50 protein-coding genes (2 of these 50 only partly in view) are annotated in these 56,185 nt (G+C 65.2%); 27 read left to right on the forward strand and 23 right to left on the reverse strand.

Features of this window, described 5'->3' with window-relative positions; genetic code table 11:
• The 4 genes from ACN6KF_RS02040 to ACN6KF_RS02055 form a co-directional block, all read right to left on the reverse strand.
• Positions 1-487 carry the start of a GH1 family beta-glucosidase gene (locus ACN6KF_RS02040; protein ID WP_434955229.1) on the reverse strand. It extends 932 nt beyond the left edge of the window, so only the first 487 of its 1,419 coding nucleotides appear in the window; the start codon lies at positions 485-487; the stop codon falls past the left edge of the window.
• Entirely contained in the window at positions 468-2,123 is a 1,656-nt protein-coding gene (locus ACN6KF_RS02045; RefSeq protein WP_434955230.1) for an amino acid ABC transporter permease, read from the reverse strand. The genes ACN6KF_RS02040 and ACN6KF_RS02045 overlap by 20 nt, the downstream gene beginning before the upstream one ends.
• A gap of 226 nt (positions 2,124-2,349) precedes the next feature.
• A complete protein-coding gene (locus tag ACN6KF_RS02050; protein ID WP_434955231.1) occupies positions 2,350-3,102 on the reverse strand; it encodes a transporter substrate-binding domain-containing protein in 753 nt (250 codons plus the stop codon).
• Between the two features lie 36 nt (positions 3,103-3,138).
• Positions 3,139-4,206 carry a LacI family DNA-binding transcriptional regulator gene (locus ACN6KF_RS02055; RefSeq protein WP_434955232.1) on the reverse strand — a complete coding sequence of 356 codons (1,068 nt, stop codon included), beginning with the start codon at positions 4,204-4,206 and terminating at the stop codon, positions 3,139-3,141.
• Positions 4,207-4,423: 217 nt separating this feature from the next.
• Between ACN6KF_RS02055 and fghA the strand changes: the two genes are divergently transcribed.
• The 3 genes from fghA (at position 4,424) to trxA (ending at position 6,745) form a co-directional block, all read left to right on the forward strand.
• On the forward strand, positions 4,424-5,260 hold the full coding sequence (gene fghA, locus ACN6KF_RS02060) for an S-formylglutathione hydrolase (RefSeq protein ID WP_434955233.1): 837 nt from the start codon (positions 4,424-4,426) through the stop codon (positions 5,258-5,260).
• A 233-nt stretch (positions 5,261-5,493) separates the two neighbouring features.
• Entirely contained in the window at positions 5,494-6,348 is an 855-nt protein-coding gene (locus tag ACN6KF_RS02065; RefSeq protein WP_434955234.1) for a class II glutamine amidotransferase, read from the forward strand.
• 70 nt (positions 6,349-6,418) lie between these two features.
• A complete protein-coding gene (gene trxA, locus ACN6KF_RS02070; RefSeq protein WP_434955235.1) occupies positions 6,419-6,745 on the forward strand; it encodes a thioredoxin in 327 nt (108 codons plus the stop codon).
• A 6-nt stretch (positions 6,746-6,751) separates the two neighbouring features.
• On the opposite strand, the gene ACN6KF_RS02075 is transcribed toward trxA, so the two are convergent.
• The gene (locus ACN6KF_RS02075; RefSeq protein WP_434955236.1) at positions 6,752-7,426 is read right to left on the reverse strand and encodes an ArsR/SmtB family transcription factor; all 675 of its coding nucleotides are present in this window, start codon (positions 7,424-7,426) and stop codon (positions 6,752-6,754) included.
• A 102-nt stretch (positions 7,427-7,528) separates the two neighbouring features.
• Between ACN6KF_RS02075 and ACN6KF_RS02080 the strand changes: the two genes are divergently transcribed.
• Entirely contained in the window at positions 7,529-8,038 is a 510-nt protein-coding gene (locus ACN6KF_RS02080; RefSeq protein ID WP_434955237.1) for a DUF2938 domain-containing protein, read from the forward strand.
• 8 nt (positions 8,039-8,046) lie between these two features.
• Here the strand turns inward: ACN6KF_RS02080 and ACN6KF_RS02085 are convergent, their stop codons facing one another.
• The 4 genes from ACN6KF_RS02085 to ACN6KF_RS02100 all read right to left on the reverse strand — a co-directional run bounded on the left by ACN6KF_RS02085 (position 8,047) and on the right by ACN6KF_RS02100 (position 11,980).
• Complete coding sequence (locus ACN6KF_RS02085) at positions 8,047-9,264, reverse strand: SfnB family sulfur acquisition oxidoreductase (protein ID WP_434955238.1); 1,218 nt, start codon at positions 9,262-9,264, stop codon at positions 8,047-8,049.
• 178 nt (positions 9,265-9,442) lie between these two features.
• On the reverse strand, positions 9,443-10,255 hold the full coding sequence (locus ACN6KF_RS02090) for a MetQ/NlpA family ABC transporter substrate-binding protein (RefSeq protein WP_434955239.1): 813 nt from the start codon (positions 10,253-10,255) through the stop codon (positions 9,443-9,445).
• A gap of 20 nt (positions 10,256-10,275) precedes the next feature.
• Positions 10,276-10,938: a methionine ABC transporter permease gene (locus ACN6KF_RS02095; RefSeq protein ID WP_434955240.1), complete on the reverse strand. Its 663-nt coding sequence runs from the start codon at positions 10,936-10,938 to the stop codon at positions 10,276-10,278.
• Positions 10,925-11,980 (reverse strand): methionine ABC transporter ATP-binding protein, encoded by a 1,056-nt coding sequence (locus tag ACN6KF_RS02100; RefSeq protein WP_434955241.1) that lies wholly within the window; start codon positions 11,978-11,980, stop codon positions 10,925-10,927. The genes ACN6KF_RS02095 and ACN6KF_RS02100 overlap by 14 nt, the downstream gene beginning before the upstream one ends.
• A gap of 474 nt (positions 11,981-12,454) precedes the next feature.
• Here ACN6KF_RS02100 and ACN6KF_RS02105 point away from each other — a divergent pair, with 474 nt between their 5' ends.
• The 3 genes from ACN6KF_RS02105 (at position 12,455) to ACN6KF_RS02115 (ending at position 15,895) form a co-directional block, all read left to right on the forward strand.
• Positions 12,455-13,072 carry a LysE family translocator gene (locus tag ACN6KF_RS02105; RefSeq protein ID WP_434955242.1) on the forward strand — a complete coding sequence of 206 codons (618 nt, stop codon included), beginning with the start codon at positions 12,455-12,457 and terminating at the stop codon, positions 13,070-13,072.
• 120 nt (positions 13,073-13,192) lie between these two features.
• Positions 13,193-15,013, forward strand: a complete 1,821-nt coding sequence (locus ACN6KF_RS02110) for a sensor histidine kinase (RefSeq protein WP_434955243.1) — start codon at positions 13,193-13,195, stop codon at positions 15,011-15,013.
• A gap of 192 nt (positions 15,014-15,205) precedes the next feature.
• Positions 15,206-15,895 (forward strand): response regulator, encoded by a 690-nt coding sequence (locus ACN6KF_RS02115; protein WP_434955244.1) that lies wholly within the window; start codon positions 15,206-15,208, stop codon positions 15,893-15,895.
• An 18-nt stretch (positions 15,896-15,913) separates the two neighbouring features.
• Here the strand turns inward: ACN6KF_RS02115 and ACN6KF_RS02120 are convergent, their stop codons facing one another.
• The 3 genes from ACN6KF_RS02120 to ACN6KF_RS02130 all read right to left on the reverse strand — a co-directional run bounded on the left by ACN6KF_RS02120 (position 15,914) and on the right by ACN6KF_RS02130 (position 18,857).
• A complete protein-coding gene (locus ACN6KF_RS02120; RefSeq protein ID WP_434955245.1) occupies positions 15,914-17,173 on the reverse strand; it encodes a cyanate transporter in 1,260 nt (419 codons plus the stop codon).
• Positions 17,174-17,195: 22 nt separating this feature from the next.
• Positions 17,196-17,822 carry an ankyrin repeat domain-containing protein gene (locus ACN6KF_RS02125; protein WP_434955246.1) on the reverse strand — a complete coding sequence of 209 codons (627 nt, stop codon included), beginning with the start codon at positions 17,820-17,822 and terminating at the stop codon, positions 17,196-17,198.
• A 204-nt stretch (positions 17,823-18,026) separates the two neighbouring features.
• Positions 18,027-18,857: a helix-turn-helix transcriptional regulator gene (locus ACN6KF_RS02130; RefSeq protein ID WP_434955247.1), complete on the reverse strand. Its 831-nt coding sequence runs from the start codon at positions 18,855-18,857 to the stop codon at positions 18,027-18,029.
• Positions 18,858-19,019: 162 nt separating this feature from the next.
• Between ACN6KF_RS02130 and ACN6KF_RS02135 the strand changes: the two genes are divergently transcribed.
• From ACN6KF_RS02135 to ACN6KF_RS02145, 3 genes are all read left to right on the forward strand, one after another.
• Positions 19,020-20,525: an amino acid permease gene (locus tag ACN6KF_RS02135; RefSeq protein ID WP_434955248.1), complete on the forward strand. Its 1,506-nt coding sequence runs from the start codon at positions 19,020-19,022 to the stop codon at positions 20,523-20,525.
• An 81-nt stretch (positions 20,526-20,606) separates the two neighbouring features.
• Positions 20,607-21,374 carry an SDR family NAD(P)-dependent oxidoreductase gene (locus ACN6KF_RS02140; RefSeq protein WP_434955249.1) on the forward strand — a complete coding sequence of 256 codons (768 nt, stop codon included), beginning with the start codon at positions 20,607-20,609 and terminating at the stop codon, positions 21,372-21,374.
• 78 nt (positions 21,375-21,452) lie between these two features.
• Positions 21,453-21,962 carry a nucleoside deaminase gene (locus ACN6KF_RS02145; protein WP_434955250.1) on the forward strand — a complete coding sequence of 170 codons (510 nt, stop codon included), beginning with the start codon at positions 21,453-21,455 and terminating at the stop codon, positions 21,960-21,962.
• A 221-nt stretch (positions 21,963-22,183) separates the two neighbouring features.
• Here the strand turns inward: ACN6KF_RS02145 and ACN6KF_RS02150 are convergent, their stop codons facing one another.
• Positions 22,184-23,284, reverse strand: coding sequence for an ATP-binding protein (locus tag ACN6KF_RS02150; RefSeq protein ID WP_434955251.1), 1,101 nt, complete (start codon positions 23,282-23,284; stop codon positions 22,184-22,186).
• Positions 23,281-23,970 (reverse strand): response regulator, encoded by a 690-nt coding sequence (locus tag ACN6KF_RS02155; protein WP_434955252.1) that lies wholly within the window; start codon positions 23,968-23,970, stop codon positions 23,281-23,283. Before ACN6KF_RS02155 ends, ACN6KF_RS02150 begins: the two co-directional genes overlap by 4 nt.
• Positions 23,971-24,272: 302 nt before the next feature.
• On the opposite strand from ACN6KF_RS02155, the gene ACN6KF_RS02160 reads away from it, so the two are divergent.
• Both ACN6KF_RS02160 and ACN6KF_RS02165 read left to right on the forward strand, forming a co-directional pair.
• Positions 24,273-25,451: an efflux RND transporter periplasmic adaptor subunit gene (locus ACN6KF_RS02160; RefSeq protein ID WP_434955253.1), complete on the forward strand. Its 1,179-nt coding sequence runs from the start codon at positions 24,273-24,275 to the stop codon at positions 25,449-25,451.
• Between the two features lie 18 nt (positions 25,452-25,469).
• Positions 25,470-28,610, forward strand: a complete 3,141-nt coding sequence (locus tag ACN6KF_RS02165; protein WP_434955254.1) for a multidrug efflux RND transporter permease subunit — start codon at positions 25,470-25,472, stop codon at positions 28,608-28,610.
• A gap of 29 nt (positions 28,611-28,639) precedes the next feature.
• Here the strand turns inward: ACN6KF_RS02165 and ACN6KF_RS02170 are convergent, their stop codons facing one another.
• A complete protein-coding gene (locus ACN6KF_RS02170; protein ID WP_434955255.1) occupies positions 28,640-29,335 on the reverse strand; it encodes a GntR family transcriptional regulator in 696 nt (231 codons plus the stop codon).
• A 112-nt stretch (positions 29,336-29,447) separates the two neighbouring features.
• Between ACN6KF_RS02170 and ACN6KF_RS02175 the strand changes: the two genes are divergently transcribed.
• The 3 genes from ACN6KF_RS02175 to ACN6KF_RS02185 all read left to right on the forward strand — a co-directional run bounded on the left by ACN6KF_RS02175 (position 29,448) and on the right by ACN6KF_RS02185 (position 33,810).
• The gene (locus tag ACN6KF_RS02175) at positions 29,448-30,815 is read left to right on the forward strand and encodes a glutamine synthetase family protein (RefSeq protein ID WP_434959593.1); all 1,368 of its coding nucleotides are present in this window, start codon (positions 29,448-29,450) and stop codon (positions 30,813-30,815) included.
• Between the two features lie 97 nt (positions 30,816-30,912).
• Complete coding sequence (locus ACN6KF_RS02180; protein ID WP_434955256.1) at positions 30,913-32,232, forward strand: NAD(P)/FAD-dependent oxidoreductase; 1,320 nt, start codon at positions 30,913-30,915, stop codon at positions 32,230-32,232.
• A 153-nt stretch (positions 32,233-32,385) separates the two neighbouring features.
• Complete coding sequence (locus tag ACN6KF_RS02185; RefSeq protein WP_434955257.1) at positions 32,386-33,810, forward strand: aldehyde dehydrogenase family protein; 1,425 nt, start codon at positions 32,386-32,388, stop codon at positions 33,808-33,810.
• A 55-nt stretch (positions 33,811-33,865) separates the two neighbouring features.
• Here ACN6KF_RS02185 and ACN6KF_RS02190 read toward each other — a convergent pair whose 3' ends face one another.
• A complete protein-coding gene (locus ACN6KF_RS02190) occupies positions 33,866-34,495 on the reverse strand; it encodes a TetR/AcrR family transcriptional regulator (protein ID WP_434955258.1) in 630 nt (209 codons plus the stop codon).
• A gap of 90 nt (positions 34,496-34,585) precedes the next feature.
• On the opposite strand from ACN6KF_RS02190, the gene ACN6KF_RS02195 reads away from it, so the two are divergent.
• Entirely contained in the window at positions 34,586-35,437 is an 852-nt protein-coding gene (locus ACN6KF_RS02195) for a nuclear transport factor 2 family protein (protein WP_434955259.1), read from the forward strand.
• 58 nt (positions 35,438-35,495) lie between these two features.
• Here ACN6KF_RS02195 and ACN6KF_RS02200 read toward each other — a convergent pair whose 3' ends face one another.
• Complete coding sequence (locus tag ACN6KF_RS02200) at positions 35,496-36,995, reverse strand: CoA-acylating methylmalonate-semialdehyde dehydrogenase (RefSeq protein ID WP_434955260.1); 1,500 nt, start codon at positions 36,993-36,995, stop codon at positions 35,496-35,498.
• A 231-nt stretch (positions 36,996-37,226) separates the two neighbouring features.
• Here ACN6KF_RS02200 and ACN6KF_RS02205 point away from each other — a divergent pair, with 231 nt between their 5' ends.
• A complete protein-coding gene (locus ACN6KF_RS02205; protein WP_434955261.1) occupies positions 37,227-38,114 on the forward strand; it encodes a LysR family transcriptional regulator in 888 nt (295 codons plus the stop codon).
• A gap of 19 nt (positions 38,115-38,133) precedes the next feature.
• Here ACN6KF_RS02205 and ACN6KF_RS02210 read toward each other — a convergent pair whose 3' ends face one another.
• Positions 38,134-39,372: an MFS transporter gene (locus ACN6KF_RS02210; RefSeq protein WP_434955262.1), complete on the reverse strand. Its 1,239-nt coding sequence runs from the start codon at positions 39,370-39,372 to the stop codon at positions 38,134-38,136.
• Positions 39,373-39,617: 245 nt separating this feature from the next.
• Between ACN6KF_RS02210 and ACN6KF_RS02215 the strand changes: the two genes are divergently transcribed.
• From ACN6KF_RS02215 to ACN6KF_RS02230, 4 genes are all read left to right on the forward strand, one after another.
• Complete coding sequence (locus tag ACN6KF_RS02215; protein WP_434955263.1) at positions 39,618-40,829, forward strand: alpha-hydroxy acid oxidase; 1,212 nt, start codon at positions 39,618-39,620, stop codon at positions 40,827-40,829.
• Positions 40,830-40,973: 144 nt separating this feature from the next.
• Complete coding sequence (locus ACN6KF_RS02220) at positions 40,974-43,313, forward strand: heavy metal translocating P-type ATPase (protein ID WP_434955264.1); 2,340 nt, start codon at positions 40,974-40,976, stop codon at positions 43,311-43,313.
• A 15-nt stretch (positions 43,314-43,328) separates the two neighbouring features.
• Entirely contained in the window at positions 43,329-44,843 is a 1,515-nt protein-coding gene (locus ACN6KF_RS02225) for a multicopper oxidase family protein (RefSeq protein WP_434955265.1), read from the forward strand.
• Between the two features lie 287 nt (positions 44,844-45,130).
• On the forward strand, positions 45,131-45,859 hold the full coding sequence (locus ACN6KF_RS02230; protein ID WP_434955266.1) for a FecR family protein: 729 nt from the start codon (positions 45,131-45,133) through the stop codon (positions 45,857-45,859).
• A 45-nt stretch (positions 45,860-45,904) separates the two neighbouring features.
• Here the strand turns inward: ACN6KF_RS02230 and ACN6KF_RS02235 are convergent, their stop codons facing one another.
• The 3 genes from ACN6KF_RS02235 to ACN6KF_RS02245 form a co-directional block, all read right to left on the reverse strand.
• Positions 45,905-46,777, reverse strand: a complete 873-nt coding sequence (locus ACN6KF_RS02235; RefSeq protein ID WP_434955267.1) for an NAD(P)-dependent oxidoreductase — start codon at positions 46,775-46,777, stop codon at positions 45,905-45,907.
• Positions 46,778-46,872: 95 nt separating this feature from the next.
• The gene (locus tag ACN6KF_RS02240; protein WP_434955268.1) at positions 46,873-47,457 is read right to left on the reverse strand and encodes a histidine phosphatase family protein; all 585 of its coding nucleotides are present in this window, start codon (positions 47,455-47,457) and stop codon (positions 46,873-46,875) included.
• A 75-nt stretch (positions 47,458-47,532) separates the two neighbouring features.
• On the reverse strand, positions 47,533-48,567 hold the full coding sequence (locus ACN6KF_RS02245; protein WP_434955269.1) for an aldo/keto reductase: 1,035 nt from the start codon (positions 48,565-48,567) through the stop codon (positions 47,533-47,535).
• 293 nt (positions 48,568-48,860) lie between these two features.
• Here ACN6KF_RS02245 and ACN6KF_RS02250 point away from each other — a divergent pair, with 293 nt between their 5' ends.
• From ACN6KF_RS02250 to ACN6KF_RS02270, 5 genes are all read left to right on the forward strand, one after another.
• Positions 48,861-49,766, forward strand: a complete 906-nt coding sequence (locus ACN6KF_RS02250; protein ID WP_434955270.1) for a DnaJ C-terminal domain-containing protein — start codon at positions 48,861-48,863, stop codon at positions 49,764-49,766.
• 2 nt (positions 49,767-49,768) lie between these two features.
• On the forward strand, positions 49,769-50,044 hold the full coding sequence (locus tag ACN6KF_RS02255) for a chaperone modulator CbpM (RefSeq protein ID WP_434959594.1): 276 nt from the start codon (positions 49,769-49,771) through the stop codon (positions 50,042-50,044).
• Between the two features lie 109 nt (positions 50,045-50,153).
• Positions 50,154-51,098 (forward strand): LysR family transcriptional regulator, encoded by a 945-nt coding sequence (locus ACN6KF_RS02260; protein WP_434955271.1) that lies wholly within the window; start codon positions 50,154-50,156, stop codon positions 51,096-51,098.
• Positions 51,099-51,352: 254 nt separating this feature from the next.
• Positions 51,353-52,165 carry an SDR family NAD(P)-dependent oxidoreductase gene (locus ACN6KF_RS02265; protein ID WP_434955272.1) on the forward strand — a complete coding sequence of 271 codons (813 nt, stop codon included), beginning with the start codon at positions 51,353-51,355 and terminating at the stop codon, positions 52,163-52,165.
• A gap of 103 nt (positions 52,166-52,268) precedes the next feature.
• On the forward strand, positions 52,269-53,936 hold the full coding sequence (locus tag ACN6KF_RS02270; protein ID WP_434955273.1) for an OFA family MFS transporter: 1,668 nt from the start codon (positions 52,269-52,271) through the stop codon (positions 53,934-53,936).
• 73 nt (positions 53,937-54,009) lie between these two features.
• On the opposite strand, the gene ACN6KF_RS02275 is transcribed toward ACN6KF_RS02270, so the two are convergent.
• A complete protein-coding gene (locus tag ACN6KF_RS02275; protein WP_434955274.1) occupies positions 54,010-54,885 on the reverse strand; it encodes an aldo/keto reductase family oxidoreductase in 876 nt (291 codons plus the stop codon).
• A 92-nt stretch (positions 54,886-54,977) separates the two neighbouring features.
• On the opposite strand from ACN6KF_RS02275, the gene ACN6KF_RS02280 reads away from it, so the two are divergent.
• Positions 54,978-55,916 (forward strand): LysR family transcriptional regulator, encoded by a 939-nt coding sequence (locus ACN6KF_RS02280; RefSeq protein WP_434955275.1) that lies wholly within the window; start codon positions 54,978-54,980, stop codon positions 55,914-55,916.
• Positions 55,917-55,935: 19 nt separating this feature from the next.
• On the opposite strand, the gene ACN6KF_RS02285 is transcribed toward ACN6KF_RS02280, so the two are convergent.
• Positions 55,936-56,185, reverse strand: partial view of a TetR/AcrR family transcriptional regulator gene (locus tag ACN6KF_RS02285; RefSeq protein ID WP_434955276.1) — the 3' end only. Its footprint extends 272 nt past the window's final position; 250 of the gene's 522 nt are visible here — the last part of the coding sequence; its start codon lies beyond the right edge, outside the window; its stop codon occupies positions 55,936-55,938.

Consider the following 56,185-nt stretch of genomic DNA (forward strand, 5'->3'; position numbering starts at 1 on the left):
AGGCATAGGCGGCGAAATGTTCGGAGGTCTCGCGATTGTACCAGCCGCCGCGGTCCTGCAGGAGCTGGGGCAGGTCCCAGTGATAGAGGGTGAGATAGGGCTCGATACCGGCTTCCAGCAAGCCGTCGATCAGCCGGTCGTAGAAGGCGATCCCCTCGGTGTTCGGCGTGCCCGTCCCCTCGGGCAGGATGCGCGTCCAGGCCACGGAAAAGCGATAGGCGTCGAGGCCGAGTTGCTTCATCACCGCAATGTCCTTGCGCCACAGATGATAGTGGTCGCAGGCGACCTCGCCGCTGCTGGCATCGACGATCACGCCGGGCTTGCGGCAGAAGCGGTCCCAGATGCTCTCGCTCTTGCCGTCGAGGTCGTGGGCGCCCTCGATCTGGTAGGCGGCCGTGGCGGCGCCGAAGACGAAGCCCTTGGGGAAGACCAGGCTGCGGGCGCGCGTTTCCAGGGCTTGCCGGTCGTTAGCGATGCTTGACGTCATATTTTCTCTCGATGGTGTTGACCAGGCTCGCCGCGGCGAGGGTCAGGACGATGTAGAAGATGGCGGCGGAGTTGTAGGGCGCGAAGGGCAGGAAGCTCGCCGACTGGAACTCGCGCATGCGCTGGGTGATGTCGCGGATCGACAGGATGGAGAGCAGCGAGGTGTCCTTGAGGATGGCGATCAACTCGTTGCCGAGCGGGGGAATGATGATGCGGAAGGCCTGCGGCAGCACCACCAGCCGCGCTGTCTTCCAGCGTGACAGGCCGATGCTGCGGGCCGCCTCGATCTGCCCCATCGGGATGGCATTGATGCCGGAGCGGAAGATTTCAGCGAGATAGGCCGAATAGGCGAAGGCCATGGCGACGATGCCGCGCAGCAGGTTGGGCGGATCGACGGCGCCCTGGGTGGCGTCCTTGAGCGCGCCGCTGAGTGGCAGGCCGATATAGAGCACGATCACCAGCATCGGGATGCCGCGGATGGTGTCGACGATGAACTCCGAGCCGATGGCGAGCGGGTGGCGGAAATTGAGATGCCCGCCGAAGGTAAGCAGGCCGAGAATGATGGCGAGCACCGCGAAAGTGATGCCGGCTGAGCGGTCGCGATCGTTCAGGAGTTCGGTCTGCCAGAGCACCGGCAGATCGCCGGGCCGGGCGGAGGCCGGGACGAGGGCAGCCGAGACGTCCTGTTTCCTGGCGATGGCGACAAGAGCCTCGGGCGAGCCGGCGAAGCTGCGCACCGGCACCGGCGCGTTAGGCCCACCGGGAAAGTCACCCTCGCGTACCGAGGCGATCAGGCTGGATGGCGTATTGCCGACGACCGCCACCTTGCCTTCGAGCGTGCCGGCCAGGACGTAGCTGTCGCGCGGCTGCATCAGGAACCAGCCCGTAGCCACGGCAAGCGCCAGGGTGAGGGCGACGAAGATCAGGCTGGCGCGCTCGCTGTAGCGCAATTGCAGGAGGCCGACCCAGACGAGGCCAAGCAGGGCAGCCAGGAGATAGGCGGCGACGGCGGCGCGGATGGTGGTGGCGACGCCGGCCGCGAAGGCGACATGCGCAAAGAAGAACAGGCCGACGGCGCCGACGCCATTGACAAGGCCGAGGATCCAGCGCCCGGCACGCCGCACTTGCGTTTCACGCTCCGCGTTCGGGCGCCCGCCGGCGAAGAAGAGGCCGAGGCCCAGCAGGGTCAGGCCGAGATAGGCAGGCAGCAGCCAGGCTTCGGCATGGCCCAGCATCATATCGGCGTCCGGGGTGAGCTGCCGCGGCGTGACGCCCTTCACCACCAGAGCCGAGGTGAAGGGGTCGACGGCATTGGCCAGGGCCGAGGCGAGATAGGGATGCGTGAAGCCGCCCAGCGCGATCGCCAGCGCGGCCGCGAGGGTGAGGCCGGCGGCGATGAGGGCGAGGCGCGGCCTGTAGGCATGGGCGCGTGAGAAGAACAGCACGGCGAGCCCGGCCGAAAAGGCGACGGCCAGGGCGGCGAAGCCGGGCACGAAGGCGGAAGAGCCGTTCTCGACGCCGAGGATCGCCCGCAGCGAGCGCTGATAGTCGCGCGATGTCGAGAAAAGATAGATGATGAAGGGCAGGGCCGTCAGAATGATCAGATTGCTGGGGCGGATGCGTCTGAGAGTGTTCATTCGGTCCTCCCCCAACGGGGCGATCGCGGTTTCGATGTGAGCCGACACTACCCTCCCCTGGAGGGGGAGGGTCGGCCTGAAGGGCCGGGGTGGGGTGAAGATGCTTGGGGTGTAATGGTAAAAGCGGCTCAGTCTTGCGGAGAGCTCAGCCCAACCCGACGCTGCGCGTCGACCCCAGGCCATTCCAAGGGGAATGGCCGACCCCTCCAGGGGAGGGGCGGGCGCTTTATTTGGCGCCCCAATATTTGGCGATCAGCTTGTCGAGCGTACCGTCGGCCTTGATCTGCTTGATGCCTTCGTTGAAGGCCGCGACATTGTCGTCGCCCTTGCGGAAAACGAGGCCGAGAGGGTCGGATTCCAGGCCCTTGATGCCGACCACGAGGTCTCCGGCGAATTCGCGGTCGTAGGCCGGGCCATTGGCGCCGTTGATGACGACGCCGTCGACATCCTTGTTTTTCAGGGCGATGACGGAAGCGCTGAAGCTGTCATAGGCCACGACATTGTCCTTGCCGACGATCTTCTCGGCGACCTGGGCGTCGGTGGTGTTGGCCTGGGCTGAGAGCTTCTTGGCCTTGCCCTTGAAGCCATCGAGCGAGATGTCCTGGTCTGCCACGCGCACCAGGATCGCTTGGCTGTTGACGATATAGGGATCGGAGAAATCCATCGCCTTTTTGCGTTCGTCGGTGATGGACACGCCCGAGGCGACGAGGTCGAAGCTGCCCTGGTCGAGGGCGGCGAAGATGCCATCCCAGCCGGTGGTCACGAATTCGGCCTTGCAGTTGATCTTGACGCAGATCGCGTTGACCACGTCCACGTCGAAGCCGACGATCTGGTTGGTGGCGGGGTCGACGCTCTCCATCGGCGGCGAGGTGGTGTCGGAGCCGACCTTCAGGAGTTTGCCGCCGAGATCGGCAGCCTGCGCGCTGCCGGCGAAGACCGACAACAGCAAGGCGGTCGCAATCGCGTTCAGTTTTTTCATGGTTTCCTCCTCCATTGGTTTTGTTGGTTCTATGCGTCAGCTCTTGCGGCTGCCGAGATCGTCGGGCTGCCGGACCACCAGTTCGGGCCTGAACACCTGCTTCAGCGACTCGGGTGCGGTGCCGGCCATGCGCTGCAGCAGATATTGACCGAGGAACCGCCCGCAGATCTCGATGGGCTGGTAGAAGGTGGTGACCGGCGGGTTGAAATAGGCACTGACATTGATGTCGTCATAGGCGATGACGTCGACATCGGTGCCGATCTCGCGCCCGAGGCCGGACAGGCCCGAGAGCACGCCGAGCGTGGTGGATTCGTTGACGCAGACGAAGGCGGTCGGCGGGTCGGCGCGGCCGAGCAGCTCGATCGCGGCCTTGCGGCCGAATGCCGTCGAAAGGTCGCCTTCGACGATCAGATCTGTGGATGCGCAGAGGCCCGCCTCGGCGAAGGCGCGGGTGAAGCCATCGATCCTGTCCATGGCGTAAGACAGGCGCCGCCGCGGATTGACCAGGGCGATGCGCCGATGGCCGCCGGCGATCAGCCTGGCGGTAGCGGCATGGGCGGCCCACTCATTGTCGATATCGACGTAGGCATAGTCGAGCTCCCCACGGCAGCGCCCGAGCGAGACGAAGGGGAAGTCCCGGGCCACCAGGAAATCGACGCGCGGGTCGTCGGCAAGAATCCCCGAGAAGATCAGGCCGTCGGCGAGGCCCTGCTCGACGATGCGGCGAGCAACCTCGCAGCCATCGGCCGCGTCGCGGATGACATGCACTGAGATGTTGTAGTCGCTGCCGTCGAGGGCCTGGCTGATGCCACTGAGGATCTGGGTATATTCGACGCCGTCCCACTCATAGTCGGGGGCGGCCGTCACCGGCATCAACACGGCGGCCTGGTAGGTCTTGCCGGTGCGCAGCGCCATGCCGCGCGTATTGGCCTGGTAACCGATCTCCTGGGCAGCCTTGAAGATTGCCTCCCGCGTCTCCGGGGCAACCACGGCATGGCCACGCAGGGCCTTGGAGATGGTGGCGATGGAATAGCCTGTCCTGTCCGCCAGCGTCTTGATGGTGGGCGGTGCGGGGCGCGACGGTTGCGAGGTTTTTCCGGCCATCCTCCCCTCCGGGTCTGACGATTGCAGGATTCTGATAACAGCGAATAAAAACGTTTTCAATAAAAATAAAAACGTTTTTATTGCTGATGAGAGAGCCTTGGAAAGGTTACCGAAAGATGCCGCGGCATTTAGCGCGGGGCTGCAACCGGCTCGAAACTCGACGGGGGAGGGCTGAGGTGGCTATGGTCGGCTCGATTCTGAGCGAAAGGCCTAGCCGATGAAAACCATCTCAACCTCGCGATCGCATGGCGGGACCCAGGGCGTCTATTCCCATGCCTCGTCGAGCTGCGATTGCGAGATGACCTTCGCGGTCTTCGTGCCGCCCCAGGCCGCGGAGCGTGCTTGCCCCGTGCTCTGGTATCTGTCAGGCCTGACCTGCACGCATCAGAACGTGATGGACAAGGGCGAATATCGCCGCCTCGCCGCCGAACTCGGCCTGATCGTGGTCTGCCCCGACACCAGCCCGCGCGGCGAAGGCGTGCCGGACGAGAAGGACAATTGGCAGTTCGGATCGGGCGCGGGCTTCTATCTCGACGCCACGCAAGGGCCTTATGTCCGCAACTACCGGATGTATTCCTATCTTACCCAGGAACTGCCGGCCCTGATCGGCGAGCATTTCCCGGCCGACATGGCGCGCCAGTCGATCTTCGGCCATTCGATGGGTGGCCATGGCGCGCTGACCATCGCGCTCAAGAACCCGCAGCACTACAAGAGCTGTTCGGCCTTCGCGCCGATCGTGCAGCCAAGCACCGCAGGCTGGTCCAGGCCGGCCCTGGAGAAATATCTCGGCACCGATGAATCTGCCTGGCGTTCCTATGACGCCACGGCCCTGATCACCGACGGCCATCGCTTCGACGCCTTCCTGGTCGACCAGGGCACGGCGGACGGCTTCCTCAAGGAAGGACTGCGGCCCTGGCTCCTGGAAGAGGCCTGCGCCAAGGCTGGTATTACGCTGACCCTGCGCATGCAGGAGGGCTACGACCACTCCTACAATTTTATCTCCACCTTCATGGACGACCATCTCGCCTGGCATGCCGAACGCCTGAGCCGGTGAGGGAAGGTGGCGCCCGGCATGCTGCTCGGGCGTCTCCTCGCGGGTCGGTGTCGATGGCCGGCCTGGTCTGTCCAAACTGAAATCCGTCCTGCGCGCGGCGGCGTGCGCATCCGCGCTTTGCGGGCTGCGGGACTCTCCCGATAGAGAGTTGACGGGGTGCCTTCCTGAAACTATCATTCAATAGTTATATTGAATGATAGTTTAATCTATCCATTTTCGGATTGGAGGTGCCGATGCCACAATTGATTGGCGTGAATGCGAGTCATGCCGAGGACCTTGCCGTGGCCTTGTCACTGCTCGGAGCAGCCGAGGAAGGGCTCTGTCCGGACCGGCAGGGCTGGGGCATCGCCTTCCATGATGGCCGGGCCGCGCGCATCTACAAGGAAGCCGGGCCGGTCAATCACAACGCCATGCTGCGAATACTCAGGGAGAGAACCTTCACCGCCACCAGCATGGTAGGGCAATTTGGCGAGAAGGGGGTCGACGAGAGCCAGCCCGGCTTCAGCCAGCTTCGCCCCTTTGACCGGGAATTGGCCGGACGCTCCTGGGTCTTCGCCCATGCCGGCTCGCTGCCGGGCATCGGCGAGCCTGTGACGTCGAGGTTCCGTGCGCTCGGCGACAGCGATTCCGAACGCGCGTTCGTCCTGCTGCTCGAGACGCTGAGCGGCTGGAGCGGGGGTGGCGATGAGCTCGACACAATGCTGGATCGCTTCGCCGATACCGTCTCCGCCATCAACGTGCATGGCGCCTTCAATTTCCTGCTCGCCGATGGCGAGCATCTATTCGTGCATGCCCATACCAGCCTGCACGTGCTGGAGGTCGAAGGCGAGCGGCCGATGCGGCTGATCGTCAGCTATCCATCAGAGGACGCGCGGGCCTGGGCCTGCCTGCGGCCCAACACGCTGGCGGTTTTCCGGCAGGGCCGGCTGCTCGGGCGGCGCGCCACGCGGGGCCAAGCCCCGGCCAGCGCGTGGCAAGACGATGCGGCCAGCTTCGAGGACACGGCCGCATGCCGGCGCAAGGCGACTGAAGAACGGGCACGCCAGGCCGCCCTTTATGGCGAAGGCTTCCAGTTCGAAAGCTGCTGAAGGCCGTCCGCGATTTCGGGATCGGTCCGCCATGGCCAGTCCGCCAATCCTTTTCATCATGGAGTATGCAATGTCGATCACCACCTTGACCAAAAGCAATTTCGAGGTGGAAGTCATCAAGAAGCCCGGTGTGAGCGTCGTCCGCTTCTGGGCGCCCTGGTGCGGCCCGTGTCGGATGATGGAGCCGCTCTATCAGGATCTCGCGCAGACGCTCGCCACCAAGGCCGCCTTCGGTGAGGTCGAGATCGATGCCGAACCCGAGATCGCCGGCGCCCTGGGGATCCGCAGCATCCCGACCGTGGTCGTCTTCAAGGACGGCCGCCCGGTCGACCAGATGGTCGGGCTCGGGCCGAAGAGCAATTATGTCAGCCTGATCGAGCGCCAATTGGCGGCCTGAATCCGGTCAAGCGGCTGTGGTGACTGCCTTCGTCTCCAGGCCCACCGCGCTCCAGGCCGGATAGCCGCCGTCGAGACGGCGCGCGCGCATGCCGTGCGCGCGCAGCATCGCGGTGGCGTCGAAGGACAACACGCAATAGGGGCCCCGGCAATAAGCGACGATCTCCTGGTCCGCCGGGAGCTCGCCCAGGCGCTGCTCGAGCTGCTCGGCCGGGATGTTGATGGCGCCCGGCAGATGGCCGAGCGCATATTCATCCTCGGGGCGGACATCGAGAAGCACGACGACGCCTTCGCGCAGGCACGTAGCCAGTTCCTCCCGCGAGATCGCCTGCAGCTTGTCGCGCCGCTCGAAGCTGTCGGCGATCAGGGCGCGGATCTCGGCGCGGTTGTACTCGGCATAGGCCCTGAGGGCGGCGAGCAAGGGCTGGATCGGACCATTGCCGAGCCGGTAGAGCACATGCTTGCCCTCCCGTCGCGTCTGCACGAAGCCCGAACGGCGCAGCTGCTGCAAATGCTGGGAGGCATTGGCGATGGAGAGATTGGCCAGCTCGGCCAGGCGTTCCACCGGCCGTTCACCCTGGGCGATGTGCTCGAGCAGGATGAGGCGATGGGCATTGCCGAGGGTGCGGGCAAGCTCGGCGAATTCGCCGAGGATCTGCATCTGGGGATCTGAGTCGCTCATTGACGGAAGACTAGATGATCTCTAATAATCAATCAATTTATTGAATGATTTATTATCTTATGCCCGCCGCGAAGACGAGTGGGGCCGGAAAGGAATGCTGCGATGGTGAGCGGGGTAGGGGAATTGCTGGTGTCGATGCTGCTGGTGGGCATCGGCGCCACCATTGTGATGGATCTGTGGGCACTGCTGCTCAAGCATGGATTCGCCATAGCCTCTCTCGATTATGCCATGGTCGGGCGCTGGATCGGGCATCTGCCGCGGGGTCGCCTCGTCCATGCCGGCATCGGCCGGACGGATGCGATTCCTGGCGAAAAAGCCATCGGCTGGCTTGCCCATTATGCCATCGGAGTCGTGTTTGCCGGCCTGCTTCTGACCGTGGTCGGGCCGGATTGGCTCCGGCATCCCACGCCGCTGCCGGCGCTGGTATTCGGCGTCGTCAGCCTGGTGGCGCCCTTCTTCATCCTGCAACCTGGGCTGGGGGCAGGTATCGCGGCCCGCAAGACGCCGAACCCCGGCATTGCCCGTCTGCGCAGTCTGGCTGCCCATCTCGCCTTCGGCGCCGGTCTTTATGTGTCGGCGTTGCTGATCCGGGCGCTCGGCTGGGTGGCCTGACGGGACGTTCAGATCCAGGAATGCAGCGGCGGCTGCACGCCGTTGAGGTAGAACTGGCCGATGGCGTTGTATTTCCAGCGCACCGGATCGTGCAGCGTATGGGTGCGGGCGTCGCGCCAATAGCGGTCAAGCCCGTGCCGGGCCAGGGTCGAGCGCGTGCCGGCGAGTTCGAACAGCTTGTTGGCGGCGAGGATGGCGATCTCCGTGGTGAGCACCTTGGCTTCCGCCACGGCCACCTTGGCAAGGGCGATCGAGTGCTCATTGGTATCGGCCAGGGTTGCATTGAGCTGCCGCCCGGCCCGCCAGAGCAATTCCTCGGCCGCGTGCAGGCGAATACGCAGATTGCCGATTTCGCCGATGACATAGGGATCCTCGCGGGCGGTGTCGCGACCGCTGTCGATCCAGGGACGGGCCTGCTCGCGCACGAAGTCGATGGTGGTGGTGAGAGCCCCGCGCGCGATGCCGGCATCAATAGCCGCATGGATCAGCTGGCTGCGCGGACCGGCCGCGCTCGGACGCTCATAGACCAGATGGGCCTGCAGGACGCGCTCGGCCGGAATGGCGACATTGTCGAGCGTCACCGTGCCACTGGCGGTGGTACGCTGGCCGAAGGCAGACCAGTCGTCGATCACCGAAAGACCTTCGGCGTCGCGGTCGGCAACGGCCACTACGATCCGCCCGTCCTCGTCGAGGGCGACGATGGGCACGAGATGGGCGAAGAGGGCACCGGTCGAATAGAATTTGCGGCCGTTGACCCGGAAATTGTCGCCGTCACGGCTGAGGCGCGTCTCGAAGCTCTCGACATTCTTGCCCTGGAATTCGGAGAAGGCATTGCCGAGGCGATGGCCTGATAGCACCAGGGCGAAGAGGTCTCGCTTCTGCGCCTCGCTGCCGGATCCTTCGATGACGTCGAGGATCTCGAACTGGTTCTGCGGGATCTGCGCGAGCGAGGGATCGGCCGCCGCCAGGATGGCGAAGACCCGGGCCACGGTGACCTGCGAAACCCCGGCGCCGCCATGGATTCTGGGAATGGTGATGCCACCGAGCCCGCTTTGGGACAGCCGGTCGAGCTCGGCCACCGGATGGCGACGCTCGCGATCGCGCTCTGCCGCTCCCGCGGCAAAACCGGGCGCGAGGCTTTCGGCAACCGCAATGGCCTCGGCATCGTCGGCGATGACGTGAGCCGGCGTGGCGGGACGGGCAGGGGAGGTGGAGGATGCGGTCACGGGGGGCTCCGGCAGGGGAAGGGGACGACAATCCGATTGGCGCGAGTTTGTTGGATTGAGGCAGCGACGGAAGGGGGCGAGCGGCATAAGTCATGCTAGTTGCGCCACTCTCCCCCACTCGGCCTCGCTGCGCGAGGCCACCCTCCCCGAAACCGGGGAGGGATTCCTGCGTGCGCGTTCAGAAGGCCGGGAAGATCTGGCCCTGATAGCGGGTCTTGATGAAGTCACGCGTGGCATCGCTGTTGAGGGCCTTGGCCAGGATCTTGATGGCCGGCTTGTCCTTGTCGGCCGGGCGGGTCACCAGATATTCGCCCCAGATGTTGCGGCCGTCCTGGCCACGGTCGATATAGAGCGACTTGTTGACGTCGAGCTTGGCCTCCAGCACGTAATTGCCGTTCAGCGCGCCGAGATCGACCTGCGACAGCGCCCTCGGCAGCATGGCCGACTCAAGCTCGACGATCTTGAGATGCTTGGGGTTGTCCGTAATGTCCTTGAGGGTGGGCAGCGGATCCTCAGGCGTCTCCAGCTCCGGCTTGCCCTTCAGCTTCAGGAGGCCGACCTTCTGCAGCAACAACAGGCCCCGGCCGCCATTGACGGGATCGTTGGGGATGGCCACCGTCGCGCCGTCCTTGAGTTGGTCGATGGCGGTGATCTTGCTGGAGTAAGCCACGAAGGGCTCGACATGAACCGGCACGATCGGCACCAGGTCGGTGCCGCGCTGCTTGTTGTAGTCGTTCAGGAAGGGCCGGTACTGGTAGTAATTGGCGTCGAGCTGGCCCGAGACCAACTGGGCATTGGGCTGGATATAGTCGGAGAAGACCTTGATCTTGAGGTCGAGACCTTCCTTCGCCACGATCGGCTTGACGAATTCCAGGATCTCGGCGTGCGGCACGGCGGTGGCGCCGACGGTGAGTGTTTCCTGCGCCCGCGCCGAGGTGAAGCCGAGAGCGAGCAGGGAGGCGATGACGGGCAGCGCTTTGAAGATGCGCATGAGAGGTCCTTCCGAAGGGGTCATTTGCGGGAGAAATGGGCGACCAGCCGGTTGCCGCTGGCCTGGATGGCCTGGACGAGCAGCACCAGGATCAGGACGGTGACGACCATGATCTCGGTCTGGAAGCGCTGATAGCCGTAGCGGATGGCGAGATCGCCGATGCCGCCGCCGCCGATGGCGCCCGACATCGCCGTGTAGTCGATCAGGACGATGGCGGTGACGGTCACGGCGGCGATCAGGCCGGGAAGTGCTTCGGGCAGCAAGGCGCGCAACACGATCTGGCTATGGGAAGCGCCCATCGCCTGCGAGGCTTCGATGACGCCTCGGTCGACTTCGCGCAGGGCGGTCTCCACCAACCGCGCGAAGAAGGGGATGGTGCCGATCACCAAAGGCGGGATGACGCCGCGCACACCCAACGAGGTGCCCGAGATCAGCACGGTGACCGGCATCAGCACCACCAGCAGGATGATAAAGGGCACCGAGCGCACGATGTTGAGGACGAACGACAAGATGCCATAGGCGAGCGGCTGCTGCAGCAATTGGCGCCTCCCGGTGAGGAAGAGCAGCACGCCGAGCGGCAGGCCGACCAGGATGGTGAAGCCGAGTGCGCCTCCCAGCATCGACAGCGTATCGAGCAGTGCCGCCCAGATGTCGGCCCAGTCGATCGCTTCAAGCGACAGCATGGAGCGCCCCCCCGGCAGAGGCCTCGACGCCTTCACCGTTCAACCGCTCGACGTCGACGCCCGCTGCCGTCAGGCGGCCGATGGCAGCGGCGCTGTTGCCGCCGACGAGGGCGACCGTGAGCTGGGCATAGGGCGTCTGGCGGATGCGGCCGACACGCCCACCGAGGATGGCGTAGTCGACGCCCGTCTCGGCCGCGATGCGGCCGAGGATCGGCCGATGCGCGGTCTCGCCGAGGAAGGTGAGCCGGAAAAGCGGGCCTGTGCTGCCGCCGGTCAGGCCGGGATCGGTATCGCCGCCATCATGCTCGGCCTCACGGACAAGGCGTAGCGTGGCCGGGTGGCTCGGATGCAGGAAGACACGGGAGACGGGGCCTTCCTCGACGATCCGGCCCGCGTCGATCACGGCGACGCGGTCGCAGCTCTGGCGGATCACGTCCATCTCGTGGGTGATCAGCACGATGGTGAGGCCAAGTTCGCGGTTGATCTCCTGCAGGAGGTCGAGCACCGAACGGGTGGTCTGCGGGTCGAGTGCGCTGGTGGCTTCGTCGCAAAGCAGGATCTGCGGCGAGCAGGCAAGGGCGCGGGCGATACCGACGCGCTGCTTCTGCCCGCCCGAGAGCTGGCGCGGATATTTGTCGGCATGGGCGGCAAGGCCTACGCGTTCGAGCAACGCATCCACGCGCGCCTTGATTGCCTTGCGGTCGAAACCGCCGGCGAGCTGCAGCGGGAAGGCGACATTGGCGGCGACGGTGCGGGCATTGAGCAGGTTGAAATGCTGGAAGACCATGCCGATCCGGCGGCGCAGATCGCGCAGATCCCGGCCCGCCAGGGCGGTCGTCCGCCGTTCGCCGACGAAGATCTCGCCGCTGGTCGGGCGCTCCAGCAGGTTGATCAGCCGTACTAGAGTGGACTTGCCGGCGCCCGAGGAGCCGATGATGCCCAGGATTTCGCCTGCGTGAACTTCGAGGTCGATGCCGTCCAGGGCGGGCATGGCGCGGCCGGCCACGCCATAATGTTTCGAGATGCCCGTCAGTCTGATCATGCCGGCCTGTATAGAAAGCAAGCCGTCGCAGGACGGTTGCTGGAGGGGAGTGCAGCGGGGGCTTGGGCCAGATGCCGTGGCCCCATCGGCCACGGCACTAGGCATAGACGGGCGGACACTTTGCCGTCAATAGAATTATATTAAATTTATAGACAATATAGATATTGGAATCGTGACACGGCTACCGGCCGCAGGGCGACGGCCGACTTCGGCCGAAGACCAAGGCGAGGCACTGGTCGGAGCGATGATCGGGGACTGATGCCCACGCGTCTTCGCCGGGTGCCGTACGGCGTGATACTGCCGTGACGTGCCGAGGCTCGTCCCAACGAAATACGACAGCTGTCGTATGTGTTTCGGTGCCGGTCAGGCATAGTTCTCTCAGGCGAACGGCGCGAAGCTGCGCCCCTGCCTCGCAGGCCGTTCGGACCCGCTTGCGTCTCCGCGCCCGGTCATACCCATCGTTGAGGAACCGCCATGCCCATTCTGGAGCCTTGGATCCCCTTTGCCCTCGCCACCCTGGCCTTTGCCTGCATGCCGGGACCGGCGATCCTCTATATGACCGCGCAGACGCTCGCCCATGGCCGGCGCGCCGGCCTGATGGCCGCCCTCGGCGTCCATCTCGGCTGCTATGCCCATATCGCGGCGGCGGCCATCGGGCTGGCGGCGCTGCTCGAACACGCGCCGGCGCTCTTCGTCGCGATCCGCCTCGCCGGAGCGGCCTGTCTTGCCTGGCTCGGCCTCACCATATTTTTGAGCCGGACCGCCGTCTGCGAAGCGACGGCGCGGCCCCAGCCCAATGTCCTGCGCGACAGCATCGTCGTCGAAGTCCTCAATCCCAAGACCGCCCTGTTCTTCCTGACCTTCCTGCCGCAATTCGTCGACCCGGCTGCCGCGACCCCGGTCTGGCTGCAGTTTCTCGTATTGGGGCTCGTCGTCAATTGCGCCTTTTCGATTGCCGATCTCGCGGCAGTCGGCCTTGCCTCGCTCAGCCTCGCCACGCTGGCGGCCAGTTCGGTGGGACGGCTGGTGCCCAAAGTGTCCGGCTCGATCCTGATAGCCCTCAGCGTCGCCTTGGTGGCGCATTACAATTGACGGTGTCGCGGGAGGGCAAGGAATGACCGATTGCTTGTCGCGTGATCAAATACTCGGCATCCATCTCGCGGCGGAGCTTTCATCTTGCGACGACGCTTTCCTGGCCGCATTGATGGGCCCATGGGCGAGACGCCCGCCATCCTATCCGCCGGAGCCGGGACCGTGACCCACTCGCAAGGCGACAGGCGCAAGGACGAGCGCCTGCAAGCCGCCCTGATCGATCTGCTCTACCGCCAGTCCCGCGCGGTGATGTTCGCCAATCTGATCATTCCCTGGCCGGTCGCCTATGTCCTTCGCCACGTGGTGCCGGGCGGCCAGCTCCTGGCCTGGGTCGCCTCGATCTACGTGCTGACCGGCGCGCGACTTTACTTGTCGCACCTCTATTTTCGCAGCCAGGGCAAGGGCAGGGTGCCGTTGGCTTGGGCCCGTTCTTTCACCCTCTTGTCGGTGGTGTCGAGCCTGTTGTGGGGCGTGGTCGGCTGGATCGGCTTCGTGCCGGCCGAACCGCATCTCATCGCCTTCGTCTGCATCGTGATCGTCGGCATGGCGGGCGGGGCAGTGCCTTCGCTGTCGGCCTATCCGCCGGCCTATGCCGGCTTGCTGATTGCGATGACCTTGCCTTTCGCTCTGCGCTGCCTCGGCATGGAAGGTACGATCTATTCGGTCTATCTCACTTTCCTGACCTGCCTGGTCGTCGTCTATCTCTATTACAGCCGCATCACCTATCTCTCGCTGCGCGAGACGGTGGCGCTGCGCTTCGAGAATGTCGCCCTGGTCGCCGGGCTGGAGCGCGAGCGTGACCGCGCCACCGCAGCCGACCGGGCCAAGACCCGCTTCCTGGCCGCGGCCAGCCATGATCTGCGCCAGCCCATCCATGCACTCGGCCTGTTCACTGCGACGCTGGCGTCCATGGCCGGGAAGGGGGATGTGCGCGCGGAAGATGCGAGGCTTCTCGCCGACAAGCTGCGCTCGGGGATCTCAGCGCTTGGCGGATTGCTGCATGGGCTCATCGACGTTTCCCGCCTCGATGCCGGCCTCGTGCCCGTCGAGCCCCAGTCCCTGTCACTTTCCCAGCTCCTTTCCAGCCTGCGTGAGGAATATGCCGGCCAGGCACGAGAGAGGGGCATCGACCTGCGCATCGTCACCTGCAGCGCCTGGGTGCACAGCGATCCGGTACAGCTTAAGCGCATCCTCGACAATTTCCTGTCCAATGCGCTGCGCTATGCGCCGGCAGGCCGGGTGGTTGTCGGGGCTCGGCGGCGCGGAAAGACCCTGGATATCGTGGTCGCCGATGACGGCCCGGGCATTCCCGCCGATCAACAGGGACTGGTCTTCGAGGAATTCACCCAGATCGACAATCCCGAGCGCAGCCGGCATCAGGGACTGGGTCTCGGCCTTGCCATCGTCAGGCGCCTGGCGGAACTGCTTCAGCATCCGGTGGGCTTGCGTTCCGCACCCGGCAGAGGCTCCGTCTTCTCGATCGCGGTGCCTCGTGTTTCATCGCCTGCAGCCGAAACGAGCCGCATCACGGCGCAGGGGGACGAGCCAGGTGGCGGACAGGCGATCATGGTGCTGGACGACGATGCCGGCGTGCTCGACGGCATCACCACGCTGCTGGCGGCCTGGGGGTATCGCGTTCACGGCGGCGCCAATGTGGCGGAGCTTTGCCGCCACCATGCCGACGCTATCCGGCCGGGCCGGGTCGGCCTGATCATCGCCGATTATCGCCTGGCCGGCGGCGTGACCGGCAGCCAGGCGATCGAGCAGTTGATCGCGCATCTGGGCTATACGGTCCCGGCGCTGATCGTCACTGGCGACACCACGCCGCAACGATTGCGCGAGCTTGCCGGGAGCGGGCACGAGGTCCTGCATAAGCCCCTGGCGCCCGATCTTCTGCAGAGCGCGATCTGCCGGGCCATTTCGGAAACCGAGGCGGTATAGCTCGATCCGGCAATCTTGGCGCTGGCTTTGCTTATGTTATGGTCTGCCATATTACTTTCATGATTCTTGAACAAATCCCGGATGCGGCCTGGGATCGATGATTTGAAGCCAAGAGTTTTTGGACTTCGAGGTTTTGAGTTAATAATTCGGTGCCGCCGATGACTTTCTGTACTGGAGCGGTTCGATGGCAATATGGGCTTGCGCCAAAGCAAGGATGGCGTGATGGAGCGGGCGCTCAGGATTCTGTTGGCCGATGACCATGCCATCGTCCGGGAGGGCGTGAAGGGACTGCTCGCCACGCTCGACAAGGTGGCGGTGGTCGGCGAAGCGGCCTCGGCGGAAGCCTTGCTGGCGGTGGTCCGCGAGACGCCGGCGGATCTCCTCCTCCTCGATCTGGGCATGCCCGGCGTTTCCGGCATCCAGGTCATCACAGAGGTGCAGCGCCTGGCTGCACGCCTGAAGGTGCTGGTGCTGACGGCCAATGTCGAGCCGCGAACGGTGAGGGCGGCCTTTGATGCCGGGGCTTGCGGCTATCTCACCAAGGATGGCGATCCCATGGAGCTTGCCGACGCTCTGCAGGCCGTCGCGGAGGGCGGTACCTATCTGGCTGCTTCCCTGCGCTTTGCCTTGGGCGATGGCGCGGGACGGGTGAAGCCGCCGGCGGCCGGCGGCATCGTATCGCCGGTTCCGCTCACCCAGCGCGAACGCCAGATCCTGCTTCTGGCGGCACAAGGCCTTACCGCACGCGAAGTTGCCGGGCGGCTCGGCATTCAATATCTCACCGCTCGCAAGCATCGGGAAAATCTGATGCGCAAGCTCGACCTGCACAATGTGGCCGAACTGGCCGCCTATGCCGTGCGTCTAGGCTTGCCCGTCGGGTGAGCAGAGCGAAGGACGGCGTCAGTCGCCCGCCGGCGTCAACGCGCGATCGGTGGCGACCGCGTGCGTTGTAACCACGCCCATGGCGGCATCGTAATGCGCGGGGTCGAAACGCATGGCGATGAGCGCTGCGATCGCTACCCAGATGAGATGCATCTCCCAGCCTTGGACGAAGCTGCCGGTCCAGGCCTGCAGCAGGGCCATGGCGAGGGGGGCGAGCCCGGCGATGAGGAAGCCTCCGCCCTGCATGAGCGCCGCAAGGGCGCCGGCCTCCTCGGGGCGCGGCAGATGGTCGAGCGCCGTTACCAGCGACAGGGAGAAACAACCGCCGAGGCCGGCGCCGCCCAGCACGATCCATAGCACCGGCGCGGTATCGGACAGGAAGGCAAGGCCGCAGAAACCGGCCGCCTGCATGGCGAGCGTGAGATACAGCCAGGGTCGGCGATCGTGGCTGCGCGAGGCGAGGATCGGCAGGATCAGGGCGGCCACGGCCTGCGCCACGGCCATGATGGCGACCAGGCTGCCGCTTTGCGCCACGCCCCAGCCTCGCCCCTGCATATAGGGGGCGAGCCAGGCGACCATGGAGGAATAGCCGCCATTGACCAGGCCGAAGCAGGCCATCAACTGCCAGCTGCGCGGACGACCCAGCAGGCGCGAGACCAAGGCCTTGTCGGGGCGGGCTGTCTTGCCATCCGCCAGCACCCGCCAGGCCAGGAGGAGGGCTATTGCCGTCGGCAGCGCCAGCCAGGCCAGTGCAAGCCGCCAATTCTGGCCGCCATGGGCGAGGATCGGCGTCAATTGGGCGCCTACCGCGCCGCCCCCCATGATCATGGCCGAGTAAAGGCCGGTCACGGCGGCGACCTTGTGCGGGAAGCCCTGCTTGATGATGCCCGGGAAGGCCGCCTGGATGAAGGCCACGCCGGCGCCGCACAAGGCTGCCGTCAGGATCAGGGAGAGCCCACCCGGAGACCAGAGCCGGAGCAACGATCCCAGCAGGAGAAGGACAAGCGCCCACAGCATGCCCCGCCTGGTGCCGATCCTGGCCTGCAGCCCGGGCACCAGGAAAGCGCCGAGACCCATCAGCAGCATGGGCAGCAGCGTGAGCATGGCGATGCCGCCATAGCCCAGGCCCGTATCGGCCTCGATTTGGGCGATCAGGGGACCGGGGCCGGTCAGGAAGGGACGCAGATTGAGCCCGATCAGCACCACCAGAGACAGCAACACCAGGGGAGAGGTTTGGGGCGAGGATTGGGTGGAAGATTGCGGATTTGTTTCGGGCATGATCAGTCAGTCGCTGTCCCGATCAATGCGCGCCGGCGGCTTCGAGCAGGCCGGTGATTTCGCGATAGCGGCGCTGGCGTGCATGTTGCAGCGGCGTGACGCCGTCCTTGTCGGCCAGATCGGTTTTCGCACCCGCTTCGATCAGAAGCTTGACGATCTCGACATGGCGCGGCCCGCCGTCGCTCAGGATGATGGCTTCCAGCAAAGCGGTCCAGCCGAGCCTGTTGACGTGATCGACGTCGACGCCCGCGGTGATCAGGGTGCGCACCGTCTCGACATGCCCCCGTTCGGAGGCCGGGATCAGGGCCGTGCCGCCATAGCGATTGGTGCTTTTGAGATCGGCGCCATGCGCGAGTGTCAGCCGCAGAATGTCGAGATAGCCGCGTGCACCCGCCAACAGATAGGGACTATCCTCGATGGTGTCCTTGGCATTGACGTCGGCGCCGGCCTCAATGAGATGGCGGGCAACGGCGATGTGATTGCCCTGGACGGCAGCCAGCAGGGCCGTGCGGCGGTTGCCGTCCCGCTTCTCCAGCGAAGCGCCGGCGGCCATGGCGGCCTTCACTGCGGGCAGATCACCCTGCTCGGCTGAAGAAATGAGCGGGGATGGCGCGGCATTCGCCGAGGCGCCTTGCGATGCGATGGACATGAAACTACCTCCCGCCAGGATGATCAGGACATTGCGTCTCGACAAGGGTCTGCACATGGCCGGCCTCCTACCAGTGCAGACCGATAACTTCCCATCCGGCTATTTGGAAATTAAATGTCCCCATGGCGATCATTCAAAAAGCGAATGACACAACGCTATCGCTCGATCGGCGCACCGCATCTTCGCGCTCAATAACGTAGCGCCCTATTTCTCCATCAGGAGGTGGCGGATGAACTGGTTGAACAGCTCCGTTTGGCTGGAGATGCCGAGCTTGGCATAGATGTTCTTGCGATGGATCTTGACGGTACCCTCCGCGATATCGAGCAGGCTGCCGATCGAGAGGCTGGAATGGCCGCGCAGCACCAGGCTGACGATGGTCTGCTCGCGTGGTGTCAGCAGGGTCGGCGCGAAACTAAGAAAGGCCTGTTCGATGGCATGTTCGCGTGGGGCGGGTGCGACCCCAGGGCCCCTTCCCTCCGCAAGGGCCTGCCACTGGCGGCCCAGGAGAGCGAGCACCATCGGCGCTGCCCGGGCGAAATCCGCCATTTCGGCGGCTGCGAACGGGGATGAACCGTTCTGGCGCAAGAGCGAATAAGCGAGATAGAGATCCGGCCTAAGGGCGTGCAGGAAGACGATCTCCTCGGTGAGGGAGCCGCTTTCCATCGAGATGCAGGGATGAACATCGGGCGAATTGAAATATTCGCCCTCGAAGAAATCGTCCGGGGCGAGATCATGCAGGCGATAGAGGCCTGATGGCATGGTGTGCACGCAGGCGGTGTAGACGGCGTCGAGCAGATAGGTGCCGGCGAGATAATTGGCCATGATCTGGGACGACGACACCGCCTTCAGACCGTCATGGAGCAGTGTCGGCCTGTCTTCGAGCGGGTATGCGAAGATGCAGCTCAAATCGAAGGGGGCCAGGTGCCGAAGGGCCGCATCGAGGGCGGGCGCGAACTGCGGTGAACCCAGCAGGGCGACCAGGTCCGGCGTGGCACGATGCCAGCCATCGGCGGCCGATTGTTCGCGGCTGTTCATGGCCGTTCCTTCATCCCTCGTTTCCTGCCTTGCCTATATGCCTGTTCCAGCCGGCGATCGCCTCTATCTCTTTAGGGATATTTATCGCAACGCTGCTTCGCGGATCATCGGGATGTCGCAAAGAGGAGAATTTTACAAGCTCCTCGGCAAGAGGGGACTTCCATGACGATCGAGACGACCAGCCGCCCGACCGGCGGCGTGACCTATCAGAGTGTCGACGAGGCCTATTTCGAACAACGCCAGCTCAAGCGCCATGCCGGGCTGTTCACCTTGTGGATGATGGGAGTCGGCGCCGTCGTCGCCGGTGAGTATTCGGGCTGGAACATCGGCCTGTCCCAGGGCGGCTTCGGCGGGATGCTGTTCGGTGCCCTGATCATCGGCTTCATGTATGTCTGTCTGTGCTCCTCGATCAGCGAGATGAGCGCGGCACTGCCGCATACGGGCGGCGCCTATTCCTTCGCGCGCACCGCGCTCGGGCCCTGGGGCGGCTTCACCACGGGCCTGGCCGAGAACATCGAATTCGTGCTGGCGCCCGGCGCCAACATGTTCTTCATGGCCTCCTATCTCGCCGCCATTTTCGGTACGCCCGACAGCTGGCTGCCGCTGTGGTGGGTCGCCGGCTACATGGTGATGCTCGGCCTGTCCGTCCGCGGCCTGGAGCTGTCCATGCGCGTGGTGGTCTGGATCACCGTCGCGGCGGTGCTGGTCCTGCTGTTCTTCTTCGCCGTGGCCATCCCGCATGTCGACTTCGTCAGGCATGCGCTCAACATCGGCGCCGAGGGCAAGCTTGTCGCTGACGGTAACGGCCCCTGGCTGCCCTTCGGCCTCACCGGCATCATGTTGTCGCTGCCCTTCGGCGTCTACATGTTCCTGGCGGTCGAGCAATTGCCGCTCACCGCCGAGGAAGCCAAGAACCCCACGCGCGACATGCCGCGCGCCCTGATCCTGTCGATCCTGACGCTGATCGCGCTCGCCCTCGGCGTGCTGTTCTTCAGCGCCTCCATTCCGCCGGGCGCCCATGCCATGGGCTCGTCGGGCGAGCCGCTGCTCGATGGCTTCCGCACCATCTTCGGCGACGGCTGGGCCAAGCTGCTGGCGGGCGTGGCGGTGCTGGGGCTTGCCGCGAGCTTCTTTGCCGGCAGCTTTGCCTCGGGCCGCAACATCTATTCGCTGTCGCGCGCCGGCTATTTGCCGACCGTCCTGTCGGTGACCAATCCCCGCACCAAGACGCCGAACATCGCGCTGGCCACCGGCGCGGGCTTTGCCCTCATCGTGCTGCTGGCGATCTGGTTCCTGGGCGGCAAGGACAATGTCGCCTTCATGGCCGGCTTCCTTGTCAGCATGATCGTGTTTGCCGGCATGGTGTCCTACATCCTGCAGAGGATCGCTTTCCTGCGCCTGCGCAGGCTCTATCCCGACATCGCCAGGCCGTTCCGCAGCCCCTTCGGTGCCTTCGGGGCCTATGCCACCATCGGCATCTGCATTCTCACGCTCGGCTACCAGTTCTTCGATCCGCTCTATCGCTGGGCGGCGATCGCGGCGGCGGCCTGGTACCTCATCGGCCTCGGCTATTTTGGTTTCTACCGCCGCCATCGCCTGGTGCTGTCGCCGGAAGAGGAGTTCGCGGTGTCCGGCGGCACGCGCGGCCGCCCGCTCGGCGAGCCTTGAGGCGCCGGCGTGGGCGAACGGATATCGGCCGGATAGCCGGCCGATTATGGATCGAATAGTCTAAATACAAGCGAGGACATCATGGCCGGAAGGCTAGCAGGCAAGACCGCCATCATTTCGGGCGGGGCGACGGGCATGGGCGGGGCGGCTTCCAAGCTGTTCGCGGCCGAGGGCGCCAAGGTCGCCATCATCGACCGCAATGCCGTCGCGGCTGAGGAGACGGCGGCCGCCATCCATGCGGCCGGAGGAGAGGCGGCCGCCTTCATCGCCGATGTCTCGGAGGAGGCCGAGGTCGAGGCAGCGGTCAAGGCAGTGCAGGAGCGCTTCGGACCCGTGACCACTTTGTTCAACCATGCCGGCACCATCCTGATCAAACCCTTCCTCGAGATCTCGCTCACCGAGTGGGACTGGCTGCATGCGGTCAATGTCCGCTCGATGTTCCTGATGACACGGGCGGTGCTGCCGCAGATGATCGGCAATGGCGGGGGAGCGATCGTCTGCACCTCCTCGATCTCGGCGGTGGCGGCAACGCCGATGGAAGTGCTCTACGACACCACCAAGGGCGCCTGCCACATGTTCGCCCGGGCCATTGCGGTGGAGTTCCGGGACCGCAACATCCGCTGCAACGCCGTCTGCCCGGGCTTCATCCGCACGCCGCACGGCCTGCGCGAGGTTGCCGAATTGCAGGCGCATGGGGTCGACGTCTCCGACGCTGCCATCGCGGCTCAGCAGGGGCGGATCGGTGAGCCCGAGGATGTCGCGCGGGCCGCGCTCTATCTGGCCAGCGACGAGTCGAGCTTCGTCAACGGTGCCCACCTGTTCGTGGACAACGGCTTCACCGCAATCTGAGCCTTTGCCGCCCTCTTCCCTCCGGCCGGCGAAGCGCGATATCGTGACGCCGACCGGAGCATGATGGGGGAGGGCGACGTGAGCGCCAGCGACGACACACAAGCGAACGGCCTGTCCGCACTGGATCTGGCCTTCCTGCGGCAGTCGATCGCGCTGTCGGACGAGTCCAGGCGACGCGGCCGCCATCCCTTTGCCGCGCTGGTGGTCGACCGGGACGGTAATGTCGTCTCCTCGGCCGGCAACAATTCGATGCCGCCCGAGGGCGATCCGACCCAGCACGCCGAATTGGTGGCCGCCGCGGCGGCAGCCAAGGCAAGGACGCCGGAAGACCTTGCCGCCTCGACGCTCTACACCAGCGCCGAACCCTGCTGCATGTGCGCGGGAGCCGTCTATTGGACGGGCATCGGGCGGGTGGTCTATGCCCTCTCCGAGCGCCGCCTGCTCGAACTCACCGGCGCCCATCCCGAAAATCCGACCTTCTCGCTGCCCTGCCGCGAGATTTTCGCGCGGGGACAACGGCGGATCGAAGTGGTCGGCCCGGCACTGGAGGAGGAGGCCGCGGTGCCCCACCAGGGCTTCTGGACGTGAGAGGCAAGGCGCTTTCGCGGTATTTGTCGGGCGTTACGCCCCGCGCGGTCTCGACTTTTGTCATTGCCGGGCTCGACCCGGCAATCCAGCGCTCTTTCAGCGGGCGGATCCGGAGGCGCTGGATGCCCGGGGCAGGCCCGGGCATGACAAGGTCTGTGTTTTTTAATAGATCAGGCGCTCACAAGCTCTGAATACGAGACTCTCCGTCGTCCCGCCCGGTGTTATCGAGGAGGCTCGGCGGCGGTGCTGGCACGATCGCGCGGGCCAATCGGCAGGGTGATCTCGAAGGCAGCTCCTCCGGACGCAGCAGGCTGATAGGTTGCAGTGCCGCCATGGGCGATGGCGATGGCGCGCACCACGGTCAGCCCCAGCCCCGAGCCGCCCTTGGCGCGCGATCGTGAGAATTCAGCGCGGGAGAAGGGCTCGAAGGCCTGTGCGACGAAATCGGGCGGCAGGCCCTGGCCCTCATCCTCCACCCGGATGGTGATCGTGGCCGTCGCCTTTGCCATGCTGATGAGGATGCGCCCCGGCTTGGCATAACGCAGCGCATTGTCGATCAACGCGAGGAGGGCCTGGCGCACGCGCGTACCGTCGCACCAGACCCGCACGTCTTCCAGTGTCACCTCGGCATGAAAGCCGCCGGCTTCGATGGCCGGCCGCATCACGTCCACGGCGCGTTCGACCTCGCCTGCCAGGCGGACGAGCTCGAAACGCAGGTCGAACCTGCCGCTGTCGACCAACGTGGCGACGCGCAGATCATCCACCAGACGCGACAAGCCCTCAACCTGTGTCAGCAGAGTTCGATACAGCGCTGGCGAGGGCTGGAACACCCCATCCGCCAAGCCTTGGATACGACCGCGCAGGATGGTGAGCGGCGTGCGCAGCTCATGCGCGATCGCGGCGTTCCAGGCGGTGACGTCGGCGGCCATTTTCTGCAGGCGGCTGGCCATCTCGTTGAAATCATCCGCCAGATGCGCGGTCTCGCCGAGCGAGCGGTCGCCCGCCACGGCGCGGGCCGAAAGATCGCCGTCGGCGATGCGCCGGGCACTCGCCGCCACCGAATTAAGGGGCGCCAGGATGCGTCCGGCCAGCCGAAAGGCCGCGATGATCGCCGCGACCAGGGCAAAGAACACCATGATCGCGATGGCCAGCAGGTCCGGCCCGGTCGGAATCAGGCTGTCATTTTCGGCCAGGTCCGGGAAGAAGGCGACGAGCAGGGCATAGAAGATGTAAGAGCCGACGATCAGCACCAGCGCCGCGATCAGCGACACATAGATCATCGACAGGGTGATCTGCCGGCTGAGGCCCCGGAAGCGGATCATCGCGTGCTGCCCAGCCTGTAGCCGACGCCGCGGACATTGACGAGCATCCCGGCGACGCCGGCGCATTCGAGCTTGCGCCTGAGATTGCTGACATGGCTGTCGACGGTGCGGTCTAGCGCATCGCTGCCGGGCAGGCAGGCATCGACCAGTTCGCTGCGGGTGAAGACACGCAGCGGCGAGCGCGCCATATGGGCCAACAGCCGGAATTCGGTGAGAGTCAGGTTGAGCACCTCGCTGTCATCACGTCCGTTGACGCGGGCGAGATAGGCGTCGAGATCGAGTTCCAGAGTGTCGATCCTTAGGATGCCGCTGGTCTTGGCCGAACTCGAACGGCGCAGCACAGCCTTGGCGCGCGCGACGACTTCGGCCGGATTGAAAGGCTTGACCACATAGTCGTCGGCCCCGATGCGCAGCGCCTGCAGGCGGTCGATATCCTGTTCGAGCGCCGTGATCATGATCACCGGCGTGTCGCCGCGATGGCGCAGTTCCGACAATGCTTCCCAGCCGTCGACGCGCGGCATCATCACGTCGAGCAGCACCAGATCCGGCTTGAGTGCCTGGTGCAGGTCGAGCGCGATGCGCCCGTCCGCGGCTCGCACCGTGCGGAAGCCTTCCCGCTCCAGATAGGCCTCCAGGATAGTAGCAATTTCGGCCTCGTCCTCGGCGATCAGGATGAGGGCGCTCATGTCGGGTCTCCGTCGGCACGTGACATTGTAAAACTCGAAAATGCCGGCTTATTCGCGTTTCGATCGCCTGATGGTTCTCGATACCAAGTCAGGGATTGGCGAAAATCGCAGACGGGAACCGAGAGTCATGGGACATGCTTCTCGGCAATGTCGTGCGGTTTGTGCCACGAGGCGGCCCGGCAGTCGATGCTTGCGACGCCGCCTCCATACGATCTCCATCAAGTCTCGACAGTTCCCCAACCAAGGCGCGCGATAGGCGGCGCCTCGTGATCCATCCTCGGATCGCCAGCGAGCCGAAAGCCATGATCAAGATCTCACGTCTGTGCCTGCTTCTCCTCGCCCTTGCCTTGCTGTTCGCCTGGACAGCCGGCGGGACATCCATGGCTGAAGGAACCGATGCGGCGGAAACCAAGGCTGCGCTCGTCTCGGTGTCGCAGGCGACATCCGAGACGGTGACGCTCTTCGACGAGTTGCCGGGGCGGGTTTCCGCTTTTCGCACGGCCGATATCCGGCCGCAGGTCGGCGGCATCGTCGAGCGCCGCTTGTTCGAGCAGGGATCCGAAGTCGTTCAAGGCCAGGCGCTCTATCAGATCGCCGCTGCGCCGTTCCAGGCCGATGTCGACATGGCGGCTGCCGCGCTGCTGCGCGCCGAAGCCATGCTGGAACGGGCCCGCAAGGCGCATGAGCGGGCCGAGAGACTGGTCAAGGTCAAGGCGATCAGTGCCGACGCCTTTGACGAGGCCGTCTCCAGTCTGGCACAGGCACAGGCCGGCGTAGCCGAAGCCAAGGCGACGCTACAGCGGCGCAAGCTCGATCTCGCCTTCACCACGGTACGGGCGCCGATCGGCGGGCAGACGGGGCGGAGCCTGGTCAGCGAGGGAGCTCTGGTCAGTGCGAACGATGCCAATGCCCTGACCACGATCCAGCAGATCGACAGGGTCTTTGTCGACATCCTCCAGCCGGCGGCCAGCATCGAGGCGGTCAGGCAGGCGGCGCGCGATGGACTGCTCGACGATGCCTCGAAATTGCCCGTCGACCTTTTCGCCACCGACGGCCGGCGCTACCCGGTTTCCGGACGAGCACTGTTCTCCGACATCAGCGTCGATCCGGGTACCGGCAATCTCATGGTGCGCGTCGAGGTCGACAATCCCGGCCGCGCGCTGCTGCCGGGCATGTATGTGCGGGCCCGCTTGCCGCGCGGCATCCGCAAGGACGTCCTGCTGGTGCCGGAGCAGGCCGTGGCCCGAGACGCCGCCGGGCAGCCCCAGCTCGTGGTGCTCACCGAGGGCAAGCCGGAGCGCCGCGCCATCCGGCTCGGCGACGCCGTCGGAGGCCGCGTCATCGTCGCCTCCGGGCTGAGGGCGGGCGAGATCTATGTCGTGCAGGGCCAGGAGCGCGCCCAGGACGGCGAAGCGGTGAGAACGGTGCCTTTCGAGGACGAGGCGCTGGCCGCCAAACCATCGCAACCCCTGCTACGCTGAGAACCGGCGAGACCCGACATGGCCCAGTTTTTCATCAATCGCCCGGTGTTTGCCTGGGTGATCGCCATCTTCATCACCCTGTTGGGCTTGATTGCCCTCCCGCAGCTGCCGATTTCGCGTTTTCCGCCGATCGCGCCGCCCAGCGTCAGCATTGCCGCCAGCTATGTCGGGGCTTCGCCGCAGACGATCGAAGACGGTGTCGTCAGCCTGATCGAGCGTGAATTGTCGGGGGTGAAGGACATCCTTTATTTCGAATCCTCGACCGACACCTCGGGATCGGCGGATATCACGGTCACCTTCAAGCCCGGCACCGACCCGCAGATGGCGCAGGTCGACATCCAGAACCGGCTCAAGGCGATCGAAGCGCGCCTGCCCCAGGCCGTGCGCCAGACGGGATTGTCGGTGGAGGCCGCTTCCTCAGGCTTCCTGATGATCGTCGGCCTGAATGCCAAGGATGGGCGCTATGACGAACTGACGCTCGGCGACTACATGACACGCAACATCGCCGAAGAGCTCAAGCGCGTGCCCGGCGTTGGCCGGGTGCAGTCCTTCAGCTCGGAGAAGGCGATGCGGATCTGGGTCGATCCGGCTCTGCTGATCTCCTATTCACTGTCGCTCTCGGACGTCACCAGCGCCATCCAGGCCCAGAATGCGCAGATCGCGCCGGGGCGGGTGGGCGCGGAGCCGACGGTACCGGGCCAGATGGTCTCCATTCCCCTGACGGTGCAGGGACAGTTGCAGACCCCGCAGGAATTCGCCGCCATCGTGTTGCGGGCCCGCGCCGACGGCTCCAAGCTGGTGCTGGGCGATGTCGCGCGCGTGGAGATCGGCGCGCAAAGCCTGAGCTATTCCATTCGCGAAAATGGCAAGCCGTCGACGGCGGTCGCCATCCAGCTTTCGCCCGGCGCCAATGCCGTCGCGACCGCCGACGGCGTGCGCGCGCGCCTCGCCGAACTCGCCACCACCATGCCGAAGGGCATGAGCTATTCCATCCCCTACGACACCGCTCCCTTTGTGAAGGTGTCGATCGAGAAGGTGGTGGCTACGCTGCTGGAAGCGATGGTCCTGGTCTTCGCGGTGATGTTCCTCTTCCTGCAGAAGGTCCGCTATACGCTGATCCCCGCCATCGTGGCGCCCATCGCGCTGCTCGGCACCTTCGCCGTGATGTGGGGCGCGGGATATTCGATCAACGTGCTCACCATGTTCGGCATGGTGCTGGCCATCGGCATCATCGTCGACGACGCCATCGTCGTAGTCGAGAATGTCGAGCGCATCATGGCGAGCGAAGGACTGCCCCCGAAGCAGGCGACCGAAAAGGCGATGAAGGAGATCACCGGCGCCATCGTCGGCATCACGCTGGTGCTGGCGGCGGTGTTCATCCCGATGGGCCTGGCCGGCGGATCGGTCGGTGCAATCTACCGCCAGTTCACCATGTCGATGGCGGTGTCCATCCTGTTCTCGGCCTTGCTGGCGTTGACGCTGACACCGGCCCTGTGCGCCACGCTGCTCAAGCCGGTCGCCTCCGGGCATCATGCCCAAAGTGGCATCTTGGGAGGGTTCTTCGGCTGGTTCAATCGCAGCTTCGACAGCCTGACGGCGGGCTATGCGGGCTGGGTCGGCGGGCTGATCCGGCGGACGGGCCGGGTGATGGTTGTTTATCTCGTCCTGATCGGCGGGCTGGTCTATGCCTATGGGCAATTGCCGTCCTCCTTCCTGCCCCAGGAAGACCAGGGCAATTTCATCACTTCCTTCTCGCTGCCCTCCGATGCCACCGCCGAGCGCACGCTTGCCATCGTCAAGCAGTTCGACCGGCATGTCGTCGCGCGCCCCGATGTCTCCAGCTCCATTGCCGTCATGGGCTACGGCTTTGCCGGTGCCGGGCCGAATACGGCGATCGCTTTCACCACGCTGAAGGATTGGAGCGAGCGCAGCACCAGCGTCGACGACGCCATTGCCGGCGCCACGCAAGCCATGGCCGATATCCGCGAGGGCACCGTGATGAGCCTCAAGCCGCCGGCCATCGACGAATTGGGCACGACATCCGGTTTCACGCTGCGCCTGCAGGACAGGGCGAACAGGGGCTATGCCGCGTTGATGGCAACACAGAGCCAGCTGATCGAGCTTGCTTCCAGGAGCAGCCTGGTGACCGGCGTCTATGCCGAAGGCCTGCCCAACGGCCCGAGCATGCGGCTGAAGATCGACCGCCAGAAGGCGGAGGCGCTGGGCGTGCCCTTCACCGCGATCAACGATGCGCTGTCTGTCGCCATCGGCTCGTCCTACGTCAACGACTTCCCCAATCTCGGCCGGCTGCAGCAGGTGATCGTGCAGGCCGATGCGCCGGCGCGCATGCGCATCGACGATGTGCTCAAGCTGCGCCTGCGCAACAATGCCGGCGGCATGGTTGCCCTGTCGGAGGTAGTCACGCCGGTCTGGCAGACGAGCCCGCTGCAATTGGTGCGCTATAACAGCTTCCAGGCCGCGCGCATCGCCGGCTCGGCGGCTCCCGGTGTTTCTTCCGGCGATGCCATGGCCGAGATGGAACGGCTTGCGGCGAAATTGCCCGCCGGCTTCGCCATCGCCTGGACCGGCGAGTCCCTCCAGGAACAGCTCTCGGGCGCGCAAGCGCCGGCCCTGCTCGGGGTGTCGATGCTGGTGGTGTTCCTGGTCCTGGCCGCGCTCTACGAAAGCTGGTCCGTGCCGTTCTCGGTCATGCTGGTGGTGCCGCTCGGCATTCTCGGTGCCGTCGCCGCGGTGCTGCTGCGCGGCCTGGAGAACGACGTGTTCTTCAAGGTCGGCCTCGTCACCATCATCGGCCTCGCGGCCAAGAATGCCATCCTGATCGTCGAATTCGCCCAGTCGCTGCGCGCGGCAGGCCGGCCCCTGCATGAGGCCGTGACCGAGGCCGCGCGCCTCAGGCTGCGGCCGATCCTGATGACCTCACTCGCCTTCGCGCTCGGCGTGGTGCCGCTGATGCTGGCGCGTGGCGCCAGCGCCGAGACACAGCACGCCATCGGCACCGGTGTGTTCGGCGGCATGGTCTCGGCCACGCTGCTGGCGGTGTTCTTCGTGCCGGTGTTCTATGGGGTGGTGATGAAGCTCTTTGGCCGACGCAAGCCGGAGGCGATTCCGGCCGATGCCAGCGCCCAGCGGGCGGAATGAGCAGGGCGGCGGCCTGAGGGCTGAATGCCTCAGGCCGCCGCGACATCGAGCAGGGAGGCGATCGCCGATGAGGTGAAGCCGCCGATGCCTTCGCGAATGTCGGCGCCGATGGCTGCAGCCAGCCCCTCCTCGTTGCGCTGACGCAAGGCCTGGATGATTTCCTGGTGCCGGTCGACCACATAGAGTTCGGCGACATGCTCCATGGCGACGCCCTGGACCGGGCCGAGCTGCAGCCAGACGCTCTCGATCATCGGCAGGATGATGCGGTCCGGGCTGATCGCGTAGATGGTGCGGTGAAATTGCTGGTTGGCGAGCAGGGCGCCGACCTTGTCCTGCCTGTGGATGGCCTGGTCGATGGCGAGATCCATCTCGACCAGCTGGCCGATCTGCCGCTCGGTGATATGCGCAACGGCGCGCCGTGCTGCATGCTGTTCCAGCACGACGCGCAGGGAGATCAGCTCCTCGAAGAGGTCCGGCGTGACGGCGGGCACCTGGATCCGGCGGTTCTCGAGCAGTTTCAGGGCGCCGATCGAGGTGAGTTGCCTGAGCGCCTCCCGCACGGGCGTGGAGCTGCTTTCGAGCGCGGCGGCGAGACCGCGTATGGTCAGCGAGGTTCCAGGCCGGAAAGCCCCCACCATGATGGCCTGCCTGAGGCGCAGGAAGACATAATCATGCGTCGTCATGCCATCGGCCCGGGCCAATGGCGGCAGTGCCAGCTTCTTCAATAACCTCGCCTCCTCATCAAACCAGCATCTGCTTATCGCGAAGTCGGGCTTGCTTCCAGTCGGATATGATGTCACATACCTAATAATGTGATCACAAAATGGAGTGCGCATGATGACGTCCGAAAGCATCGATCGGGACACCTTGGCAGACCTGCTCAAGGAGGACAGTCCGATCGAGAGCATTCAGGCCGTGGTCTGCGATCTCAACGGCATCATGCGTGGCAAGCGCGTGCCGGTCAGGCAGGCCGAGAAGGTGCTGGGCGGGGGTATCCGCATGCCCCTGTCAATCGTCGGCGTCGACGTCTGGGGCGAGGATATCATCGGCAGCGAGCAGGTATTCGCCAGCGGCGACATGGATGGCATCTGCGGGGCGACCGGACGCGGCATCCTGCCGGTGAACTGGACGTCGCGGCCGAGCGCCATGGTGCCGCTCTGGCTCTTCCTGGAGAATGGCGAGCCTTTTCTCGCCGATCCGCGCCAGGCCCTCGCTGCCGTGGTGCGCGAATACCAGAAGCTCGGCCTGCGTCCCGTGGTGGCGACGGAGATGGAATTCTATCTGATCGATCCGGAGCCGGACAGCGCCGTGCCGCCGATCTCGCCCTACACCGGCAAGCGGCTCGATTCGGACGCCATTCTCTCCATCGACGAGCTCAACGATTTCGGCGAGTTCATTTCCGACGTCTATGCCGAATGTGCGCGCCAGAACGTGGCGGCGGACGCCGCTGTTGCCGAGAACGGCATCGGCCAGTTCGAGATCAACCTCTTGCACAGTGACGATCCCTTGAAGGCGGCCGACGACGCCGTGTTCTTCAAGCGCATCGTCAAGGGCGTTGCCCGCAAGCATGGTCTGGCTGCGACCTTCATGGCCAAGCCCTATGGCATGCGCTCGGGCAACGGCATGCATGTGCATTTCAGCCTCCTCGACGCCGAGGGGCGCAACGTCTTCGACGACGGCAGCAAGGAAGGCTCGCCGATCCTGCGGCATGCAGTCGCCGGCTTGCTGCGCGGCATGGCCGAGACCACGCTATTGTTCGCGCCGCATTTCAATTCCTATCGCCGCCTGCGGCCCGATACCCACGCCCCGACCACGATCGCCTGGGGCTATGAGAACCGCACCGCCGCGGTCCGCATCCCCGGCGGCAGCCCGGCGGCGCGGCGCATCGAACACCGGGTCGCCGGGGCTGATGCCAATCCCTATCTGGTGGTCGCCGCCATACTTGGCGCTGCCCTGATCGGCATCCGCAAGCAATGGACCCCGCCCGAGCCCATTGTCGGGCGCGCCCATCTGCCGAGTGCCTCGGCCAAGATCCCCTCGGAATGGGGACAGGCGGTCGATGCCTTCGAGGCAGGCGAGATCGCCGCCGAGATTTTCGACCCCGTGCTGCGCTCCATGCTGATTGCCTGCAAGCGCCAGGAGATCGCCGGTTTCACCGAACAGGTCACCGACTACGAATTCGCCGCCTATCTCGAAATCGTCTGACCGCCATCCATTCCACCGAGATCCCGGCTGCGGCCCCAGGCCAAACCCCTGGTTTGGCCTGACTGCGCGACGACCGGTCTGTTGAGGTATGCCTGCCATGTCCACCGTCGAGTTCACCGCTGCGCAGCCCCCGTCGTCCAACGCTGGCCATGCGCCATCCTACTATGCTGCGACGGCCAAGGGCGCCTTCGAGCGCCCCAGGCTGAATGAGCATCTGAGCGCCGATATCTGCGTCATCGGCGCCGGCTTCACCGGCATTTCCGCGGCGCTGGAACTGGCCGAGCGAGGCTATAGCGTGGTGGTGCTGGAAGCCGTCCGCATCGGCTTCGGCGCGTCCGGGCGCAATGGCGGCCAGATCGTCAACGGCTATAGCCGCGACCTCGACGTGATCGAAAAGCGATATGGCCACCAGGCGGCCAAGGCGCTCGGCGCCATGGCCGGGGAGGGCGCCGATATCATCCGTGGCCGCATCGCTTCCTACGACATCGATTGCGACCTGGTGCCGGGCGGCTTCTTCGCCGCCTTCACCGACAAGCAGTTGCGCGAACTCGAGGATCAGCAGCGCATCTGGGAGAGCCATGGCCATGGCGGCCTTGAGCGGATCGACCGAGCTGGCCTGCCGGCCATCGTAAAATCGGATCGCTATGTCGGCGGCCTGGTCGACCACAAGGGCGGTCACATCCACCCGCTCAGCCTGGTGCTGGGCGAGGCGGCGGCGGTCGAGCGGCATGGCGGACGCATTTTCGAGCACTCGCCGGTCGTCTCGGTCGAGCAGGGAGCCAGGCCGGTGGTGCGCACCAGGCACGGAGCGGTGACCTGCACCTATCTCCTCGTCTGCGGCAATGCCTATATCGGCAATCTCCTGCCCGAGATCGGCGGCAAGATGATGCCGGTCTCCAGCCAGGTCGTCGCCACCGAGCCGCTGGACGAAGCGGTGATCCGTGATTTGCTGCCGGCCAATTATTGCGTTGAGGACATGAACTACATCCTCGACTATTACCGCCGCACCGCCGACAACCGCCTGCTTTTCGGCGGCGGCATCGTCTATGGCGGCGGCGATCCGGCCAGCATCGAAGCCAAGATCCGGCCGAGCCTTGCCAGGACCTTCCCGCAACTTGCCAATATCCGCTTCGACTATGCCTGGAGCGGCAATTTCGCGCTGACCCTGACGCGCATCCCGCATGTCGGGCGCCTGTCGCCGTCGATCTATTTCTCGCATGGCGACAGTGGCCATGGCGTGACCACCACCCATCTGCTCGGCAAGATCCTGGGCGAGGCGGTGGCCGGCCAGGCCGAGCGTTTCGATGTCTGGAGCAGCCTGCCCTACTACCCCTTCCCGGGTGGCAAGACCTTCCGGGTGCCGCTGACCGTGCTCGGCGCCTGGTGGTACGGCTTGAGGGACAAATTCGGCCTGTGACCGGGGGGCGATTTTCTACCCTCCCCTGGAAGGGGAGGGTAGGCCCACGCCTGCGACAAGATGGCCGTCCCCGTGGATTGGCGGCGCAGAGCAGTGTAAGTCTGACGAAATCACGAGAGGCCGGCGACAGCCTCCGCAATGAGGGAGTGAGAGATGCTCGACAAGCGCAAATTCTACATCGACGGCAAATGGGTCGATCCCGTCGTTCCCAACGATCTGCAGGTGCTGGATCCGGCCACCGAGCAGCCGGTCGCCGTGATCTCCATGGGCACGCCCGCCGATGTCGACAAGGCTGTCGCCGCCGCCAAGAAAGCCTTCGCCACCTATTCGCGCACCAGCGTCGAGGAACGCCTGGCGCTCCTGGAAAAGCTGCTCGAAGTCTACAAGCGCCGCTATGAGGAGATGGCGCAGACCATCACGCTCGAACTCGGCGCGCCGATTTCGATGAGCCGGGCCCAGCAGGCCGATGTGGGCGTGGGCCATTTGCAGGGCTTCATCGACGCGCTGCGTCATCTCAAGGCCCGTGACACCCTGCCCAATGGCGACGTAGTGCTGCGGGAGCCGATCGGCGTCTGCGGCCTGATCACCCCCTGGAACTGGCCGATCAACCAGATCGCGCTCAAGGTGGTGCCCGCGCTCGCCACCGGCAGCACCTGCGTGCTCAAGCCGAGCGAGTTCACCCCCCTCAATGCGCTGCTCTATGCCGAAATGGTCGAGGAAGCCGGCTTCCCCGCCGGCGTGTTCAACCTGGTGAACGGCGACGGCCCCTCGGTCGGCGCTGCCCTCTCCAAGCACAAGGATATCGACATGATGTCCTTCACCGGCTCGACCCGCGCCGGCATCGCCGTCAGCAAGGATGCGGCCGAGACCGTCAAGCGCGTCACGCTCGAGCTCGGCGGCAAGTCGCCCAACATCATCTTCGAGGATGCCGACCTCGAGGATCGCGTTGCCGGCAGTGTGCTGGAATGCTTCAACAACTCCGGCCAGTCCTGCGATGCCCCGACGCGCATGCTGGTGCAGCGCTCGGTCTACGATAAGGTCGTCGAGATCGCCGAGCGAACCGGCAGGACGCAGGCCGTCGGCGATCCCAAGCAGGAAGGCGAGCATATCGGCCCGCTGGTCAGCGATATCCAGTTCGGCCGCGTACAGGCTCTGATCGAAGCCGGCGTCGCCGAAGGCGCGCGGGTACTGATCGGCGGTCCCGGCAAGCCGGAAGGCTATGAAAAGGGCTATTTCGTCAAGCCGACCATCTTCGCCAATGTCGATCCGAACATGCGCATCGCCCGCGAGGAGATCTTCGGCCCGGTACTGTCGATCATCCCCTTCGACACCGAGGAGCAGGCGATCGAGCTGGCCAACGATACCAATTACGGCCTTGCCGCCTATCTGCAGACGGGTGACGACAAGCGGGCCGAGCGGGTGGCGGCCAGGCTGCGCGCCGGCATGGTGCACATCAATGGCGGGCCGCATCGCTATGGCAGCCCGTTCGGCGGCTACAAGCAGTCCGGCAATGGCCGCGAAGGCGGCATCTTCGGCCTGGAGGACTTCCTCGAGGTGAAGACCGTGCATCGTCCCTGACGGGCTAGGCAGCCATCACAAACCGGCGCCGGGATCCTCCCGGCGCCGCTGTCATTCATGGTCGGGATATCGGCCGATCCGGCCGGGCGGAGGCTAAATCGAGAGCCGCCAGGGACGCTTCTGCGATGCCGGCCAGATCCTGGCGCGAAGCCCCGTCCTGTGCCTGCAGCGACAGGGCCTGCAGGATGGCCGCGAAGAAGCGTGACAACCGGCCGATATCGGCTGCGGACGAGAGGTCGCCCTCGGCGCGGCCACGCTCCAGTCTTTGATGGATGAGGTCCTCGGTAGTTTTTCTGAGGCCGCGCATATGCATACGCACAGCCGCATTCTGCTCCTGGCAGTTGATCAGGCCAAGACTGACCATGCAGCCGCCCTGGGAGGGGCTGGCCAGCGCTATATCGATGCTGGCGAGCAGCATGGCGGCGATGGCCTCCCGGGTCGAGGCGGTGTCGGCGAGGATGCGCATGCTGCCGCTGCCAGCGGTGGCGAGGTAGAGATCGACGGCCTCGCGGAAGATCGCTTCCTTGCTGTCGAAGGCGGCGTAGAAGCTGGGCGGGTTGATGCCCATGGCTGCGGTCAGATCGGCAAGCTGCGTCGCCTCGTAACCCTTGGCCCAGAAGACCTGCATGGCGCGTTCGAGCGCAGCACTGCGGTCGAAGGCACGAGGGCGTCCGCGGGCTGCCATGGAAATCCTTTCTGTAGTTTCAATTATAGAATTCTTGACATGCTGGCATGAGGCTTTTTATGTAATCCGAATTACAGAATGGAGCAAGCCATGGACAATGCTATGCGCGCCCAGCGCATCGAGACGATCCGCAGCTATTTCCGGCTGGTGGACGCCAGGGACCCGGCCTTGCTGGATCTGTTTACGGATGATGTGCGATTCTACTTTCCCAAATTCGGGATGGCTGTGGGCAAGGCCGCCGTGGTCGGCTTCGGCGAGCGGATCGGGCGTGAGTTGCGCAGCCTGATCCACGACATCGATGGTCTCATCTTCACGGTCGACGGGGACCGTATCGTGGTGGAGGGGCAGGAGGCCGGCGTCACTATGGCCGGCGAAAGCTGGCCTGACGGCGAGATCTCGCAAGGCCGTTTCTGCAACGTGTTCGAATTCGACGGCTCCCTGATCAGCCGCACCTATATCTATGTCGATCCGGATTTCACCAGTGCCGATCAGCCGCGGCTGCAACGCTATCGGGACGGCGGCGAGATTGCATCGCCGCGCGAGGTGGCGCTGCGTTATCTGGAGGCGGTCGGACTTTATCGTGCCGAGCCGGGTGATCCGCAGCGCCTGGTTGCGATCACCGAACTCTTCTCCGAGGATGCCGATTGGGACATTGCGGGTGACCGGGCGCGCGTGCCGTGGATCGGGCCTCGTCGGGGCAAGGCGGAGATCGCCACCTTCTTCCGCGAGCTGATCTCCAGCATCGAACCCAGGTATTTCGAGGTGCGCTCCGTCCTGGCGGATGGCGAACGGGCCGTCATCCTCGGAGAGCTTGCCTCGCTGGTACGCGCCACCGGCAGGCTGATCGAGACCGGGTTCGCCTTCGACCTCACGGTGAGGCAGGGCAGGATCGTGCGCTACCGTATGCTGGAGGATAGCTACGCCGTGGCGCAGGCTGCCTGATAAAGAGTGTCCCGCCGCCTCATGAGAAGCAGCGGGACACTAAAACCCTATCGGTGTCCTACTTCATCGTCGGCATCACGAAATCGGCGCCGGCGCGGATACCGGTGGGCCAGCGGCTCGTGATGGTCTTGAGCTTGGTGTAGAAGCGCACGCCCTCGGCGCCGTGCATGTGATGGTCACCGAACAGCGAAGACTTCCAGCCGCCGAAGGAGTGGAACGCCATCGGCACCGGGATCGGCACGTTGATGCCGACCATGCCGACCTGGATCTGGTGGGCGAATTCGCGGGCGGCATCACCGTCGCGGGTGAAGATCGCGGTGCCGTTGCCGAATTCATGCTCGTTGATCATGCGGGCAGCGGTGGCATAGTCGGGTGCGCGGGCCACTGCGAGCACCGGGCCGAAGATCTCTTCCTTGTAGATCGTCATGTCGGTGGTGACGCCATCGAACAGGGTACCGCCGAGATAATAGCCGTTCTCGTAGCCCTGCATGGCGAAGCCACGCCCGTCCACCACCAGCTTGGCGCCTTCGGCGACGCCGGTGTCGATATAGCCGCGCACCTTGTCGAGATGCTGCTTGGTGACGAGCGGACCCATTTCGGCTTCCGGATCGGTGCCGGGACCGATCTTGAGGGCGCGCACGCGGGGTTCGAGCTTGGCGAGCAGCGCCTCGGCGGTGGCTTCGCCGATCGGCACCGCAACCGAGATCGCCATGCAGCGCTCGCCGGCCGAGCCATAGGCCGCACCCATCAGGGCGTCGACGGCCTGGTCCATATCGGCGTCGGGCATGACGATCATGTGGTTCTTGGCACCGCCCAGCGCCTGGCAGCGCTTGCCGTTGTGCGAGGCGGTTTCGTAGATGTAGCGGGCGATCGGTGTAGAGCCGACGAAGCTGACGGCCGAGATGTCGGGATCGGTGAGGATGGCGTCGACGGCTTCCTTGTCGCCCTGGACCACATTGAAGACGCCATCCGGCAGGCCGGCCTCCTTGAGCCATTGCGCCAGGAGGAGCGAAGCGGACGGGTCGCGCTCGGAAGGTTTGAGGATGAAGCAGTTGCCGCAGGCCAGCGCCACCGGGAACATCCACATCGGCACCATGGCGGGGAAGTTGAACGGCGTGATGCCGGCAACGACGCCGAGCGGCTGGCGCAGGGAATGGCTGTCGACGCGCGTGCCGACATTTTCCGTCACCTCGCCCTTGAGGAGCTGGGGCGCGGAGGTGGCAAACTCCACCACTTCCATGCCGCGCTGGATCTCGCCCTTGGCATCGGAGAGCACCTTGCCATGCTCGGCCGTGATCGCGGCGGCGAGCTCGTCGGTGCGTTCTTCCAGGATGTGCAGGAACTTGTTGAGGATGCGGGCGCGGCGCAGCGGCGTGGTAGCGGCCCAGCCGGGGGCGGCGGCCTTGGCGGCGGCGGAGGCCTCGCGCACTTCGGCAACCGAAGCGAGGGCGACTTCGGCTGCAGCCTCGCCGGTGGCGGGATTGTAGACCGCGGCCTTGCGGCCGCTGCGGCCGGCGACCAGCTTGCCGCCGATGAAATGGGAGATCTCGCGCGTCATCCTCTACCTCCTGTCGCTCCGTCCGTCGATCGGGCGGCTTTCGGCGCGATCTATGCAGTTGATCCGTTCGCACAGCAATGAGAAGGATTGCACTTCCGATGTGCAAAAATTAAGGTCATTGGCGAATGATCTTCCCGGGTGCACGGACATCCTGCCCGTTCTTGGAAACGTCGAGCTCGCAGGATCGGAAGAACGGGCAGGATGCCCGTGCATCCGGAACAGGAGCCCGTCATGAACTGGGATCACATCCGCATCTTCCTGGCGGTAGCGCGCAGCGGCCAATTGCTCGGCGCAGCGCGGCAACTCGGGCTCAACCATGCCACTGTCGGCCGCCAACTTACGGCGCTCGAGGAGACGTTCGGGGCGCGGCTGGTCGAGCGCCAGACCCAGGGCTGTACGCTGACACCAGCCGGCGAGGCCCTACTGGTCGCAGCGGAGAAGGCCGAATCCGAATTCCTGCGTGTCGGTGCCCTGGTTTCCGGCACCACGGCGGAGATCAGCGGCACAGTGCGTGTCGGCGCGCCGGACGGGCTCGGCAACTACTTCCTGTCGCATGAACTGGGCGCCTTGGCCGCCCGCCACCCGGAACTGGTGGTGCAACTGGTGCCGCTGCCGCGAACCTTTTCGCTGTCACGGCGGGAGGCCGATATCGTGGTGACGCTGGACCGCCCGGTACAGGGGCGGCTGATGGTCAAGAAGCTGACCGACTATACGCTCAGCGTCTATGCTTCCAGGCGCTATCTCGAAGAGACCGCCCCCATCACCTGCGAAGAGGATCTGGCCGGCCACCTCTTCGTCACCCATGTCGACGACCTCGTCTACAGCCGGGCGCTGGACTATGCCGAGACGCTGGGCAGACTGATGCGCCGGCGTTTCGAATGCGGCAGCGTGGTCGCCCAGATGGAGGCCGTCAGGGCCGGCCACGGCATCGGCATCCTGCACGATTATGCCGCCCGGCAATATCCCGAGTTGAAGCGCCTGCTGCCGGGCACGCGCTTCACCCGCAGCTATTGGCTGGTCTCCCACCCCGACACGCACAACACCCGCCGCGTCGCCGCCGTCGCCGACCACATCACGGCCCGCGTGCGGGCCGAGCGGGCCAATTTCGCGCGGGATTGAGGAAACCTCCCGGGCCGCCTCACGCCCGTCCCGAGGCCATTGCCGTCTGCGGCGTGTCGTTGATCGGGAAATGCAGCGCCGCCGCCATCAGACTGGCAAGGGCGGTCGCCCACCACACCAGCGTGTAGGAACCGGTGAGGTCGAAAGTCAGGCCACCGAGCCAGGCGCCGAGAAACGAGCCGATCTGGTGGCTGAGAAAGCAGATGCCGAACAAGGTGCCGAGATGGCGCACGCCGAAGACCTTGGCGACGAGACCGCTGGTGAGGGGAACCGTGCCGAGCCAGGTCAGGCCCATCACGGCCGCGAACAGGGCGACTGATATGTCCGACTTCGGTGCCAGGAAGAAGGCGGCGATGGTGACACCCCGGATCAGGTAGAGCCAGCCGAGCACATGTTGCTGCCGATAGCGCCCGCCGAGCCAGCCACAGGCCCAGCTTCCCGCCATGTTGAACAGGCCGATCAAGGCGAGGGCCTTCGCGCCGGTACCGGCGGGCATGTGGCAGAGCGAAAGATAGCCCGGCAGATGGGTGGCGATGAAGGCGAGCTGGAAGCCACAGGTGAAGAAGCCGAGGGTGAGAAGGCAATAGCCGCGATGGCCGAGAGCCTGTTCCAGCGCGGCTTTCAGCGGCAGGCCTGCCTCTTCCTTTTTGACCGCGGCCAGCCTTGGCCGGCCATCCAGAAACAGGCCGAAAGGCGCCGCGGCCAGCATGACGAGCGCCAACACGACGAGGGCGGTGGACAGGCCCGAATGCTCCGAGACGATCTGTGCCAGGGGAACCATGGCGACCTGGCCGAACGAGCCGCCGGCACTGGCGATGCCCATGGCCATGCTGCGCTTTTCGGGCGAGGTCCCGCGGCCGACCGCGGTCAGAACGACACCGAAGGCCGTGCAACTGATGCCGATGCCGACCAGGACGCCGAGACCGAGGATGAGCATGATCCCTGAGGGTGCCATGGCGGCAATGCCGAGGCCCAAGGCGAACATGGCGGCACCGAATGCCACGACCGGTGCCGAGCCGTAGCGGTCGGCCGCAGCGCCGGCAAAAGGCTGCGCCGCGCCCCAGACCAGGTTGTGGATGGCGATGGCAAAGGCGATCAGGGTGACGGGAAGGCCCCGGTCCATCGAGAAAGGCTCGACGAAAAGCCCGAAGGTCTGCCGGATGCCCATGGCCGCGCTCAGGATGACGGCAGCGGACAGGATCAGCAGTGTCTGGCGACTGAATACGGGCCTGGCTTTGATCGGATCGGACAGGGCCATTTCCATCTCCTCGGGAGAGGGCGATCGCGTTCCCGACGCCGCCGCTTCATCCCGTTTCTCGGGGGAGCTCAATAGATGGCGGGGACGATTCACCCGAATGACCGGCCTGTACACTCACTGTACGGTATACTTGATTCATTGGACGATCTGATCCTCGACCTTGATTGACGAGACGCCCCTGCTTGCGCCAAGGGATAAGGGGCTAACGATGCGGAAATGGGGTAGGCTGGAGAAGAGCAGGAAGAGTGCCGGACAATTCGAATTCCCGAACGGTGGTCACCGCCCGACGCATCGAAACCAACGTACCGCCGTCACTACGGCGCTTCCTCGCGCTTGCGGATTTCGAACCGGCAGCCCGCCGGCATCTGCCGCGCCAGATCTATGGCTATTATGCCGGTGCTGCCGAGACGAATGCGGCGCATGCCGGCAACACCCGGGCGCTGGCCGCCCTCGGGCTGGTGCCACGCGTGCTCGTCGATACCAGGGCGCGTTCGACGCATCATACCCTGTTCGGCCAGGCCTATGCCCTGCCGGTCGGCATAGCGCCCATGGGACTGTCGGGCCTTGCGACTTTCGAGGGCGACTTGGCCCTCGCCAAGGCGGCGGCTGCCGAGAACGCCCTGATGGTGGCCAGCGCCACCTCGCTGATCCAGTTGGAGCGGTTGGCCGAGGAGGGTGGGGCGCGCTGGTTCCAGACCTATCTGCCGGGCGAGCCCGAACGCATCAGCCGCATGGTGGCGCGCGTGGCGGCCGCGGGCTTTGAGACGCTCGTGCTCACAGCCGACGTGCCGGTCGCCGCCAATCGCGAGAACAACGCCCGCACGGGCTTCTCGACGCCCCTGAAGCCGAGCCTGAGATTGTTCTGGGATGGCATTACCCATCCGTCCTGGTCGCTGGGAACCTTCGCCCGCACCCTGGCCGGCGGCATGCCGCGCTTCGAGAACATGGACGCCTTTCGCGGCCCGACCCTGCTGTCCCGCAACGCGGTGCGCGACATCGGCGCACGCGACGGCCTCGACTGGAGCCATCTCGATCTCATCCGGCAATTGTGGCGTGGCAAGCTGGTGGTGAAGGGCATCCTCGCACCCGAAGACGTTGCCATCGCGCGTGACAGAGGGGTTGATGGCGTCTGGATCTCCAATCATGGCGGGCGCCAGCTTGATACGGCCATCGCCCCCATGACGGTCCTGGCCGAGGCCGTTTCGGCGGCTGGCGAGATGGCCGTGTTGATCGATGGCGGCTTCCGCCGTGGCACGGATGTCCTGAAGGCCTTGGCACTCGGGGCCGACTTCGTCTTCGTCGGGCGTCCTTTCCTGTTCGCCGCCGCCGTGGGGGGCGAGGGCGGCATTCGTCACGCCCTCGGCCTCCTCCAGGCGGAAATTGCGCGCAACATGGCCATGCTGGGCGTGAGCGACCTCGACGAATTGCAGCCTGTGCATGTACGTGCGGTAGGCTGATCGCAGGGGTTTCTTTCCCAAGCCAAATAAATTGCCCGCCTTGCCTCACAAGAGGCTTGACCTTCCCATGATGTCAAGCCTTACGCCCTGTCCAGGAAGGCTGGGAAACCAGCGGGAATCGACTGAGAGGCATGGGACGGGCTGATGAACGACCATCACCATCATCACGATCACCACCACGATCATGCCGGGGCGCATGCCGGCGTGAAGGACCCGGTCTGCGGCATGGAGGTCGATCCGGCGACCGCCAAGCATTCGCTTCGGCACGAGGGGCACCCCTACTATTTCTGCTCGGCCGGCTGCAAGTCGAAATTCGAGGCGGAGCCGGGGCGTTATCTCGGCGAGCGCAAACCCAAGCCGACCGCGCCTGAAGGCACGATCTACACCTGCCCGATGCACCCCGAGATTCGGCAGGAAGGGCCGGGATCCTGCCCGATCTGCGGCATGGCGCTCGAGCCTCTCCAAGTCACGGCCGAAGCCGGCCCCAATCCCGAACTCACGGATATGACGCGGCGCTTCTGGGTGAGCCTGGTGCTGGCCTTGCCCGTCTTCGTCCTGGAGATGGGCTCTCATCTCGTCTCCGCGCTGCATCATCTGGTGCCGCCGGCCCGATCGGCCTGGATCCAGCTCGTCTTGGCCAGTATCGTGGTGCTGTGGGGCGGCTGGCCCTTCTTCGTGCGCGGCTGGCAGTCCGTCCTGCGCCGCAACCTCAACATGTTCACCCTGATCGCCATGGGCACCGGCATTGCCTGGGTCTACAGCCTGGTGGCGGTGCTGGCGCCTGGCCTATTCCCCGAAGCCTTCCGTGGCGACGATGGCAGCGTGGCCGTCTATTTCGAGGCGGCCGCGGTGATCACCGTGCTCGTGCTGGTCGGCCAGGTGCTCGAACTCAGGGCCCGCGAACATACCTCGGGGGCGATCCGGGCTTTGCTCAACCTCGCGCCGAAGACGGCGACGCTCATCCGGCCGGATGGCTCGGAAGAGGAGATCACGCTCGACAAGGTGGCGGTGGGCGACAATCTGCGTATCCGTCCCGGCGAGAAGGTGCCGGTGGACGGCAGTGTGCTGGAGGGTCGCTCCTCGCTCGACGAGGCCTTGGTGACCGGCGAATCCATGCCGATGAGCAAGGCCGTCGGCGACAGCGTCATCGGCGGTACGCTCAACCAGACCGGTGCTTTGGTCATCCGCGCCGACAAGGTCGAGGGCGACACCATGCTGGCCCAGATCGTGCAGATGGTGTCGCAGGCGCAGCGTTCGCGTGCTCCGATCCAGCGCCTAGCCGACCAGGTGGCCGGCTGGTTCGTACCCCTGGTCATCCTGGTCGCGGCGGCGGCCTTTGCCGCCTGGGCCGTGTTCGGCCCCGAGCCTCGCTTCGCCTATGGCCTGGTCGCGGCGGTCACGGTGCTGATCATCGCCTGTCCCTGTGCCCTGGGATTGGCGACGCCGATGTCGATCATGGTCGGCGTCGGCAAGGGAGCCGGTCTCGGTGTGCTAATCCGGAACGCCGAAGCGCTGGAGCGGTTGGAAAAGGTCGACACCCTGGTGGTCGACAAGACGGGTACGCTCACCGAAGGGCACCCAACCCTTACCGCCATCTGGCCCGCCGAAGGCTTTGGCGAGGACGAGCTGCTGCGGCTGGCGGCCAGCGTGGAGCGCGCCTCCGAACATCCCCTCGCCCGGGCCGTGGTCGCGGCGGCGGAGGCGAAGGGTCTCGCCTTGTCCGCGGTTGTGGATTTCGATTCACCCACGGGCAAGGGTGCGCGGGGTACCGTCGAAGGCCGGCCGGTGCTCCTCGGCAATGCGGCCTTCATGGCGCAGGAGGGCGTTGCGGTCGCCCTGGCGGCGGAAGCCGACCGGCTGCGCCACGACGGTGCGACGGTAATCTTCGCCGCTGTCGACGGGCGTCTCGCCGGCCTGCTCGCCATTGCCGATCCGGTCAAGGAAACCACGCCGGCTGCCCTGGCCGCCCTGCGTGAGGAGGGCATCCATGTCGTGATGATCACCGGGGACAACCGTGTTACCGCCGAAGCCATCGCCCGCCGGCTCGGCATCGATGCCGTCGAGGCCGAGGTCCTGCCCGAACGCAAGAGCGCGCTGGTCGAGGCCTTCAAGCGCGAGGGCAAGATGGTGGCCATGGCCGGTGACGGCGTCAACGATGCGCCGGCCCTGGCAGCGGCCGATGTCGGCATCGCCATGGGCGCGGGCACGGATGTCGCGATCGAGAGTGCCGGCGTCACCCTGGTCAAGGGCGATCTCATGGGCATCGTGCGGGCAAGGCGGCTGTCGCAGGCCACCATGGCCAATATCCGTCAGAATCTCTTCCTCGCCTTCGTCTACAACGCAGCCGGCGTACCGGTTGCCGCCGGGGTGCTCTACCCCTTCTTCGGCATCCTGCTGTCGCCCATCATCGCCGCGGCCGCCATGGCGCTCTCCTCCGTCAGCGTCATCACCAATGCGCTCCGCCTGCGCGCACGCCAGCTCTGAATAAGGATTGGAACTATGAACAGACGTGAATTTCTGCTCTCGGGCGTTGCGGCCCTGGTGATTTCAGGCCCGGCCGCGGCGCGGATGCAGGACCATTCCAAGCATGGCATGCCGGGCATGGAGAGCATGTCCGGAGAGGCCGGCAAGATGGCGGCTCCCCGGAGTTCTCTGGCGCTGCCTGAGGGAGCCCCGTTGCGCGACCTGCCCCGCCTCGCCAACCGGGCCAGCGAACCCGGGCATTTCGAGGCCGAACTCACGGCCAAGCCCGCCATCGTGCGTTTTGCCGAAGGGATCGACACACCTATCCTCGCCTATGAGGGCGAGACTCCCGGTCCCCTGATCGAAGTGACCGAGGGCGACAAGGTCGCCATCCGCTTCGCCAATCGCCTGCCGGGCGAGGAGACCACCATCCACTGGCACGGCATGCCGGTGCCGGCGGAACAGGACGGCAATCCCATGGACCCGGTGGCCTCAGGCGCCGATCGGCTCTACGCCTTCGAACTGCCGGAAGGCAGCGCCGGCAGCTATTGGTATCATCCCCACCCCCACGGCCGTACGGCCGAGCAGGTCTATCTTGGTCTCGCCGGGGCCTTCATCGTCAAGCCCCGCCAGGATCCGATCCCGGCCGCCTATGGCGACACGCCGCTGTTCTTCACCGATCTGAGGCTGGCGGCGGACGGTTCGATCCCGGCCAGCACCATGGCGGATTTGATGAATGGGCGGGTCGGCGACCATGTCCTGGTCAACGGCCAGAAGAAGCCCGTCCTGGTGCTGCCGGCCGGCAGCCGGCGCCGTTTCCGCCTGTTCAATGCCACCAATGCGCGCTTCCTGCGCCTCACCTTCGGCACGGCGGCGATAACGCTGATCGGCAGCGATGGCGGCCTGCTGGAAGCGCCGGTGACCGGCCTTCGCGCCATCGACCTGGTTCCCGCCGAGAGGGCGGAGGTCATCGTCGCCTTCGACCAGCCGGGACGGGTGGTGCTGAGGACCGAGGATGTCGATCGCGGCTGGATGGGCCCCGGACGTCCCGATACCGCCGCTGAGCTGATGACCATCGAAGTCACGCGGGAACGGGCCGAGCCGGCCCCGCCTCTGCCGGCCAGGCTGCTAAGCATTGCCGATCTCGGCCTGCCCGTCGCCACGCGCCGCCTCGAGTTCACCGAAACCATGTCGATGGGGGAGGGTGGCATGAAAATGGGCTTTCTCATTAACGGTGCCGCCTTCGACATGGGCCGTGTCGATGTCGTCACCAAAGCGGGGCAGACCGAATTGTGGGAGATCGCCAATCTCGCCGACATGGATCACCCCTTCCATCTTCACGGCACGCAGTTCCAGCCGGTGGAGACCGAGCGGGACGGCCGGGTGAGCAAGGCGCCTTATCGCGCCTGGAAGGATACGATCAATGTCGCGAGGGGCCAAACAGTGCGTCTGCTGGTGCGGCAGGACCAGCCGGGCCTGCGCATGTATCACTGCCATATCCTGGAACATGAGCAACTGGGAATGATGGGGGTCGCCGAGGTGCGGGCCTGATCTTATCGTCCTTCCTTGCTGTAGAAGCCTAAGGCTTCTGTATGAGTGCGAGGGGCTTGTAGACGAAAGGGTTTCAGCTAGGATGAATGACTGGCCGCGAGCAAGGAGTTCGAGGATCTTACTTTGCGGCCGGTGCCGGAAGAAGCGTACACATCAAGAATAGAGCGGTACCGCCATCTGCGGACATTCCTTGAAACGGATCGTCCCGACAGGAGGGATACCGTCGGCTTGGCGGTGTCGGGTCCGGTTTTCCCGTGATCCGCCACCCCTCGTTTGGAAAGCTCATCATGCCGATCCATCGCCGTTCCCTCCTGGCTGGCCTGCTGCTTGCCGGGCTGCGGCCGGAGAGAGTCCTGGCTCGGGCGGCCGTGGAGGCTGGCTCGATTCTGGGCGCCAGCGGCGAAAGCACCGCGCAGGCCCGCGGCCAGACACGTCTGCTTGCCGTCGGCGATCCCGTCTATCTCAACGATCTCCTGGCGACCGGCGAGAGCGCGCGACTGTCGGCGCAACTGGGTGAGGCCACCCGCTTGCTGCTCGGCGCCCGCACGAGAGTGCGTATCGACAAGTTCCTGGTCGACCGTGGCGGCAGGCTGGTGCTCGAGCGGGGTGCCATTCTGTTCGACCGCCCGCATGACCGGCCCTCGGGCGAACTCAGCGTTACCACGCCTTTCGGGCTGATCGCCGCTCGCGGCACCCGGTTCTTCGCCGGGCCGAGCTGGGGCAAGTTCGGCGTCTATGTCGAGAATGGTGTCGTCGACGTCGCCACCAAGGGGGGAACGGTGCGGCTTACCCCTGGTTTCGGCACCGAGCTCACCGGTATGCAGGCCGCACCGGCCAAGCCTGCACCCTGGAGCCGCCTGCGCGTCGGCGAGGCCTGGGGCGCCGTGGTCGGGCCGCGCAATACGTTTGGCGGCGGTGACGTGTCGCCCTCGGGTGGTGGCGACATGCCGTCGCCGGGCGGTGCTGGTAAGCCGTCGGATCACACATCAGGCGGCAGTCACCCCGCGCCGAAATAGCACTCCTGTGTCAATGGCAGCGCGGCGGCAGGGTTTTCGCCTTGTTCAATGCGCTGTCCGCGCCTCGATGGCACGGATCACCGCCGCCATGTCGAGCGAGCCGTGGCCGAGATCCTGTGTTTCGCCATAGAGGGCGTGGCAGACATCGAGGAGGGGCGAGGCGAGCCCGGCGCGGCGGGCGGCCTCCGCGACCAGGCGGGTATTCTTCAAGACATCGGCGATCGAGGCCTGCACTGCAAAATCACCCTCGACCAGTTTCGCCAGCTTGATACGGGAGACCGGACTCGCCATCGGGCCCGCATCGAGGATGGCCTGGAATTGCTGCATGTCGAGGCCGTGCCGCTCCGCGAAATGGGCGGCCTCGGCCAGGCCGGTCACCATGGTGATCAGGAACAGGTTGACGGCGAGCTTCATCGTCAATGCGCTGGGAACGGCCCCGCAATCGAAGGCCTGATGGCACATCCTGTCGATCAGGGGGCGGATCTGGGCGAGTGCCTCGGCGTCGCCCGCCAGCATGGCCACGAGCTGCCCGGCTTCGGCAGGCTTGCGGGAGCCGGAAACCGCGGCTTCAACATAGTGGCCGCCGGCGGCGCGGATATCCTGGTCGAGCCGGCGCGAATCCTCCGGTGAGATCGTGCCCATCTGCACGATGATGTGACCGGCGACCCGGTCTTCGAAATCGCTGGTGTCCCGGCCGAGCACCGCATCGATCGCGCCCGTGTTCGCCAGCATCAGGATCACGATGCCGGCCTTGGCGAAGAGCTCACCGGGGTTGCCGGCAACCTCGGCCCCCGCCGCCTGCAGGCTGGCACATTTGTCCGGGGAGCGGTTCCAGACCACCAGCGGTGTTCCCGACCGTGCAAGATTGAGCGCCATGGGCTCCCCCATGACGCCGAGACCGATGAAGCCGACTGGCATGACGACGCGTTTCTCGTTCCGAAATTTCCAATCGTGGAATGGTATCTTCGCGCTGGACGGCGATCTTGAACGATTGTGCGTGGAAGCGGATAACTCTACGGCTCGATGCGGCGCCAGCCATGCAGCAGGCGGCGGCTCGTCACGTCTAGGGCGAAGTAATTGCCGCCGCCCGGCGCCTGGTCGTATCGGCGGTCGATCGGCACGCACAGAAGATGGCAAAGCAGGAGGGCGCCGACACCGCCATGGGCGACGAGCGCGATGTCGCCGCTGCCGCCATCCTTGTCCAGGATGGCCTCGACGGCTGCGATGATGCGGGCCTGGGCGTCGATGGCCCGCTCCCAGCCGCGAATGCTCTGCTCGGGATTGGCAAAGAAGGCGTCGGCGGTTGCCTCGAATTCGTGGGGCGGCAGGAAGCCGGTGGCCGATCGGTCGTTCTCGTGCAGGGCCGGCTCGATCTGCAGCTCCAGGCCGAGAGGGCTCGCCAGGATCTCGCCGCCATCGCGAGCCTTACGCTCGTCACTGGCATAGACGGCGCTGATTCCAGCCACGAAGCCGTGCCGGTTGAAGGCCTCGTGCCGGGCTCGTCCCTTTGTTGAGAGACGCCATTGCGGCACGGGAATGGAGGGATCGATCTCGACTTCCGCATGGGTGATGAAATAGGCGGTCCTGACGGTACCCAAGCGGCTGTCTCCGATGAAATGCCGCGCCATCCTGGCCGAAGAGGAAGGCGATGGCCATCCCCTTCGGCCCGATGATCAACCCTGGGGCGTCGGCAGGCGGGTGGCGCTCTGGCGTTCGATCATCCAGCCGGGATATTCACGCGGCAGGGCACTCACCTTGTCGAGGCGAGCGAGTTCCTCCTCGCTCAGCACCACGTCGGTGGCAGCCAGATTGTCGTCGAGCTGCTCGATGGTCTTGGCGCCGATGATCACCGACATCACGAAGCGCTGATGCAGCACGAAGGCCAGGGCGATGCGGGCGACGGAGACGCCATGCGTCGCGGCGATCTCGCGCATCACGTCGATGGAGGCGAAGGCGCGCTCCTTGTCGACGGGCGGGAAGTCGAAGCTGGCGCGACGCGAGCCTTCGGGACCATTGCCGTCGCGGTCATATTTGCCGGAGAGCAGGCCGCCGGCAAGCGGGCTCCACACCATCAGGCCGAGCTTTTCGGCTTCCAGCAGCGGGACGATCTCGCGTTCGAGGTCGCGGCCGGCAATGGTGTAATAGGCCTGCAAGGTCGAGGGCCTGGTCCAGCCATGCCGGTCCGCGAGGCCGAGGGCCTTCATGATCGTCCAGGCCGACCAGTTGGAGACGCCGACATAGCGTATGCAGCCCTGGCGCACGAGATCATCGAGGGCCCGCATGGTTTCCTCGATCGGGGTTATGCGGTCGAGGCCGTGGATCTGGTAGAGGTCGATATAGTCGGTGCCGAGCCTCTTCAGGCTCGCCTTGACCGCATCCATGATGTGGCCGCGCGAGGCGCCGCGGTCGTTCGGGCCGGTGCCGACCACGCCGAAGGCCTTGGTCGCCAGCACGACGTCCGAACGCTTGTGGCCGGAATTGACGATGGCCCGTCCGGTGATCTCCTCCGACAGGCCGCCGGAATAAACATCAGCGGTGTCGATGAAATTGATGCCGGCGTCGAGGGCGCGGGCGACGATTCCGTCGGCGACCGTCTGGTCGAGCTGGCCGATCGCGTTCCAGAATTCATTGCCGCCACCGAAAGTCATGGTGCCCAGGCAAAGTTCCGAGACATGCAGGCCAGTGCCGCCAAGTGTCTTGTAACGCATGAGATGATGTCCGTGAAATGAAGGGATGGATCCTGCCGTACACGCGGCATGGAAAGGCGCGGGATCTCGTCTCGCGTCCTCAAGGAGGTTAGGCCATGGCGGCCGGTATCAAAAGCCGGCGACTGCTCCACACGCTATATAGCCGTGCTATACAATGATGGAGGGATACGCGGAGCGCTTTGCGAAGCCCGTGCCGTCAATTCTGAGGCGGTTCTTCATTCCGTCTCATCGCAAAACGCATTAGCATCCGCGAACGCTGTTTCCTCGCTATTCGAATCGTGTCGGAGCCGATTGTGAGAAATCCTTACGAGGTTCTCGGTGTTGCCTCGACGGCGTCTCCCGCCGAGATCCAGAGCGCCTTTCGCCAGCTTGCAAAAAAGCTGCATCCCGATCTCAACCCCGGAGACAAGAGCGCGGAAGACAAATTCAAGGAAGTCACGGGTGCGTACGATCTGCTCAGCGATGCAGACAAGCGCAAGCGTTTCGACAATGGCGAGATCGATGCGAGCGGGGCGGAACGGCCGCCGCAGCATTTCTACCGGGAATACGCAGGATCGGACCAGGATCACCCCTATGCGGACGCCTCCGGTTTTGCTGACTTCATGGACGAAGAGGATGCCTTTGCCGAGCTCCTGAGGCGGGGGCAGCGGGCCCGTGCAAACCGGCGTGGCCAGGATATGCATTATCGGATGTCGATCGAGTTCGCCGATTCGGTGACGGGCGCGAACAAGCGCCTGACACTGCCCGATGGCGGCACACTCGACGTCAAGATTCCAGCGGGCCTGGTGGATGGACAGACCCTTCGCCTGAAGGGCAAGGGCATGCCGGGCGCGGGAACGGGCAGTTTTGGCGATGCCTTGATCGAAGTGGAAGTCCTGCCGGATCGACGCTTCACGCGCGAGGGCGACGACATCACGCTCGAACTGCCGATCTCGCTGTCGGAAGCTGTGCTGGGAGGACGGGTGCGGGTTCCCACCCCCACGGGGGACGTGACGATGTCGGTGCCGAAAGGCTCGAATACCGGCACGACCCTGCGCCTGAAAGGAAAGGGCGCTCCCCGCCGCGGCGGCGGTCAGGGCGACCAGTTCGTCAAGCTGAAGGTGGTTCTGCCGAAGCCACCGGACCCGGAACTCGAAGCCTTCGTTTCGAACTGGGCCAGGGGGAAGGACTTCGATCCGCGTGAGGATGGAGCATCATGAGCATGAACAAGCACGAATTTCTGACAAGTTCCGGCCTCCAGGTGCAGACGCTGGAATTGTGGCTTGAGCAGCGCTGGCTCATCCCTCGGCAGACCGATGCCGGCGTGCAATTCACCGAGATCGATGTCGCACGCGCCCGCCTGATCCGGGATTTGAAGGAAGATATCGGAGCCAATGACGAGGGCATCGACGTCATCTTGCATCTTACGGATCAGCTCCATGGCCTGCGCCGTGCCCTGGCGCAATTGCGGGCCGACATGCAGGAGGGCTCATCGTGATGCGATTTGCCATGAGGCGGAATTCTCTTCAGCCCTTGTCGAGCCATGCGAACGCCTCAAGGCGAGAGTGCATGATTTGACATGACGGTTTTGATTGTACGGTTCGGATATGGCGCGCAGTGACCCGTTCGACGGCCTCTCCGAATTCCTCGCCATCGTGCGCCGGGGCAGCTTTCGGGCCGCGGCGATCGAGTTGGGGGTTACCCCGGGTGCGGTGAGCCAGGCGCTGCAGGCGCTGGAGCGACGGCTCGGCCTGCCGCTTTTGCATCGGACCACGCGCAGCATCGCCCTGACCGAGGATGGCGAGCGGCTGCTTTCCCAACTCGGCCCGGCAGCCGAAACCATCGTCGGGACGCTCGACGAACTCGTGCAGTCGCGGCTGAAGCCCTCGGGCACGCTGCGCCTGCTCGTGCATCGCATGGCGCTCGTGCATGTGCTCGAACCCGTCCTGCCGCAGTTCCATCAGCGCTGGCCGGAGATGCGGGTCGATGTGACTGTGGATTCGACCCATGCCGAATTGGTGGAGGGCGGTTTCGACGCCGGCATTCGTGTCGGTGAATTCATCGACAGGGACATGATCGCCGTGCGTGTCACGCCGATCTTCCGCTGGGTGGTGATGGCGGCTCCGGGCTATCTTGCCCAGCGGGAGCGGCCGCAGATGCTGGAGGACATCGCCGGACATGAATGCCTGCGATATCGACGTCCGGATGTCGGCGATATCTATCGCTGGGAATTCGAGCGCGACGGCCAGGCGCTCAGCATCGATCCGCCCGGCACCATCGTCTCCAATGATCCCGGCCTGCTGCGCGCGCTGGCGGTGCAGGGCATGGGGCTGCTCTACGGCTCGACCCTGCAATCGGCCCGGGAATTGGAACAGGGGCTGCTCGAACCGGTCCTGGAAGAGTTTTCGCCGGCGGGCGACAGCCTGTTCATCTATTTTCCCAGGACGAGCCGCAGCCAACCCAAGCTGAGGGCCTTCGTGGAGGCGTGTACGGAGCATCTGCGCCAACAGGCGACGTCAGCCTCGATTCATGCATCAGGTTCGGTGCTGTAAGATTTTGTTGTCGCATCGTTTTCAGCCAGAACGCGGGCGCTGGGCCGTGGCACGGTGCTCTCGCATTTCCGGCCTTCCGCGCGATCCGGTTTGATGCCAGAGATAATTATGTCGGACTTTTGAGTCGGAACCCCGGTTCCGCCTCGAGGACGGCCACAGCTTCAAGAACAAGCAGGCTCCGGGGCGGTCCATGCCGCTGTCGCAGCACTGCGCAGGCGCCCTTCCCGGGAAGGCGCCAAGCGAGGAAACCGATCATGGGCGTGCACGAACAACAAGAGCAGCGGGGAACTGGCGCGGTCAGCCTTTCCGGCTTCTTCGGCCTGGAGGGCAAGGTTGCTGCGGTGACCGGTGGCGGCAGCGGCATCGGCCTGGCGGCGGCGCAGGCCCTGGCCGCGGCGGGCGCTGAGGTCGTCATTCTCGATCGGGCGCCGGTGGGAGACGACGTGCTTGCCAGCGTCGAGGGAAGCCGGCCTGCCGAGGCCCTCGTCATGGATGTGACCGACGAAGCCGAGGTGGCGGCGCGTTTCGCCGAGATCGTCGCCCGCCACGGCCGCATCGACATTCTCGTCAACAATGCCGGCCTCGCCATCCGCGATGCCGCGGTGGATCTCAGCCTGGAGGCATGGGACAAGGTGGTGGCCGTCAACATGACGGGCGTCTTCCTGTGCGCGCGCACCGCGGCCCGCCACATGATCGCGGCCGGGCAGGGCGGGGCCGTCATCAACACGGCTTCGATCATGGCCTTGTCGGGGGGCGGCATCTACCCGAACATCTCCTACCAGACCACCAAGGGCGCCATCGTCAATCTCACCCGTGCCCTGGCGGTGGAATGGGCTCCGCACCGCATCCGGGTGAACGCGGTTGCTCCCACCTATGTGCGCACGCCTTTCATCGCCCCCCTGCTGGCCCAGCCAGAACTGATGCAGCGCATCGAAGCGATGACGCCGCTGCGCCGCATCGCCGAACCGCATGAGGTCTCCCCGGCGATCCTCTTCCTCGCCAGTCCCGGTGCCGCCATGGTGACCGGCCACACGCTTCCGGTGGATGGAGGGTTTCTAGCTCAGTAATTCACCAGTCCTGTCATTGCGTGTTCCTCTGTTTCGTGGAAGTTTGCGTCCTGAAATGGCTCTTCGTCCACGAATTTAAGAATAAAATAATGAGGAAGCACCAATGAACAGCAGTGTTTCCGCCGGGAGCGGCGGTCTGTCTCCTGGGCTTTTGGATCGAGAGCGCATCGTTGCACGGCCGGGGTTCAATCGTTGGCTCGTGCCCCCTGCGGCACTGGCCATCCATTTGTGCATCGGCATGGCCTATGGCTTCAGCGTGTTCTGGTTGCCTCTAGGACAGGCGCTTGGCATAACCAAGCCGGTAGCCTGCGCGGTCGATCCGGGCTTCTGGGGCGCTCTCGTCGGTCTTGGGCGGGCCCTGTTCACCACGAGTTGTGACTGGCGCGTCTCCGACCTGACCCTGACCTATACGCTCTTCTTCGTGCTGCTCGGCTCGGCTGCGGCGATCTGGGGCGGCTGGCTGGAGCGGGCCGGGCCGCGCAAGGCCGGCGTCGTGGCGGCGCTGTGCTGGTGCGGCGGGCTGCTTATCTCGGCCATAGGCGTCTACATCCACCAACTCTGGCTGATCTGGCTGGGTTCGGGCGTGATCGGCGGCATCGGCTTGGGGCTGGGCTACATCTCGCCCGTCTCCACGCTGGTCAAATGGTTCCCCGACCGGCGTGGCATGGCGACCGGCATGGCCATCATGGGCTTCGGCGGTGGTGCGATGATCGGCTCGCCCTTGGCCGACATCCTGATGAACCATTTCAAGAGCGCCGATAGTGTCGGCGTCTGGCAGACTTTCGTGACGCTGGCGGTTGTTTATTTCGTCTTCATGATGGCGGGGGCCTTCGGCTATCGCGTGCCGCCGGCGGGTTGGCAGCCGGAAGGATGGACGCCGCCCGAAAGCACCAAGGCCATGATCACCTCGGGCCATGTCCATTTGTCCAATGCCCACAAGACCCCGCAATTCTGGCTGATCTGGGCCGCGCTCTGCCTCAACGTCTCGGCCGGCATCGGCGTGCTCGGCATGGCCTCGCCCATGCTGCAGGAGATCTTCGCCGGTTCCCTGATCGGCAAGCCGGAGATCGGTTTCGCGACACTCGATGCCGGGCAGGCCAAGCTGGTCGCCACCATCGCCGCGAGCTTCGTCGGCCTGCTGTCGCTGTTCAACATCTTCGGACGTTTCTTCTGGGCCTCGCTTTCCGACAAGCTCGGGCGCAAGCTCACTTATGCCACCTTCTTCGGCCTCGGCATCGTGCTCTATGCCTCGGCGCCCTGGGCCGCCCATACCGGGCTGCTGGCGGTGTTCGTCGCCTTCTTCTGCGTGATCGTCTCGATGTATGGCGGCGGCTTTGCGACGGTGCCGGCCTATCTCGCCGACATGTTCGGCACCCAGTTCGTCGGTGCCATCCACGGCCGGCTGCTGACGGCCTGGTCGACGGCGGGGATCGTCGGACCGGTGGTGATCAACTACATCCGCGATGCCCAGATCGCCGCGGGCGTGCCGCGAGCGCAAGTCTATGATCGCACCATGTATGTTCTCGCCGGCATGCTGGCCGTCGGCTTCGTCGTCAACCTCATGATCAAGCCGGTGGCTTCCCGCTGGTTCATGACGGACGCCGAGGTGGCGGCCCTGCAAAAGCGCGGACAGACGCAGGAGGGGAAATCCTCGGGCATCGGGCGGGGCGGGCTGAACGGGCCGGCCGTCCTGGCCTGGCTCGCCGTCGGCATTCCCATCCTGTGGGGTGTGTGGATCACCTTCTCCAATGCGCTGAAGCTGTTCCACTAAGGCGAGGCGCACACCCGTCTCGCGAAAGAGCGAGATGGGGAACGGATCATTCCAGGCGGTTCACTTGCTTCCCTCAGGAATGCCCGGCCGCAATGCGATCGAGCGCGGCGACCTCGTCTTCCGGCAGATCGAGCTTTGCCGCGGCGAGGTTGGCTTGCAGATGCGCCACCGAGGAGGTGCCCGGGATCAGCAGAATGTTGGGCGCGCGGCGATAGAGCCACGCCAGCGCGACCTGCAGGGGTGAAGCTTCGAGGCGCTGGGCAACCTCCGACAACGTCGAGGATTGCAGCGGCGTGAACCCGCCGAGCGGGAAATAGGGCACATAGGCGGTACCTTCTTGGGCGAGATCGTCGATCAGGATATCATCGGCCCGGTGGGCGAGGTTATAGTGGTTCTGCACGCAGACGATCGGGCAGATGCGGCGTCCTTCCGCGATCTGCGTTGCGGTGACGTTGCTCAGTCCGACATGCCGGATCAGGCCCTGTTGCCGAAGCTCGGCCAGGACGCTGAGCGGTGCCTCGATCGAGCCCTCGGCCGGCCCGTGAACGTCGAACATGACGCGCAGATTGACGACGTCGAGCACATCGAGCCCGAGATTGCGCAGATTGTCGTGCACCGCCTGAACGAGGGCCTCCCGTGAGAAGGCAGGAAACCATGAGGCGTCCTCGCCACGCCGCGCGCCCACCTTGGTGACGATGACGAGGTCATCCGCATAGGGATGCAAGGCCTCGCGGATCAGCCTGTTGGTGACATGCGGGCCGTAGAAGTCGCTGGTATCGATATGGTTGACGCCGGACGCAACGGCTTCGCGCAACACGGCCAGCGCTGCATCGTGATCCCGGGGCGGGCCGAACACGCCCGGCCCTGCAAGCTGCATGGCGCCATAGCCGAGCCGCCTCACATGACGGTCGCCGAGGGTGAAACTATCGGACTGCTCGATTGTGGTCATAGCCGATCTCCTGTTCGTCCTGCGTAGCTAGGGGCTGTCAACTTGCGCGACAATCAGTCATAATTGGGACAGGTTGTTCGGAGTTGCGAACAGTGAAAGTCGACCTCAACGATCTCCATGCTTTCATGACCGTCGCGCGTGCTGGGGGATTCCGCGACGGTGCCCGTGCGAGCGGTGCCAGTCCGTCTGGTTTGAGCGAGGCGGTGAGCCGGCTGGAGACGAGGCTCGGTGTCAGGCTGCTGAACCGCACGACGCGCAGTGTCGCGGCTACCGAGGCCGGCGAGCGCCTGCTCGAACGGCTCGGCCCGGTCATGAGCGAGATGGAGGCGGCGCTGGACGTCGTCAACGGTTTTCGCGACAAGCCGGCCGGGACGCTCAGGCTCAATGTGCCCGTCAGCGCGGTTCGGCTGGTGCTGCCGGCGATCGTGCCTGATTTCCTCGCCGCTTTTCCCGATATCCGCCTGGAGGTGATTGCCGAGGACAGCTTCGTCGACGTGCTGGCGGCCGGCTGCGATGCCGGCATCCGCTACGACGAGCGGCTTGAGCAGGACATGATAGCCGTGCCCATCGGGCCGCGTGTGCAGCGCTTTGCCGCCGCGGCTGCGCCTGTTTATCTCGATCGACGGGGGCGGCCAGAGCACCCGCGCGATCTGCTTCATCACGCCTGCCTGCATGGCCGATTTTCATCCGGGGCGATGCCGGCCTGGGAATTCGAGCGCGATGGCGAGGTCGTGACCGTCGATACGACGGGGCCGCTGCTGGTGAGCGTCGGCACGGCGACGGATCTGGCCGTCGATGCCGCAGTCGCGGGCACCGGTATCATCTATCTGTTTGAGGATTGGTTGCGCCCCCATTTCCACAGCGGAGCCCTCGAACCCGTCCTCGAACCCTGGTGGGAGCGCTTCTCCGGCCCCTTCCTGTACTATCCCGGGCGCCGTCTGGTACCTGCGCCGCTGCGGGCGTTCATCGATTTCATCAAGAACTCCGCGCCGCGCCTTTTTCCGGACGAAAGTGAGCAAGGTCCCGAGTAAAAAGGGCCTGGGCGCGACATCAGGCCTTGGCGGCGAAGCTGTCCAGCTTCTCGAACAGGGTGGCCAATTGCTCCGCGCTCGGCTGGAAGGACTTCATGCCCAGGCTGATGAGAATGCCGTAGGACGCGAACAGCACCAGGGTTGAGTCGATGCTCCCGGCCTTGCCGTCCTTGTTTGCCCTCTCGACCAATGTGCTGAACATGGTGGCAAGCACGGAGGCCGCTTCCGGGATTTCGGCGGCGGTCACCAGGAACGCCGGCGACACGCCG

The sequence above is a fragment of the Labrys methylaminiphilus subsp. lupini genome (genome assembly GCF_051161885.1).
Lineage (GTDB): Bacteria > Pseudomonadota > Alphaproteobacteria > Rhizobiales > Labraceae > Labrys.

Bases quoted from the DNA above. Each gene is read 5' to 3' on its own strand.
- ACN6KF_RS02045 (WP_434955230.1), bottom strand. From the start codon at position 2,123: ATGAACACTCTCAGACGCATCCGCCCCAGCAATCTGATCATTCTGACG.
- ACN6KF_RS02050 (WP_434955231.1), bottom strand. From the start codon at position 3,102: ATGAAAAAACTGAACGCGATTGCGACCGCCTTGCTGTTGTCGGTCTTC.
- ACN6KF_RS02055 (WP_434955232.1), bottom strand. From the start codon at position 4,206: ATGGCCGGAAAAACCTCGCAACCGTCGCGCCCCGCACCGCCCACCATC.
- fghA (WP_434955233.1), top strand. From the start codon at position 4,424: ATGAAAACCATCTCAACCTCGCGATCGCATGGCGGGACCCAGGGCGTC.
- ACN6KF_RS02065 (WP_434955234.1), top strand. From the start codon at position 5,494: ATGCCACAATTGATTGGCGTGAATGCGAGTCATGCCGAGGACCTTGCC.
- trxA (WP_434955235.1), top strand. From the start codon at position 6,419: ATGTCGATCACCACCTTGACCAAAAGCAATTTCGAGGTGGAAGTCATC.
- ACN6KF_RS02075 (WP_434955236.1), bottom strand. From the start codon at position 7,426: ATGAGCGACTCAGATCCCCAGATGCAGATCCTCGGCGAATTCGCCGAG.
- ACN6KF_RS02080 (WP_434955237.1), top strand. From the start codon at position 7,529: ATGGTGAGCGGGGTAGGGGAATTGCTGGTGTCGATGCTGCTGGTGGGC.
- ACN6KF_RS02090 (WP_434955239.1), bottom strand. From the start codon at position 10,255: ATGCGCATCTTCAAAGCGCTGCCCGTCATCGCCTCCCTGCTCGCTCTC.
- ACN6KF_RS02095 (WP_434955240.1), bottom strand. From the start codon at position 10,938: ATGCTGTCGCTTGAAGCGATCGACTGGGCCGACATCTGGGCGGCACTG.
- ACN6KF_RS02100 (WP_434955241.1), bottom strand. From the start codon at position 11,980: ATGATCAGACTGACGGGCATCTCGAAACATTATGGCGTGGCCGGCCGC.
- ACN6KF_RS02105 (WP_434955242.1), top strand. From the start codon at position 12,455: ATGCCCATTCTGGAGCCTTGGATCCCCTTTGCCCTCGCCACCCTGGCC.
- ACN6KF_RS02110 (WP_434955243.1), top strand. From the start codon at position 13,193: ATGGGCGAGACGCCCGCCATCCTATCCGCCGGAGCCGGGACCGTGACC.
- ACN6KF_RS02115 (WP_434955244.1), top strand. From the start codon at position 15,206: ATGGGCTTGCGCCAAAGCAAGGATGGCGTGATGGAGCGGGCGCTCAGG.
- ACN6KF_RS02120 (WP_434955245.1), bottom strand. From the start codon at position 17,173: ATGCCCGAAACAAATCCGCAATCTTCCACCCAATCCTCGCCCCAAACC.
- ACN6KF_RS02125 (WP_434955246.1), bottom strand. From the start codon at position 17,822: ATGTCCATCGCATCGCAAGGCGCCTCGGCGAATGCCGCGCCATCCCCG.
- ACN6KF_RS02130 (WP_434955247.1), bottom strand. From the start codon at position 18,857: ATGAACAGCCGCGAACAATCGGCCGCCGATGGCTGGCATCGTGCCACG.
- ACN6KF_RS02135 (WP_434955248.1), top strand. From the start codon at position 19,020: ATGACGATCGAGACGACCAGCCGCCCGACCGGCGGCGTGACCTATCAG.
- ACN6KF_RS02140 (WP_434955249.1), top strand. From the start codon at position 20,607: ATGGCCGGAAGGCTAGCAGGCAAGACCGCCATCATTTCGGGCGGGGCG.
- ACN6KF_RS02150 (WP_434955251.1), bottom strand. From the start codon at position 23,284: ATGATCCGCTTCCGGGGCCTCAGCCGGCAGATCACCCTGTCGATGATC.
- ACN6KF_RS02155 (WP_434955252.1), bottom strand. From the start codon at position 23,970: ATGAGCGCCCTCATCCTGATCGCCGAGGACGAGGCCGAAATTGCTACT.
- ACN6KF_RS02160 (WP_434955253.1), top strand. From the start codon at position 24,273: ATGATCAAGATCTCACGTCTGTGCCTGCTTCTCCTCGCCCTTGCCTTG.
- ACN6KF_RS02165 (WP_434955254.1), top strand. From the start codon at position 25,470: ATGGCCCAGTTTTTCATCAATCGCCCGGTGTTTGCCTGGGTGATCGCC.
- ACN6KF_RS02175 (WP_434959593.1), top strand. From the start codon at position 29,448: ATGACGTCCGAAAGCATCGATCGGGACACCTTGGCAGACCTGCTCAAG.
- ACN6KF_RS02180 (WP_434955256.1), top strand. From the start codon at position 30,913: ATGTCCACCGTCGAGTTCACCGCTGCGCAGCCCCCGTCGTCCAACGCT.
- ACN6KF_RS02185 (WP_434955257.1), top strand. From the start codon at position 32,386: ATGCTCGACAAGCGCAAATTCTACATCGACGGCAAATGGGTCGATCCC.
- ACN6KF_RS02190 (WP_434955258.1), bottom strand. From the start codon at position 34,495: ATGGCAGCCCGCGGACGCCCTCGTGCCTTCGACCGCAGTGCTGCGCTC.
- ACN6KF_RS02195 (WP_434955259.1), top strand. From the start codon at position 34,586: ATGGACAATGCTATGCGCGCCCAGCGCATCGAGACGATCCGCAGCTAT.
- ACN6KF_RS02200 (WP_434955260.1), bottom strand. From the start codon at position 36,995: ATGACGCGCGAGATCTCCCATTTCATCGGCGGCAAGCTGGTCGCCGGC.
- ACN6KF_RS02205 (WP_434955261.1), top strand. From the start codon at position 37,227: ATGAACTGGGATCACATCCGCATCTTCCTGGCGGTAGCGCGCAGCGGC.
- ACN6KF_RS02210 (WP_434955262.1), bottom strand. From the start codon at position 39,372: ATGGCCCTGTCCGATCCGATCAAAGCCAGGCCCGTATTCAGTCGCCAG.
- ACN6KF_RS02220 (WP_434955264.1), top strand. From the start codon at position 40,974: ATGAACGACCATCACCATCATCACGATCACCACCACGATCATGCCGGG.
- ACN6KF_RS02225 (WP_434955265.1), top strand. From the start codon at position 43,329: ATGAACAGACGTGAATTTCTGCTCTCGGGCGTTGCGGCCCTGGTGATT.
- ACN6KF_RS02230 (WP_434955266.1), top strand. From the start codon at position 45,131: ATGCCGATCCATCGCCGTTCCCTCCTGGCTGGCCTGCTGCTTGCCGGG.
- ACN6KF_RS02235 (WP_434955267.1), bottom strand. From the start codon at position 46,777: ATGCCAGTCGGCTTCATCGGTCTCGGCGTCATGGGGGAGCCCATGGCG.
- ACN6KF_RS02245 (WP_434955269.1), bottom strand. From the start codon at position 48,567: ATGCGTTACAAGACACTTGGCGGCACTGGCCTGCATGTCTCGGAACTT.
- ACN6KF_RS02255 (WP_434959594.1), top strand. From the start codon at position 49,769: ATGAACAAGCACGAATTTCTGACAAGTTCCGGCCTCCAGGTGCAGACG.
- ACN6KF_RS02260 (WP_434955271.1), top strand. From the start codon at position 50,154: ATGGCGCGCAGTGACCCGTTCGACGGCCTCTCCGAATTCCTCGCCATC.
- ACN6KF_RS02265 (WP_434955272.1), top strand. From the start codon at position 51,353: ATGGGCGTGCACGAACAACAAGAGCAGCGGGGAACTGGCGCGGTCAGC.
- ACN6KF_RS02270 (WP_434955273.1), top strand. From the start codon at position 52,269: ATGAACAGCAGTGTTTCCGCCGGGAGCGGCGGTCTGTCTCCTGGGCTT.
- ACN6KF_RS02275 (WP_434955274.1), bottom strand. From the start codon at position 54,885: ATGACCACAATCGAGCAGTCCGATAGTTTCACCCTCGGCGACCGTCAT.